Here is a 56,411-nt window from a genome sequence, read left to right as displayed (position 1 = left end):
ATGACGAGGCCGGGCGCCTCCGCCTCGACCACGCCCTTCAGCACCTTGGCGACGCCCAGCGGCTCGGTCTGCTCGTCGGTCTTGACCAGAATGGCGCGGTCGGCACCCATGGCGAGCGCGGTGCGCAGCGTCTCCTGCGCCTGCTGCGGGCCGATCGAGACGACGATGATTTCTTCCGCCTTGCCGGCTTCCTTGATGCGGATGGCTTCCTCGACCGCGATCTCGTCGAACGGGTTCATCGCCATCTTGACGTTGGCAAGCTCGACGCCCAGTCCGTCGGCCTTCACCCGGACCTTGACGTTGGCGTCCACAACCCGCTTCACGGGCACAAGGATCTTCATTTTCCTGTCACCTCTCCTGAGATAGTCGGGGCGCTATAGCAGCGTGCGCCCTGTCAGAGTTGTCGAAAGCCGACATCACGGACGGAATATCCGCCCAACTGTGCCGTTTCCGTAGTGGCGACAAATCGGCGCGTCAATATCCCACGACGCACCCAAATCGGTTCAGTCCCGGGGCGCCGCTGCTCCACGGCCCCATTGCGCCGCCGGCTGCGCCGGATCGCTCGCGGCCGGCTCGACAGGAACGGGCGGCTGCTGGATGTTGGGCGTCGGGTCCGGCTCGCCGTCGGCGCCGGCCAGCAGCGGCACGCCGCGGCTGCGCAGCACCAGCACCAGGATCGATCCGGCGATGATGCCGCCGATATGGCAGGCCCAGGAGATCTGGTCCTCGCCGCCCGCGGCAAACATCACGACCTGGAACAGGATCCACAGGATCAGCGGAATGAAGGCCGGGATGCGCAGCGGAATGCGGGCAAAGGCCAGCACCCAGACCTTCACCCGGGGGTAGAGGATCAGATAAGCGGCGACGACGCCGGCGATGGCGCCCGAGGCGCCGATCAACGGCACCTGCGAATCCCAGGCCACCAACCCCTGGAAGAAGGCGCCGGCGACGGCGCAGGCGAGGTAGAAGATCAGATAGCGGATATGGCCGAGCGCATCCTCGACATTGTCGCCGAACACCCAGAGGAACAGCATGTTGCCGCCGAGATGGAAGATGTCGGCATGCAGGAAGGAATAGGTGAGATAGCTCAGGCTCTCGGGGATGACGACGAATTCGGGCGAGAGCTCGACCTTGTCGTGAACCACCGACGGGATGAAGCCGAGACCGAGAACCGCGGCATTGGTGAAGTTTTCACCGCCGAGCGTGGTCGCCAGGTAGACCAGCACGTTCGCCACGATCAGGCCGATCGTCACATATTGCAGCCGGATGTGGCGCAGCCTGTTGGTGTCGTAAAGCGGGATGAACATCGGACCCTCCCGCCTCCGGATTCAGCGGTTCTTGCCGGGAACCCATAGCACGTCGGCCTTTCCATTGTCATTGACCGCGCGGGCGGCGACGAACAGGAAATCCGAGACGCGGTTGATGTATTTGAGCGCCTCGGGGTTGACATGCTCGGCCGGATCCTGCGCCAGCGCCACCATCAGGCGCTCGGCGCGGCGCGCCACGGTGCGGGCAAGATGGAGGGCGGCCGCGGCCGCCGTGCCGCCGTTCAGCACGAAGGATTTCAGCGGCTGCAGTTCCTTGTTGAGCGCGTCGATATCCTGCTCGACGCGATCGGTCTGGGCGGCGACGATGCGCAGCGGCTCGTGTTCCAGCGGCCTGCCGTCGTCCGGCACGGCGAGGTCGGCGCCCAGGTCGAACAGGTCGTTCTGGATACGCGACAGCATGGCGTCGATCGCCGGATGCTCGGCGCCGGTGTGGACGCGGGCCATGCCGATGCAGGCATTGGCCTCGTCGACGGTGCCATAGGCGTCGACGCGCAGGTCGGATTTCAGCCGCCGCTCGCCGGTGCCGAGCCCGGTGGTACCGTCGTCGCCGGTGCGGGTGTAGATCTTGTTGAGCTTGACCACGCCGTCCCCTCTGAGATCCTCTATTTGCGCGTGAAATAGACAACCAGTAACAGCAGCGCCAAGGCCACGGCCTGCAGCATGATGCGCGCCTGCATCAGCTTGTTCGAGGTGAAGCCGGAGCCGCCGCGCATCATGTTGATCAGGCCGCGGACCAGCACGATCACCACGGCGGCCATCGCGACGATGGCGAGAATCTTGAAGATGATGAGCATCTGGCTGGCTCCGGTTCAGGTTCGGTCAGGCGCGCCTGGCGAGCACGCGGTAGAGCAGGGAGGCCGGCAGGATGCGTTTCAGCGCCGCGCCGATCCTGGCCGGTACCGTTACCACATAGTGCGGGCGCGGGCGCTGTGACAGAAGCGCGTGGCGCAACGCCCTGTGCACGATCTCCGGTCCCGGCTTCAGCTTCGACACGCTGCCGCCGGCCTGAAGCCTTGCGAGCTGCGCCTGATAATCGGCGCGGTGGACGGAATTCTCGACGTCGATATTCTTCACGAACCAGGGCAGGCCATTGCTGGCGATCTTCGACCTCACCGGTCCCGGTTCGATGAGGGAAAGATGGATGCCGCTGCCTTCGAGCTCCTGGCGCATGCACAGCATCAGGCCTTCGATGGCGTGCTTGGAGGCCGAATAAGCGCCGCGGAAGCGGACCGGCGCCAGTCCGAGGATCGAGGAGCAGTGGACGAGCCGGCCGTGCCCCTGGCGGCGCATGACCGGCACGACCCGCCGGGTGAGATCGTGCCAGCCGAAGAAATTGGCCTCGAACTGCTCGCGAAGTGCTGCGACCGGCAGGTCCTCGACGGCGCCGGGCTGGGCGTAGGCGCCGTTGTTGAAGAGCGCGCCAAGCGTGCCGCCGGTCCGCTCCAGCACCGCATCGACCAAGGCGGCGATGGATTCGGGCTCGCGATAGTCGAGATAGAAGGCCTCCAGGCCGTCGGCCTCGAGGGCCGCAATGTCGGCCGGCCTGCGCGCCGTGGCGAAGACCCGCCAGCCTTCCGCCTTCAACGCCCGCGCGCAGTAGGCGCCGATACCGGAGGAGGCGCCGGTGACGATGACGGTGCGCAACTCTTCTGCCGCGGGGCGCGTTGTGAGACCTGGGGTTGCCATTTACCGCAATCACTTCCCATATTCGCGGCGTCGACACAATCGAGCGGAGCGCGGGTCCTTGCTGCGGAATATCGTTGCCCTCAAGCGCGTGCTCTACGATGCGATTGGCCATTTCAATACCGATGACGGCTGGGCGATGGCCAGCCATCTGGCGATCACCTCGCTGATGGCGCTGTTTCCGTTCCTGATCTTCGCCACCACGCTGGCCAGCTTCCTCGGCGCGCGCGCCTTCGCCGACACGGCCGTGCATCTGGTCTTCGACACATGGCCGGAGCAGATCGCCAAGCCGATCGCGCATGAGGTGCTGAACGTGCTCACCGTACGTCGCACCGACCTTCTGACCTATGGCGTGCTGCTGGCGGCTTATTTTGCCTCGAACGGCATCGAGGCGCTGCGCACCTCGCTCAACCGCGCCTATCGCGTCACCGAGACGCGCGGCATCGTCCACCGCAGGGTGCAGAGCATCATCTTCGTCCTGATCGCCACCGCCTGCTTCCTCGCCATCAGCGTGCTTCTGGTGTTCGCGCCGCTGCTGGCGCGGCTGGCGGAAGCGCATCTGGAATGGATCAAGCCCTATATGGGAACGATCACCATCTGGCGTTACGTGATCGCCTCGACAGTCATCGTCATCGGGCTGTTCTCGGTGCATATCTGGCTGCCGGCCGGCAAGCGCCGCTTCGTCTCGATCATACCGGGCATCGTCTTCACGCTGGTCGCCTGGCTGGTCGGGTCGACGATCTTTGCCACCTATCTCGACCATTTCTCGTCCTATGTGACGACCTATGCCGGGCTCGCCTCGATCATGATCGCGGTCGTCTTCCTCTACATCATCTCGGCGATCTTCATCCTCGGCGGCGAACTCAACGCCGCGATCAGCCGTTATCTCGAAGCGCGCGCCCGCGTCGGCTGAGTCGATGCCGGCCAGAAGAGGAACTGGGGAACTGGAGAACTGGGGAATTGAGGAATTGAGGAATTGAGGAATTGGAGAATTGAAGAATTGAAGAACTGGGGAAAAGGCGCCGACGCTTGGCTCCGCCCTTCTTCTTCAATTCTTCAATTCTCCAGTTCCCCAGTTCCCCAGTTCTTCAATTCCCCAGTTCCTTTTTTCTCGCCTGCCGCGCCGTCGCCAGGGCTACGCCAAGGGTCGCGATCGCCATGCCGGCTATCTGCAGCAGATTGAGCTGTTCGTTGAAAAGCAGCCAGGCGATGACCGCCGTTACGGCCGGTACCAGGTAGAACAGCGAGGCGACCTTCGACATCTCACCGTCCCTGATCATCACCATCAACAGAAATATGGCGCCGATCGACAGCACCAGGACCAGCCAGGCCATGGCGAAGATCAATTCGCCATTGACGGTGACGGCGCGGGTCTCGAAGGCGAGCGAGCCCAGGATCATCACGGCGGAGCCGCCGACATACTGCCACATCGTCGCCGACACCAGATCGCCGCCGGAGGCATAGCGCTTCTGCCAGATGGTGCCGGCGCTCATGCCAAGCACGGAGACGAGCGAAGCCGTCAGTGTCGCCGGCGTGACGCCGCCCCCCAGCGCGCCCAGCTTCGGCCACAGCACGATGACGACGCCGAGAAGGCCGACGGCGAGGCCGGCCCAATGGCGCGGCAGGATCGCTTCGCCGAGGAACTTTCCGGCGAGCACGGCGGTGATCAACGGCTGCAGGCCGACAATCAAGGCCGATAGGCCGGCCGGCATGCCCCTGTGGATCGCCCAGAAGACGGCGCCGAGATAGACACCATGCATGAGGACGCCGGCCACCGTCGCGTGCAGCGCCTCTTCGCGCGTCGCCTTGCGCGAGCCAAGCAGAACGGTCAGCCCCGCGAACAGGGCCGCCGCGATCACGAAGCGGATGGCAAGGAAGGTAAAAGGTTCCGCCCAGGGCATGGCATAGCGCGCCCCAATGAAGCCGGTCGCCCACAGAACGACGAAGGAGGCGGGAATGAACCGCTTGATGCTCTGCATGGGGGAGGCTGCCGGGATGAACGGTTGATGACGCCAATTGCTCTAATGCCGTTCAATCCCGCAAGCAAAACGAAACGGTTGATCCATAAGCTAAGTTGAATTCATCAAACCGTGCCAACAGGGGCATGGCGCGTCGCCGCGCCATGGTGAGGCATGCCTTTGCATCTGGACACGACCTGGCTCTTGTTCGCCTTCGCGATCATCGCCGCCTTCGGCTTCTTCTTCGGCACGGCGCTCGACGCGATCATGAAGGAGAGCGGCTTCGGCCCGACAGGCAACACGCTGCTGTTCATCTTCGGCTTTTTCGTCGCGGTGGGGGTCGCAAACAAGCATGGCATCAGCCTGAGCGATCTCAAGCTGGCAGTGGCCTGCGGGCTGGGCGGCGCCTTTGTCTTCATCAGCGTGCTGGCGCTGATCAAGGCCGGGATGGCGCGCCTCTAGCCAGCTAAAAACCGACCGATCTTCTGACGTCCTGCGGCGACATGCCGGCCTCCCGGAGGGAGGCCAGGCCGGTGTCCTTGAAGCTCTTGGACAGTTTCCTGCCGTCCGCACCGAGGATCAGGCGGTGGTGGAAATAACGCGGCTGCGGCAGGCCGAGCAGTTGCTGCAGCAGGCGCTGCACCCCGGTCGCCGAATAGAGGTCCTGGCCGCGCACGACATGGCTGACACCCTGCAGCGCGTCGTCGACGACAACGGCGAGATGGTAACTGGTCGGGACGTCGCGGCGGGCGACGATGACGTCGCCCCAGGCCCGCGGTTGTGCTTCGATTGCTCGCGTCGCCGACATCGTCTCGTCGGTGAACTCCACCCATGACAAGCCGGCCGTGACGCGCGCCATTGCCGCCTCGACGTCGAGCCGCCAGGCGAAAGGCATGTTGTCCGCGATCCGCCGCTTGCGTTCCTTCACCGGCAAGTGCTTGTCGAGCGGCGGATAGAGCGGCACGCCGTCCGGATCGCGAGGCCAGTCGCGGCCGCCGGTCTCGGCGATGAAGGCGCGGATCTCGCCGCGACTCATGAAAGCGGGATAGACGAGTTCCTCGGCGATCAACCGGTCAAGCACCTCCCAGTATTCGGCGAAATGCTCGGACTGGCGACGCACCGGCTGCTCCCAACGCAATCCCAGCCATTCGAGGTCGCGAAAAATGCCGGTTTCGAATTCGGGCGTGCAGCGGGTGACATCGATATCCTCGATGCGCAGCAGCAGGCGCCCGCCGACCTGCGCCGCCATGCGCTGGTTGAGCAGCGCCGAGTAGGCATGGCCGAGATGCAATTCGCCATTGGGGCTCGGCGCGAAGCGGAATGTCAGGAGTGTCATATCTCGGGCGGTATTCGGGTTGAAAGGCGCTTCCGCCGGTTGCTAGTTAGCCATCAATTGCCATTTCGCGGGCGCCCTGGGAACAAGCAACGTGCAACGCATCGCCTCGCTGGACGACATTGCGACAGGGCTCGACGCGCTCTGCCGGATCGATCCGCGGCTGGCGACCGTGCGCGGCCGGGCGGGCGAAGTGCCGCTGCGGCTGTCGGAACCAGGGTTTGAAAGCCTCGCCTCCATTATCGTTTCACAGCAAGTTTCCCGCGCGAGTGCTGACGCTATCTTCGGGCGGCTGGTGAAGCTTGTCGATCCGCTGACGCCGCAGGCAATCCTTGCCGCCGGCGAAAAGGTTTTTCGCGAGGCCGGGCTGTCGCGACCGAAGCAGCGCGGGCTGCTCGCCGTCGCCGAAGCGGTGGCCGGCGGGCTGGATCTCGATCACCTGTGCACGCTGGACGCCGGCGAGGCGATCGCGGCGATGACGGCCGTGCCCGGCATCGGCCCATGGACGGCCGAATGCTACCTTTTGTTTGCCGCCGGCCACCCGGATGTGTTTCCCGCGCGCGACGTCGCTTTGCAGACGGCGGTCGGCCATGCGCTCGGCATCGACCCGCGCCCGCCGGAGAAAATGCTTATCCGGCTGGCCGAATCATGGAGCCCATGGCGGGGTGTCGCGTCGCGGCTTTTTTGGGCTTATTACCGGGAATTGAAGGGCAGGGATGCGGCGCCGACTGTCGAAATGGCCAAAAAAGCCTGAAAATCATGCGGTTTTGGCGATTTCGACGCACGACAATCCGCTTCACATCCCTGTCATGTCGGGCTTACAGTATCCGCGCCGTTCGGTTCTAGAAGCAAGGAGGCGAAGGACGTGACGGTTGCCGTATCTCCGGATGGGCTTCCCGCGCTGGTGCTGAACGCGGACTACCGTCCGCTCAGCTATTACCCCCTGTCGCTCTGGTCGTGGCAGGACGCCATCAAGGCTGTCTTCCTCGACCGGGTGAACATCGTCGCCGAATACGAGCACGCCGTCTCTTCGCCGACCTTCTCGATGAAGCTGCCGAGCGTGGTCAGCCTGAAAGCCTATGTTAAGCCGTCCAGGCATCCCGCCTTCACGCGCTTCAACGTGTTCCTGCGCGACCGCTTCCAGTGCCAGTATTGTGGAACGCCCGAGGACCTGACGTTCGACCATGTCATCCCCCGCCATCGCGGCGGAGCGACGACCTGGGAGAATGTCGTCGCCGCCTGCTCGCCCTGCAACCTTCGCAAGGGCGGCATGATGCCGGCCCAGGCCAAGATGTGGCCGTTGCAAAAACCCTATCAGCCGACCGTGCACGACCTGCACAACAACGGCCGCCTGTTCCCGCCCAACCATCTGCATGAAAGCTGGATGGATTATCTGTACTGGGATGTCGAACTGGAGCCTTAGAGTTCGGCACAAATTCGCCATGCTGGTCGCCTGCCGCAGCTTTCTGCGCTTCCGGTACTCACGTACTTAAGTACGCTCCGCTCCGGTTCTCGAAAGCCGCGCCATCCGACTCAGCCTGCCGAATTTTTGCTCGAACTCTGCGTCGCGTTTCTCGATCAATTGGCTCAATCCCGCGCGAGCGCGCTGCGGAAGGCGACGGCGGCGAGGACGAGGCTGGCGATGGCGTTCCAGCCGGCGAGCGACAGGCCGAGGATGCGCAGCGCGGCCTTGTCGCAGGAGGGCGGCACGAATTTGTCGAGCGCGTCGAGCACGCCCTTGCCGCCGGTGTCGACCGGACCGGCGCCGGCGGTGCAGTCGGCCGGACCTTGCCACCATGCCCATTCGACGCCCGAATGATAGACGCCGAGATAGAGGCCGTAGAGCATCAGCAAGCCGCCGATCGCCAGCAGGCCGCGCGTCACCCAGGCGGGAGCGCGCAGCATCGAGGCGATCGCCGCCAGCAGCATCAGCGGCACGCCGATATAGTAGGGCGTGCGCTGCTCCAGGCAGAGATGGCAGGGGATATAGCCGCCGATATATTGGAAGGCGAGCGCCGAGCCGACCGTCGCGGCCATGGCGACGGCGAGAAACAGCGCCGCGCGCATGCGCTGGCGTCCGGTGTCGGCATTCATGGTCGCGGTCATCTATTGGATCCGTTGTTGCGTCGCTATCCGTGGGCGTATCTGACGAGGATATAGAGCAAAATCAGGGCAGCGGCGCCGGCGCCGACAATCAATCCCAAGCGCTTTTCGATGAACTCCCTGATCTCCTCGCCATAGCGGCGCAGCAGCCAGGCAAGCAGCAGGAAACGCGCGCCGCGCGCCACGATCGCGAGCCCGATGAAGAGCAGGAGATTGACGCCGATGACGCCCGACAGGATCGTCACCACCTTGATCGGCGGCAGATGGGCCGCGCCCGAGGTGACCAGCATCAGGATGATGAAACCGACGCCGGACGAGGTGCGCAACTGCTCGAACTCGTCATATTTGCCGTAGAATTCGAGCACCGGCTTGGCGACCGCCTCATAGGCATAGTGGCCGATGAACCAGCCGGCGACGCCGCCCAGCACGGAGGCGGCCGTGGCGATCAGCGCATAACGATAGGCGCGTTCGGGCTTGGATAGCGCCATCGGCAGGAACAGCACGTCGGCCGGCACCAGGAAGACCGAGCTTTCGACGAAGGCGATGAAGGCCAGCCACCATTCGGCCGATTTCCTGGCCGCCAGCGACAGGGTCCAGTCGTAAAGTCCGCGAAGCATCGGCTCTCCTAATGCGATTGACACAATTCCGGACGGAAAACCGCTGCGCTTTTCCCGGAACTACCTAATGCATGTCACCCCAAACGGCGCAGCGGTTTTCGGCCACCGGCACGTACGAAACAAGGACCCAAAGCGCCGCAGCCGCCATTATCGACCGGGCACCTTAAACATTCGCCTCTCTAGAAAGATTTCCTGCGGCGCACAATGGCGGCAGTCCTTACAAGACCGCCGGATGCTGTTTGGCCGAAGCGGCGCCGGTAAATCCGCAACAGGCCAGTTGACGAAAGGCCGTCCAACCGTATAGTCCGCGCCCATCCAGGCCGCCCGGCCTGAGCCCCTATGGCGGAATTGGTAGACGCGCTCGACTCAAAATCGAGTTCCGCAAGGAGTGCTGGTTCGATCCCGGCTAGGGGCACCAATGACCTATTGCGGCCAGAAATCAACAATAGCAGAGTCTTAGAAGTCCTCTGAGACGCAGCACAAGGCGCCGATAAAGGGGATTTATGGTCAACGTGACGATGAGGTATTTTTAGGAGTGACAGGGCAAGAAGCGCGGGACGCTTTCCTATCGATGCCGTCGCCCGGTGCCTGGGGCGCTCAAGGAGCATCTTAGAACGGCGGTGCCTTGGTTGTACCGCTGGGCAAGACCCTTGTCGCTGCCACGAAGGTTTATGGAAAGGTCGATAGGGGCGGTGACCATTAGCCCGCTGGCTTGACCTCCCCGTTGATCGAGACCCGGAAACTCGGAAAGTAGACCGAGACGGGGGTATCCACTTCACGATCAGCAGCCAACGCGCTCCGGACTTGCGCGCCTATTTCAGAGCGGTAAGTCTCGATCTTCGGCACGAGGGAGTAGATGTCCGTATTGTCGATCGGGATGGTCCGCATCTGGTGAACATCGAATGGTATGCGGTCGCTTGAGCGTATGATCTGAACAATCGGCAGCCGCGCCGCATGGCGGAGAGCTAATTCATAGAAGACGTTGGGATTGTGAAACGAGAGGTCGGCCACCACTAGGCGAGACCGAAGCAGGTATTCGATGATCTGCCGCGTGATCATGCCCGGCTTGTCGATGGCGTCGGCCCGCACCACTTTCAAATTGAAAGGCTGCAGAGCCGGCTCCACGAACGTGCTAAGAAACAAGTCCGAGTGACGGCGCTGCTCTGAACTGGCTTCACCGATGGGCGTCACGTAGAAACATGTCGTCTCGAACTCGGCATGCTCCTGCGTAACGAGCCCCCGCTGCTCGACCGGTGCCGCATACGGCAATGTGGAGATCGTTGATGCGGGTAGCTCATCGAGCATGTGGTCGATGGGCACGATACGATCTGCTCCGGATAGGGTTTGTAGCAGGCCAACAAATCGCAGATTGACTATAAGGGTGTCGACGCCTTCTTCGGCGGCATCTGCCGACACTCCAGTCTCTTTGAGGGCATCGATTAGCACTGCGCGAGCCGGCAGCCTCGCATTCGTGAAGCGTTCGTAGACAGCGCGAAATGGATCAATGTCCTGAATGGCCAGCTTGGCCCAGGCTCGCCGCCGTTCCCGCGCCGGCACCTGCTCATCAACAGCCTTCAGCCCGTCTTCAGTCAGTTCCAACTGATCGGCAGCGTAACTGCCCCTTGTGAGGCCGTAACGGTTCGAGTTTGTGATGAGCATTCGGCTTGGCCCACTATCGGGGGCCTTCCCGAGATCGTTAAACAAGGTAAGCCGCCGAACGGGTTGGCCACTTCCTACTCGGTACAAATCGCGGGCAAATGTGATGGCTTCTTCAAAAGAAGATGCGGGAAAGGGTCGCTGCGTGCGCGGCCTCTTTTCTGGCTTTGTCGGGGCTTGTGCTGTTGCGTGGCGACTTTTGCGCGCTGTTTTTTTCGTTGGCTTCCGAGTGACTTTGGCAGCCGGAGTAGAGGGACTTTCGTCCGCGATTTCGTCTGTGTTCACGTGAGAGTTACCCCCAAATTAGGGAGTAACGTAGGTTACCGATGCTGTTACGTCAAACCATCTCTCAGGCAACGTACCCTAGTTTGATCCTACGCTTCATGTCCTCTGCATTGAGGAGGTCGGCGAGACCAGTTGCGTACTCGTTGGTCAACCGAGGGGCACAACGGCCTTCCACTTGCACCGGCTTCGCAAGGGATAGATCGAAGACTGTGTAAATTCCGTCACTGTTCGCGGAGACTTCAAAGCGGAGGGCCATCACGGGAACATAGGAAACGGTCGGAAATATTTGTTAGAGAAATGTGAGCTGGTGATCGGACAACTGGCACGCGCGGAAGACCCCTACCCCTGCACCTCTGTCGTGGATCACGAAGGCTTGATCTGAGGTATGACGATCGCTATCCGTTGAGGTGAGACGCAGTTTAAAGCCTTAGGGACGACTTCCCTTAAGTTTTTGAGTTTACGACTGCGTCAAGCCCGGTTAGGGGCACCACCCTTCGCTCTGCGAGCTTCGGGTGGCAGCCCATGCTTTACGAGCTTCGGGTGGCAGGCCACCTTTACGAAGCTTCGGGTGGCAGGCCTTGCCCCAATGAGCTTCGCATGGCAGGCCGCATCCGAATGCCCTACCGCATATTCCCCGTATGCCCCTGCGAGTAGCGCCCCGGCTGCGGCCACACGGTGAGGCCATGCGGCTCGGCGCCGACGCGGATTTTCGTCACCGCACCGCTGGTGGTGTCGATCATATAAACCTCGCTGTCGAAGCGGCCCGACAGCCATAGCTGCCTGCCGTCGGCGCTGACATTGCCCATGTCGGGGCTGCCGCCGCCGGGGATCGGCCATTGCGCGACCACGGCGCGGGTGGCGAAGTCGATCACCGTGACGCTGCCCGGGCCCCTGGCCTTGCCCTGCTCCATCTTGTGCGAGCCCCGGTTCGAGACATAGAGCCGCTTGCCGTCGCGGCTGACGACGAAGCCGTGCGCGCCGATGCCGGTTGGGATGAAGCCGATTTCCCGAAAACTGTCGCCGTCGACCAGGAACACGCCGTCATTCATCATGTCGGCGACGTAGAAGACCTTGCCGTCGGGCGACAGGCGGATGTCCTGCGGCATGCCCATCCTGGAGAAGTCGAGGCGGCCGAGCAGCTTCTGGTTCTTCAGGTCGATCTTGGCCAGGCCGCCGTCGCCATATTCGCAGGTGAAGATCGCATAGGAGCCGTCGGCAGAGAAGTCGGCGTGGTTGATGCCGGGGCAGGTCGGCGTCGGCAGGCTCGAATTCAACGCCATGGTGTGCGGGTCACGGAAATCGAGCTGCTCCATCGCCTCGTCGACGATGATTGCCGCGCTGCCGTCCGGCATGAAATACAGATTGTAGGGGTCGTCGACCGGAATCTGCTGGCCGGGCTTGGCCGTCATCGGGTCGATCGGCGTCAGGCTGCCGTTCCTGCCGGTGCCGTTGTTGGCGACCCACAGCGTCTTCAAATCCCAGGACGGAACGACATGCTGCGGCTTGCTGCCGACCGGGAAGCGGCCGACCTCCTTCAAGGTGACGGTGTCGATCACCGAGACGGAGTTGGAGGAGCGGTTCGGCACATAGACGCGCGGCAGCGCGCCGGCCGTGGCGGGGCTCAGATGGCCGGCAGTGGTCTGGCCGTAGATGTTGACCGGGGGAGGCGGCGGATCGCTGCAATCCTCCGGGCAGGTATCGGCCACGGCTCGAGCCGGAAACACGGCGAGCAGGACAAGCGGCGCACAAAGGCGGGCGAAGCGCAGGACCATATCGATCATTTGAAGTGCTTTGTGGTGAAGGCAGGCCGGGTCCGGCCGCCGCAAGCCATAGCCGGTGTCTCGCCGCCCATCTAGCGCCTTTTCAGCAGGCTCCGCATGCGGTTGCGCAGGATGCGCGCCATGTTGCGGGTCTCGCGGTAGAGATGCAGTTGCGAGGCGGCCTGACGCGCCAGCCGGTCGGCGTCCGGCGTCAGCCCGATCACCAGCGTGCCCATCGGCTTGCGCTCGCTCCACAGGCGGCTCATCACCGGATGATCCGGAACCGCGCAGGAATCGGTCATGACGATGTTCGGGTCGTCGAGATGCTGCCTGGTCACCTCGATCATCAAAAGCGTTCCCGGCGAATAGGCGGAGAGCGTCTCGTCATAGGCCGTCTTCCAGGTATAGGCGACGCCGGCCTCGACGAAGACGACCAGGCAGGCGATGGTGCGGCCGTCGAGCGTCAAGAGGTGGATGCGGCACATGTCCTGCTCGGCCAGCCTGTGCACGGCCTCGCGGGCGAAGGCGGCGCGGTAGCGGTCGATAGCCATCGCGGTGCGCTCGCGGCCTTTCCAGCCGGCCGCTTCCAGCGTCAGGAAGCTTTCGATGGCGTGGCGGATCTCGTCCGGCCCGCGCGCCACGGTGTGCTCCAGCTTGCCGAGGTCGGCGAGACGCCGCTTCAGGCGGCGGAATTCGCGATAGTGATGCGCGCGCAGCGAGGCCTTGAGGTAGTCCTCGCCGTCGGCATCGCTTTCCAGCACCGGCCGCTCGACCTTGCCGGTGGTCACCATGGTCAGGCCGCGGCTGTCGGCAAACGAGGTGAGCAGGCTCGCCACCGGACCGTCGAGGCGCATATCGGGCAGCACGAAGACCTTGGGCAGCTTGAGATGCGGCCGCGATAGCATCGAGAAGAAATCCTCGATGACGCCGACCGGATCGTCGCGGTCGACCAGCGGCGTTCCGAGCGGGCCGAACGGGCTCGACCATGTGCGCATCACCGGGACGCCGAGCGGGATCGCCGGCCGCTCGACCGAGAACGGCGCCAGAAGCCGAAGCCGATTGCGGTACTCGTCGCCGTCGCGGATGACCGCCAGCCGCACCTCGCGGTCTTCCAGCCGCGGCATCGCCGGCGCCAGGAAGCGGGGGTTGAAGAAGACGTTCGGCTCGATCGTGCGGGCGCTGAGATAGTCGAGCTCCTCGACAAGGTCGAAGCCGGCCGAGGCCGGGTAGATGGCCAGCTTGCGCTCCGGCCTGTTGCTGGCGAAGAGCTCGATATGGGCGGGGTCGACCTCGCGCGCCAGGCCGGCAAGGTTGGAGACCATGGCGCCGGCGGGGCCGCCGCTGGTCTCCTCGAGCAACGGGACGGCGGCCATCAGGCGACTTCCTTGTTTGCGGGCACGAAGATCGCCATCACGATGCCGAGCTTGCGCCAGACGGTGAAGGAGAGCGCGCTGGCCTCGAAGACCATGGCGAGGCTGGTGGCGATTGCCGCGCCCCAGAGGCCGAACAGCGGAATGAGGATCACGTTGAGGCCGATGTTGAGCGCAAGCGTCATGGCATAGACGGCGGCGCAGATGTTCTGGTTGCCGCTCATGGTGAGCAGGCTTTCGCAGGGGCCGACAGCGGCGCGCGCCACGACGCCCAGCACCAGCAGGAAGAGCAGTGGGTAGCCGGCGGTGAATTCGGGACCGAACAGCACCAGCATCGGCTCGCCCAGCGCCAGCACCATCAGCGCCATCAGCAGCGAGGGCCAGAAGGTCCAGGAGACGGTCTCGCGGGCGAAGGCGGCGAGCCGATGCGGCTCGCCATGGGTGAACTGGGCGTAGCGCTGTGCGACGCCGGCCTTGACCGCGAAATAAACGAAATGCACCAGCGCCAGCGTCTTCACCGTGGCGAAATAGACGGCGACGTCATTGGGATCGAGATAGGCGCCCACCATCAGCACGTCGGCATTGGTGAGCAGGAAGAAGAAGCCCTCGACCAGGAAGATCGGCAGCGAGACGAGGATCCACTGGCTAAAATGCACCGCCATCGGCCCGGCCGGTATCTTTTTCTCCATGCGCGAGGTGACGGCCATCAACTGACCCAGCGTGGTGACATAGGTTGCGGCGATGGAGGCGAAGATCGCGGTCTTGGCGTCGGGCACGTAGTGCAGGCCAAGCATCAGCGCCATGAATGCCAGGATCAGCACCGGGCGCACCAGATAGGTGGGCGACAGCGCCAGCAGCGCCCAGGAATTGGCGCGCGCCAGCCCCTGCAGTAGATCGCCGAGCGCGATCATCGGCAAGCAGATGACGCCGAGGATGAAGGGGATGACGTAGTAGCTCTCGATCCAGTCCGAGGCGAGCCAGACGCCAAGCGCGCCGAGGCCGGCCACGAGCGTCGAGGCGACGAGCACGAACAGGCGGCTCGCCTGCACGATGCCGCGCAGCTCGGCCAGCATGCCGCGCTCGCGATATTCGGGGATGAAGCGGATGACCGAGGTGTGGAAGCCGAGGCAGGCGAGATTGCCGACGATGACCATCGTCACCCAGACCAGCACCGAGATGCCGTATTCGAAGGAGCCCATCCAGCGCGCCATCAGCACCTGACTGACGAAGGCGATGAAGGCGCTGACGATGCGGATGGAAAAGGCGATCAGCGACATGCGCCCGGCTTCGCCGCGCTCGTCGGCGGTGGACAGCACGGCGTCGATGCGGCCAAGCAACGGCCGCATGCGCAGCGCCCAGCGCTGCGGCAGGAACCGCCCGGCAGTCGTCGCCGCGGAAAAGCGCACCCAGAACTCTCCGTTTTCCGCCTCTTTCCAAGGTTTCGGTCTATCCGAAACACCTTAAGAAAGGGTGGGTGGGGTGCGGGCTTTTCCCGTCACTATATGGGAGGAGAAGGTGCCGGCAGGCGGATGAGGGGCAGCGCTGACTTTTGAAAGTTAACGTTGGATAAGCAGATCGGTTGAATGGTAGCGCCAACGTGCGGTTGCTGTCGAAAACAAATTCTGTTTTTCTCGCCCAGCAGTGGGGGAATGCGTGCAAGTCGAAGAATTTATCCATAGATGGACAGCGAGGGAAGGCGGCGCGGAGCGTGCCAACTACCAAATGTTCCTGTCCGAATTTTGCGACGTGATCGGTGTTCCACGCCCCGAACCTTCTGGCGCAGAACGCGAACACAACGATTATGTGTTCGAACGCGCGGTGCGCCGTCGCGCAAGCGACGAAATCGCGTCGTCCAAACGGATCGATCTCTACAAGAAAGGCTGCTTTATATTAGAGGCCAAGCAGTCGCGGTTGCCAGGGGCGAAGAACGCCATTCCGGCGCAAGGCGCGTTGTTCGCCGACGAGCCGGAGCAACTTGGCAAGCGCAGTGTCGCGCGCGGCTGGGACGTGATGATGCAGAACGCGCGTAAGCAGGCAGAAGAGTATGTCTATCTGCTCGATGCCAGCCATCCCGCGCCGCCCTTCATCATCGCTTGCGATGTCGGCAACGCATTCGAGATTTTCGCCGACTTCACTGGCACCGGCCGCGCCTATAGCCAGTTTCCTGATCGCAAGGGATTTCGCGTCTATCTGGACGATCTGAGGCATAAGGAAACGCGCGAGCTTTTCGTGCGTATCTGGACTGATCCCGCAAGTCTTGACCCGGCAAAGGAATCGGCTCGGGTTACGCGCGAGATCGCCAAGCGGCTGGCGGAAGTCAGCAAGGCACTGGAGAAGAGTCATCCTGCGGAGGATGTGGCGCATTTTCTTATGCGCTGCATCTTCACCATGTTTGCGGAAGACGTGGATCTGTTGCCGAAGGGGTCGTTCACGGAGTTGCTGGAAGACTGCGTGAAATCGCCTTCGGCATTCGTGCCGCTGATCGAGGAACTGTGGGCGAAGATGGACGAGCCCGTGCAGGCAAAGCGCTTCTTCTCAGCGTTCCGTACCGAACTTCGCTATTTCAATGGCAATCTGTTCAAGAATGCCCGCGCTTTCCCACTCGGTCGCGAAGAAATCGGCGAACTGCTTCAAGCCGCAAAGGCGAAGTGGACGGAGGTCGATCCGGCGATCTTCGGCACTTTGCTCGAACAGGCCCTAGAGCCGGGTGAACGCAAGAAGCTTGGGGCCCATTACACGCCACGCTCCTACGTGCAGCGACTCGTCGAGGTGACTGTCATGGAGCCGCTGCGCGACGACTGGCAGAAGGCGCTGACCAAGGCGGAGGCCGCCAAGGACGAACGCGATGACGCCAAAGCCATCCAGATTGTACGCGGCTTCCATCATCAGCTTTGCCTTACGCGGGTACTGGACCCCGCCTGCGGCACAGGAAATTTCCTGTATGTCAGCCTTGAATTGATGAAGAAGCTGGAAGGCGAGGTGCTGGAGACATTGGCCCGCCTCGGTTTCAACGAAAGCCTCGGGCTGGAGCGCGAAACCGTCGATCCGCATCAGTTTCTCGGGCTGGAACTCAATCCGCGCGCAGCAGCAATCGCCGAACTGGTCGTTTGGATCGGATATTTGCAGCAGCACTATCGCACACGCACTGGACATCCGGCAGAACCGATCTTGCGGGCATTCAAGAATATCAATTTCGGCCGGCGCGAAGGCTACGACGCGGTTCTGACTTGGGATGGATATCCGGTGCCGAAGGTCGTTGAAAGGGATGGCCAGCGAGCCGAGACGTTCCCTAATGCACGACAGCCCGACTGGCCGGAGGCCGAGTTTATTGTGGGAAATCCGCCGTTCATTGGGAATAAGCGGATGAACAGCGTCCTAGGTTTGGGGTACGTCAAACAGCTACGGTTAATTTGGCCGGAAGTGTCAGAAGCTGCTGACTTCGTGATGTATTGGTGGTCAAAAGCAGCGGAATTGTTGGGTAAATCGAAAGTGCGTCGGTTTGGGTTGGTTACTACAAACTCGATAACGATGTCATTTAATCGAAGCGTCGTTGAAAAACACCTTTCCGCTAAGCGACCTATTTCCATCGCCTATGCTGTGGCTGATCATCCTTGGATGGTGGGCGAGGGTGGCGCGGCGGTACGCGTGGCAATGACGGTGGTCGAAAAAGGGCTACGCGAAGGATGGGTGCAAAGCGTTAAAAATCCGAAGTCGGGTTTTGCCGACAGCGATGATCTACAGGCGCCTGTTCGTGGGTTCATAAATGGCTTCTTGCGGACTGGTGCGAAGTTAACTAATGCCAAGCCGATCTTGTCTAACGCAGGCTTATCTTTCATGGGTGTGATACCCGTCAGTCTCCGCTTTGTGCTTAGCGAATCCGAGCAGAAATTATTCGATGTCAATCGAAAAGACTATGGCGCGATACTGAAGAATTACTTGGGAGGAAAAGATCTTTCAGAAAATCGTAAACCTCGTCTTATAATAGATTTTTTCAATCTATCGGAATCGGAGGCACGACGAAAGTTTCCGCGAGCATATCAACACGTTATGGAATTCGTTAAACCGTTTCGTGACAACGTCGCTCGCAAGAATCACCGGGACAATTGGTGGATATTTGGCGAAGCACGCCCAGGTATGCGCGCCGCGTTAGCGGGGTTAGACTACTTTATTGCAACCACAGAAACGTCAAAACATCGGTGGTTTACAAAGTTGCCAACCAAGATTCTTCCGGATCAAAAGATTCGGGTGATCGCAAGCGACAGCAACTTACTCCTAGCGGAGCTGAGTTCACGCTTCCATGTCCTCTGGGCAAACGCAATAGGCGGGCGCGTAGGAAAAGGCAATGACCCCGTTTACAACGGCACTATTTGCTTTGACCCATTTCCCTTTCCCGATCCGTCACAAGATCTGAGGGATAGACTCGGAGAGGTGGGTCGGGAGCTTGACATGTTGCGCAAACGGGTAATGACCGAACATTCCGACCTAACTTTCACCGGATTGTACAACGTTCTGGAAAAGCTGAAGGCAGGCGAACGGCTGTCGGATAAAGATCAAGATGTGAAGCAACGCGGACTGGTACTGATCCTAAAGGATCTCCACGAGTCGATCGATCGGCTCGTGGCAGAAGCCTACGGTTGGCCTGCGGACCTTTCCGATGACCAAGTCCTCGAACAGCTGGTGTCGCTCAACGCCGAGCGAGCGAGGGAAGAGGGAGCTGGCCACGTGCGCTGGCTCAGGCCCGAATATCAGATGCCGCGCTTTGCCAAGGGAGCCGTGGCCAAGACGGCTGAACTAGATATCCGCGAAACCATGGTGGCAATCGACGAGAGCAAGCCGGTGTTTCCGAAAGACCGCTACGAGCAGCCGTTGGCTGTGGAAGCCTTGCTTTCGGCAAGTGCCGTCACGCTCGACGCTGCTGCAATCTCCCGGGCATTCAAGGGTGGGGGCAAAAAAATCGAGCCGCGCGTATCGCAAGTGCTTCTCACGTTGGCGCGCTATGGTCGAGTGACGCGACTTCCCGACGGTAAATTCGCCGCACGCAAAGTGGCGTAAGGCGGGGTAGAACAACATGGACGCAATCGTTCCGCCGTTCGCAGAGTTCTTCGTACCGGTTCTTAAAGCACTGGACGCGCTCGGCGGTTCTGCTTCGATTGAAGAAATAGACGACAAGGCGGCCGTGCTCATGAATATCTCCGACGCGGCTCGGGCTGTGTTGGTTGGCGATGGGCCGAGATCGAAATTCGACTATCGCTGCGCCTGGGCGCGAAGCTGGCTGAAAAATGCCGGTCTCACCAACAATAGTGAGCGAGGAGTTTGGACCCTCACTGCGGAAGGTCGGGCCTCACTGTCTCTTGATCCGGAAGAGATCGTGCGGCGCGTGCGGCGAGCGGACGCGGTCTTACGCAAAGCGAAGGCCAGTGTGGCCCCCGAACGCGTGGAGGCTGAAGCGGAAGCGGCAGAAATTTCCTTGAGGGATTGGCGCGAGCAGTTGCTTGACGTTCTCCTGGCATTAAATCCTGTGGCCTTCGAGCGGCTGTGCCAGCGGCTTCTTCGAGAAGCGGGCTTCATCAAGGTCGAAGTGACCGGAAGAAGTGGCGATGGCGGCATCGATGGGACCGGTGTGCTGCGCGTGAACCTACTTTCATTTCACGTGCTTTTTCAGTGCAAGCGTTGGAAAGGATCGGTTGGTGCTGGTGTCGTTCGCGACTTCCGCGGCGCTATGGTAGGTCGCGCCGACAAGGGCCTGATAATCACCACCGGAACGTTCACAGCGGATGCGCGGCGCGAGGCTGTCCGCGACGGAGCGCCCGCTATCGATCTGATCGACGGTGACGGCTTTGCGATCTCCTGAAAGAGCAAAAAATTGGCGTACGAGTGAAGATGGTCGAGGAAGTGGCCGTGGATAAAGCCGCTTTCGAAGGAATCTAGGCAGCCTTCCCGCACAAATAGCCAATCGCAAACGCCGGCGCCGCCCCTCATCCGGCCCTTCGGGCCACCTTCTCCCCGTGAAACGGGGAGAAGGCTAGGGCGCTGCTTACATCCCCTTCATCGCGTCGCACGACGCGTTCGGGTTCATGTCGGCGAAGGCGCCGGTGGGGTTTTGCTTCCAGGCCCAGACATGCAGCTCGTAGAAGGGGCCGAGGCCGTAGCGGTTGGGCGCCGTGTCGAAGTTGAACAGATGGCCTTCGAGCGAGGCCGGGCCCTTCGCGGTGATGTATTCGACCGCGATCAGCTTCAGCGTGCCGTCGGCCATCGGCTCGTACATCACGGCTTCCGGCTTGGCGACGTCGACGGCGTCGTCCTTCAGATAGGCGGCGTTGACGTAGTGGATGCCCATGGCGCCGCCGGTGAGGCCGCTGGCGCAGGGGATCGGCGCGTAGCCTTCGGCTTTCGCCACCGCGACATCCTCGAAGCGGCTGTCGAGCGCCCGCACCTTTTCGGCGAGCGGATTGACGGTTTCGGCCGTGGCCGCGCCCGCCATCAGCATGATGATCGAGGCAGAAGCGCCGATGACGCATTTGATTAAGGTCTGAATGTTCATTTGTCTCTCCAATTGAGGCGCGCAAGCGGCGGCAGTCGGCCGGTAAGCCAACTCCGAACGCCGGCGGCGCCTGTCGGTAAAAGGGATGGTCTAATCCCGACCAGAGCGGTTCACCGAACGAACCGCTCCAAGTCATTGCTTTGCGCAATTCCGGACGGAAAACCGCTGCGCAGTCTTCCTGGAATTGCCCGGTGCGGGATCAGCTGTGATGCCACCAATATTCCCAGTACTCGCGCGGGGTTTCCCGCTCATGCAGGCCGATGTCGCGTCTCAGGTAGTCGTCCTGCAGCGGCAGAAAGCGTCGCCGGTTTCGCAGGGGCGAAAGCAACGCCGACACAGCCCGTCGCATGAAGCTGCGACGTGACGGGACGATGTCCGCCGCGGCGGATACAGCCTCGTCCTCTGGCACGGCGTCAGGTCCGCCGGCGACGGGTATGGTCTGCCCGACATGGTCTGCCCGATCAGCGATAAAAGTAGGGGTCGAGGACCCGGACCTCCGTGATCTTGTCGACGGGAAGCGAATTCTTCTGCGCGGTGCTGCGGATCGCCTCCGGCGAGGGCGCATCGTAAATGCAGAAGCTCTTGCTCTTGTCCGGCGAGACGAAGGATTGCACCCAGGTGACGCCTTTCTCGGCATTGCGGGCGATGACGCCGCCCATCGCAGTTGCGCCGGCATCGTTCATCGGCACGTGAAGCCCATCGGGGAAGGTACGTTCAATCAGGTAACGAGGCACGATCGGTTTCCTTTCATTGGTGAATTGCGCTCGGTTCAAGCGCGACCCAGCAGAAATCACCTTCGCGGCAGGCGCGCATCGGAGCCATTCCCCATATTGGCCGGGACGAATCCCTATCTTTGCGACGTTTTATGTGGAAGATGGCACCTCAATGTGTGGAAAGTCACATTGTCGCGCCGTTTCCCATTCTATCGCGGCGGCGGTCCGCCACGATGGAAATTCGGATTTGGCGAGAGAGTGACAATGCTTCTGGAACGGCAGACGCAGCTGCAGCAAATGGATGCCTTGCTGGCGGATGCAACAGGCGGGCGCGGCCGCGTCGTGGTCCTGTCGGGAGAAGCCGGCGCCGGCAAGACGGCGCTGGCCGAGGCGTTCGCGAGCCGCTTGGGCAAGGGTCTGACCGTGCTTCGCAGCGCCTGCGAGGACCTCTCCATTCCCGATCCCCTGGGGCCGCTTTACGATCTGGCGCGCGAGGCGCAGTGGGAGGCGCCGCGCGCGATCGACGACCGCGAGGTGCAGCGGCTGCCATTGTTTTCCGAGGCGCTCGACGTCTTCGAAGCGAAAGGTCCTTGCCTGCTCGTCATCGAGGACCTGCACTGGGCCGATGACGCGACGCTCGATTTCGTGCGTTTCTTCGGCCGGCGCATTGCAAACACGCACATCCTGCTTGTGATCACGGCGCGCACCGACCGCAGCGAAGGACAGATGCGCGTGCGCCGGGCGCTCGGCGAGATACCGGCCGGCAACATCCAACGCATAGAAGTGCCGCTGCTCAGCGAAAGCGCGGTGCGCTCGCTCGCCGCGGCGGCCGAGCGCGACGGCGACGCGATCTACCGCACAACGGCGGGCAACGCCTTCTTCGTCACCGAGCTGCTCGCCGCCGCAGTCGATGGCGCGTTGCCGGCGAGCGTCCGCGACGCCGTGCTGGCGCGCGCCGAAAGATTGTCGCCCGGCGCTCGCTCGATGCTCGACGCGGTCTCGGTGTTTCCGCGCCGCGCCGATGCCTGGGCGCTGAGCGGCCTTTGCGGCATCGCCGCCGCCGGCCAGCTCGCCGAATGCGTCGCCAACGGCCTGCTCGAGGATTTCGGCGATGGCTATGCTTTCCGGCACGAGATCGCCCGCACGGCCATCGAGATGGCGCTGACGCCCAGCAAACGACGCGAGTACAATGAGCGCGCGCTGGCGGCGTTACGGGAAAATCCGCAAGTCGCCACCGCAAGGCTGGTGCATCATGCCGTGGAAGCGCAAAGCCTGGACATGGTGCGCGAGCTGGCGCCGGTTGCCGCGCGCGAGGCATCCCGCGTCGGCGCGCATCGCGATGCGGCAGGCTATTACGAGGTCGCGCTGCGCTATGCGGATATCCTGCCGATCGAAAAACGGGCTGAACTTTACGAAGGGCATGCCTTCGAGTGCCACCTGATCGGCCGCGTCGAGGCGGCGATGGAAGCGCAGGGCCGGGCGCGCCAGCTGCGCCAGGCGCTGGGCGACCGGCTCAAGGAAGGCGACAGCCTCAGGTGCCTGTCGCGCTTTGCCTATCTGCTCGGCGATCGCGAGGCAGCGGACCGTTTCGGAGAGCAAGCCGTGGAGCTTCTGGAGACCGCGCCCGACAGCGCCGAGCTGGCGATGGCTTATTCGAACCTCTCGCAACTGGCGATGCTGGCCGAGCGGCTCGGGGACGCGCTTTCGCTCGGCGGCAAGGCGGTCGAGCTGGCGGAGCGGCTCAACCGCGCGGACATTCTCTGTCATGCGCTGAACAATGTCGGCGCCGCCGGACAATGGCTGGATTTTGTCAAGGGGCGGCGCGATCTCGCCCGCAGCCTTGGGATTGCGCTGTCGGGCAACTACCAGGAGCATGCGGCGCGCGCCTTCACGAATTGCGCCTGCGTCGAGATGAACAGGCTCAACTTCAAGGAGGCGGCGTCGTTCCTGGATCGCGGCATCGGCTATTGCGTCGAGAACGATCTCGCGACATGGCGCGACTACATGCGCGGCGTGCAGGCGCAGCTTTTGCTTCGCCGCGGCTTGTGGAACGACGCCGCGACAATGGCGCATGAGGTTGTCGACGACGACGCAACGACGCCGCTGGTGCGCTATCCGTCGCTGGTGGCGCTGGCACGATTGCGCATCCGCCGCGGCGACCCGTCGGCCGAGCCGATCGTCGAAGAGATGAGGCGGTTCCTGGACAAGGGCATGGAGCTGCAGCGCCTGGTGGCGTTTGCCCAGGTGCTGGCCGAATCGGCCTGGCTTGGACAAGCCGACAGGCAGGAAGCCTTGCGCCTGATCGCGGTTGCCGAAAATCTCGCGCCGACGCCGGCCGTGTTCGGCGAACTTGCCACTTGGCGGGAACTGTTGTCGCCGGGGTGCGAACCCGGCGACACGGACGGCATGGCGGAGCCGCACCGCCTGCAACTGACGGGCGACTGGCGCGCCGCCGCCAGGCTATGGGCCGAAATGGGGGCGCCTTTCGAACAGGCAATGGCCTTGCTGCTCGGCGACGAAGCGGCGCAGCGCGAGGCGCTCGCCATCTTCGAGGACCTTGGCGCGAGGGCGGTCGCGCAGCAGGCGCGCAGCCTTATGCGGGAAAGCGGCGTCAGTCACATCGCGAGAGGGCCGCGACAGGCGACGCGCGCCAACCAGGCCGGCCTCACGCAGCGCCAGATGGAAGTCCTGGAACTTCTCGAGCGAGGCTTTTCCAACAAGAAGATCGCCGCGCATCTGACCATTTCGCCCAAGACGGTCGATCACCACGTCTCGGCCGTGCTGGAGAAGCTGGAAGTCATCTCGCGCGGCGAGGCGGCGGCCGCGGCGCGCGCGTCGGGTCTGGTGTGAGGCTTGTTTTCCGCGCCTGAAGGAAACCGCCGGCCCCAGTGCTGCCCCTCATCCGCCCTTCGGGCACCAGCCGGCCCTTCGCTATGGCTCCGGGCGTTCGTCGTTCGAAAAGCCAAGCAATTGGCTTTTCGTCCGCTGCGCGGACCACTCCTCAACCCCGCAGAACGGGGAGAAGGAAATAGGCGTCAGGCGAACGTGCCGTGGCAGTGCTTGTACTTCTTGCCGGAGCCGCAGGGGCAGAGCTCGTTGCGGCCGACCTTGCCCCAGCTCGCGGGGTTCTTCGGATCGCGGTTTTCCGGCGCGACGACGGCGTTGGTGTCCTGACGCACCAGAAGCGCGGTCTCGCCGCCCTGGAAATCATCCTCGCCGGTGGAGCCGTCGATATGGCTGCCGAACATCTCGGGCGCTTCAGGCGGCGGCGCATCGGCCGCCTGGCGCACCAGCTCGACGCGCATCAGCTGCGCGGTGACGGCCTGCTCCAGATTGCCGAGCATGGCCTGGAACAGCTCGAAGGCCTCGCTCTTGTATTCCTGCAGCGGGTCGCGCTGGGCGTAGCCGCGGAAGCCGACGACCGAGCGCAGATGGTCGAGATTGACGATGTGCTCGCGCCACAGATGGTCGAGCGTCTGCAGCACCACCGAGCGTTCGACATAGTTCATCACATCGGGGCCGAAGCGGTCGGCGCGCTCCTTGGCGGCGGCGTTGGCGGCGGCCGTGATGCGCTCGCGAATGTCGTCCTCGGCGATGCCTTCTTCCTTGACCCATTCCTCGACCGGCAGGTCGAGGTTGAGGTATTGCGCCACTTCCTCCTTGAGGCCGGCGACATTCCACTGCTCGGCATAGGCGTTTTCGGGGATGTTCTTGGCGACGATCTCTTCGATGACGCCTTCGCGCATCTCGGCAATGGTTTCGGCGAGACCTTCTCCGTCCATCAGCTCGATGCGCCGCTGGAACACCGCCTTGCGCTGGTCGTTGGCAACGTCGTCATATTTCAGGAGGTTCTTGCGGATGTCGAAGTTGCGCGCCTCGACCTTCTTCTGCGCCTTTTCCAGCGCCTTGTTGATCCAGGGATGGATGATTGCCTCGTCTTCCTTGAGGCCGAGCTTCTGCAGCATGCCGTCCATGCGCTCGGAGCCGAAGATGCGCATCAGATCGTCCTGCAGCGACAGGAAGAATTTCGAGCGGCCGGGATCGCCCTGTCTTCCTGAACGACCTCTAAGCTGGTTGTCGATGCGGCGCGATTCGTGGCGTTCGGTAGCCAGAACATAGAGGCCGCCGGCGGCCAGCGCCTTTTCCTTCAATCGCTCGATGTCGGCGTGGATTTCCCTTTCCCTGGCCTCGCGCTCGGGGCCCTCGGGCATGTCGCCAAGTTCCTCGGCGATGCGCATCTCGGCATTGCCGCCGAGTTTGATGTCGGTGCCGCGGCCGGCCATGTTGGTGGCGATGGTGATGGCGCCGGGCTTGCCGGCCTGGGCGACGATGGCCGCCTCACGCTCGTGGTGACGGGCGTTCAGCACTTCGAAGTCCTTGAAGCCGTCCTTGCGCAGGCGCTCGGCCAGCTGCTCGGATTTCTCGATCGAGGTGGTGCCGACCAGCGTCGGCTGGCCTTTGGCGCTGGCTTCGCGGATTTCCCTGACGATCGCCTTGTACTTCTCCTCGACCGTCCGGTAGACCTCATCGTCCTCATCCTTGCGGATGACCGGCAGGTTGGTCGGGATTTCGGTGACCTCGAGGCCGTAGATGTTGCCGAATTCCTCCGCCTCGGTCAGCGCCGTGCCGGTCATGCCGGAGAGCTTCTTGTAGAGGCGGAAATAGTTCTGGAAGGTGACGGAGGCCAGCGTCTGGTTCTCGGGCTGGATCTGTACATGTTCTTTGGCTTCGAGCGCCTGGTGCAGGCCTTCCGAATAGCGGCGGCCTGGCATCATGCGGCCGGTGAACTCGTCGATGATGACGATCTCGCCGTTGCGCACGATGTAGTCCCTGTCCTTCTGGAACAGCAGATGCGCCTTCAGCGCGTTGTTGACGTGATGGACGATGGCGACATTCTCGACGTCGTAGAGCGACTCGCCTTTCAACAGGCCGGCGTCGCGCAGCATGTTTTCCAGCTTCTCGGTGCCGTCCTCGGTGAAGATCGTCGTCTTCTGCTTCTCGTCGACCTCATAGTCGGCCGGGCCGAGCTTCAGCATGAAGGCGTCGATGGTGTTGTACATTTCCGAGCGGTCTTCGAGCGGACCGGAAATGATCAGCGGCGTGCGCGCTTCGTCGACCAGGATGGAATCGACCTCGTCGACGATGGCATAGGAATGACCGCGCTGCACCATTTGCGCGCGCTCATACTTCATGTTGTCGCGAAGATAGTCGAAACCGAGCTCGTTGTTGGTGGCATAGGTGACGTCGGCGGCGTAGGCGACGCGGCGCTCCTCGTCGGACAGGCCGTGGACGATGACGCCGACGCTGAGGCCGAGGAACTTGTAGACCCGGCCCATCCATTCGGAGTCGCGGGTGGCGAGATAATCGTTGACGGTGACGACGTGGACGCCCTTGTCGGCAAGGGCGTTGAGATAGACCGGCAGAGTGGCGACCAGCGTCTTGCCCTCGCCGGTGCGCATCTCGGCGATGCCGCCATTGTGCAGCACCATGCCACCGATCAATTGCACGTCAAAGGGACGCATGCCAAGCACGCGGCGGGCCGCCTCGCGCACCGTGGCGAAGGCCGGAACCAGGAGATCGTCGAGCGCAGCGCCGTTGGCGAGATCCTGGCGGAACTTTTCCGTGCGCCCCGCAAGCTCGGCATCGGAAAGCGCCCGCATCTCGTTTTCCATGGCGTTGATGGCTTCGACCCTTGGCCGGGTCGACTTGACCCGGCGGTCGTTGGAAGAACCGAAAACCTTACGGGCGAGACCGCCGAGACTGACCATCCAATGGTCCTTTCGATAGCAATTTAGCCGTTTGCGACAGGCACCTGGCGGGCCCATCAAATCCGCGTGAGTGCGGACAAACGCAAAAAGCGCCCGGAAAACGGTTCTGGACGCCAAGTCGTTGGACAGATAAGAGGGGGCTCAATCGATGTCAACGCCGCGTTAGCCCTATCGGCAGCGCCAAATTCCGCCACAATTCGACTGATCTGGAACCCTTCCGCTCACGCGATCCTTATTGGCAATCCCCATTGGAGTTTATCTTGATGTCCCTGTCGATCCGCCGCGCCTCGCTCGCCAGCCTCGGTCTGGCCTTCGGGCTCTCGGCTCTTTGCCTGTCGCCGCTGATGGCGCAGGAGACCAAGCCCGCCCAGCCGGACGCCACGGCGCCCGCGGCAGCTCCGGCTGCTCCGGTCGATCCCAATGCCGTGATCGCCACCGTCAATGGCGAGACGCTGACCGAGGCCGATCTTCGGCTCGCCGAAGGCGAACTGTCGCAGCAGTTCGCGCAACTGCCGCCTGAGCAGCGTCGCGCGGCGGCCCTCTCGGCGGCGATCGAAATCCGCGTCATGGCCAAGAAGGCCGTCGACAGCGGCCTCGACAAGGACGCCGACTTCCAGCGCCGCATGGCTTTCCTGCAGGCGCGAGCCCTGCATGGCGAGGTCGTCGAGAAGGAAGTGGTCGACAAGGTGACGGACGCCGAAGTGCGCGCCCGCTATGACCAGGAGATCGCCAACACGCCGCCGGTAAACGAAATCCATGCCCGTCACATCCTCGTGAAGACGAAGGAAGAGGCCGAGGCGATCATCAAGCAGCTCGACGGCGGCGCCGATTTCCAGAAGCTCGCCAACGAACACACCAGCGACCCGAGCGGCAAGACCAGCGGCGGCGATCTCGGCTGGTTCGGCCCGGGGCAGATGGTGCCGGAATTCGACAAGGCGGCGTTCGCGCTCGACGTCGGCAAATATTCGAAGGAGCCGGTGCAGTCGCAGTTCGGCTGGCACGTCATCAAGGTCGAGGACAAGCGCGCCAAGCAGCCGCCGGCCTTCGACGACGTCAAGGACCAGGCCAAGCAGGCGGTGATCCGCGACAAGTATTTTGCCATGGTCAAGGAGCTGCGCGCGGCCGCCAAGGTCGATATTCCGGACGAGAAGCTCAAGAAGGATGTCGACACGCTGGAAGCCGGCAAGTAGTCCGCTTGCGGCTGGATGTTCTGAAAGGGCGCCTTGGGGCGCCCTTTTAGCATTCGGGGGTCAAGCGTTCATTATGCCCCGCGTGATGTAGCGTATGGCGACGCGGATCGCCGCCTCGTCCTCGTCGAGCCGTTCGGTCAAAAGATGCCGCCAGGCGAAGGAAGCGATCAGGTCGGCGACGATACCGGCATCGACGTCGGCCGCCACCTCGCCGCGCGCCTTGGCGCGCTCGATCATCCGGCCGGTATGGCTGCGGCGTCCTTTTGAATATTCGGCAAGCGCGGCCGCGGCCGTCTCGTCCGACTGCGCCTCTGCGATCAGCGAGCGGAAGATGTTGCCCGACGGGGTGTCGCGCCAATGCGCGAACAGATTCTCGAGGAAGCCGGCCAGATCGTCCTCGATGTTTCCGGTGTCGGGCGTCTCGACGCGCTTCTGCCGCTGGTAGATCTCGATCAGCAGGGCCGCCTTGCTCGGCCACCAGCGATAGATGGTCGGCTTTCCCGCCCGCGCCCGCCGGGCGACGGCCTCGATCGAGAAGCCGGCATAGCCCGCCTCGCGCAACACCGCCTCGGCGGCGTTGAGGATGGCATCGGCGCTCTCGGGACTGCGTTTTGCGCCGATCGACTTGCGCCCGCGAGCAGCGGCTTCGCCCATCGAGGTCTTCCTTGGCCGGTGAATCTGCAGCAGATCATATTGGCTTCGGCGACGAAACGAAACGACGTGTTTCCAATTGCAAGGCCGCCGGCCAAGCCGGGCAGGGCGCGGCCAGAACGCCTCTTGCGCCGGCGCGCGCTATCGGGCAAACCGGCTTCCTTCCTTTCGTGTTCTTGCCGCTCCGGGATACCGATGTCTGCTACGATTTCGCCGCTCGCACCGAAGAAATATCCAAAGATGCCGGTCATCGAGGGTGTGCGCATCGCGACCGCCGAAGCCGGCATCAAGTATCGCAACAGAACCGACCTGCTGGCCATGGCCTTCGATCCGGGCACGGCTGTCGCCGGGGTGTTCACCAGGTCGAAATGCCCGTCGGCGCCGGTCGACTTCTGCCGCCAGAACCTGCCCGCCGGAAAGGCGCGTGTCCTGGTGGTCAATTCCGGCAATGCCAACGCCTTCACGGGCAAGAAGGGCCAGGCTTCGACCGCGCTGACCGGCGAGGCGGCGGCGAAGGCCGCCGGATGCTCCGAGAGCGAGGTGTTCCTGGCCTCGACCGGCGTCATCGGCGAGCCGCTCGACACGACCAGGTTCAGCCATCTGCTCGCCGGCCTGGTCAAGGACGGCAGGCCGGATCAGTGGACCGAGGCGGCCAAGGCGATCATGACCACGGACACCTATCCGAAGGTGGCGACGGCGACGGTCAGGCTCGGCGACACCGACGTCACCATCAACGGCATCGCCAAGGGCGCCGGCATGATCGCGCCCGACATGGCGACGATGCTCTCCTTCATCGCCACCGACGCGCCGATCGCAGCTCCCGTGCTGCAGGACCTGCTGTCGCGCGGCACGGCCAAGACCTTCAATGCGGTGACCGTCGACAGCGACACCTCGACCAGCGACACGCTGCTTTTCTTCGCCACCGGCAAGGCCGCAGCGCGCGGCGCGCCGGCGATCGGCGATCCCAAGGACGCGCGGCTCGGCGCCTTCCGCCGGGCGCTCGGCAAGGTGCTGAAGTCGCTGGCGCTGCAGGTGGTGCGCGACGGCGAGGGCGCGCGCAAGCAGGTCGAGGTCACCGTCACCGGCGCGAAGTCCGCCCGCTCGGCCAAGCGCATCGCGCTCTCGATCGCCAACTCGCCTCTGGTCAAGACGGCGGTCGCCGGCGAGGACGCCAATTGGGGCCGCGTGGTCATGGCCGTCGGCAAGGCCGGCGAGCCGGCCGACCGCGACCGGCTGTCGATCTGGTTCGGCGACAACCGCCTGGCGCATGAGGGCGAGCGCGATCCGGCCTATTCGGAGGAAGCGACCTCGGCCTATATGAAGCGCGACGATATCCGCATCCGCGCCGATCTCGGCATCGGCCGCGGCAAGGCGACGGTGTGGACCTGCGACCTCACCAAGGAATATGTCGCCATCAATGGCGATTACCGGAGCTGATGGCGCCGGTGTCGAGGCATCCGGCAAGCGTGCTCGCGGTCGTGCGTCGCTACGAGGCGGCGGGTTTTCGCGCCTGGCCGGCGGCCGCCGTCCATTATGACGGGACATGGGTGGTGCGGCTGACCGCAGGTCTCCCCGCCAAGCGCCTCAACTCGGTCAATCCGCTCGATCCAGGCGACACGCACGCCATCGAAGAGCGCATCGGCCGCGCCGCAAGACGCTTCGACGCCTATGGCAGGCCGCTGACCTTTCGCATGTCGCCGCTGTCGGGACAGGTCTTGTCCACGCATCTCGACAAGGCCGGCTGGAACATGTTCGACGAATCCCTGGTGATGCGGCTGCCGCTGAAAGAGGTCGAGCTTGGCGCGGCCATGGACCAGATTCCGCTCAAAGACATCAGCCGTTTCATCGGCGCCTCGCTGAGGACGAGCGGCTCGGACGCCTCGCTGCGGCCCGGCCTGTCCGAGGTCATCGGCGCCATCCAGCCGGAAGCGGGGCTGTTCGCGCTCGAGGACGGCAACGAGCCGCTGGCGACGCTGATCTGCGTTCATGACGGCGATCTCGCGGGTCTGTTCGAGGTCGCCACCGAAAAGTCGGCGCGCAAGAAGGGCCATGGCCGCAATCTCATCCTGTCGGCGCTGAAATGGGCAAGGCTGCGCGGCGCGCGCGAGGCCTGGCTGCAGGTCGAGGCCGGCAATCTGCCGGCGCTCTCGCTCTACCGGTCGCTCGGCTTCGAGGAAGTCTATCGCTACCACTATCGACGGCCGCCGGGCGCATGAGCGAGGTCAAGCCGGCCGGAAAGCGACTGCTGCTGGTGGCCGCCTGCGCGCTGGTCGATGCCGACCGGCGTGTGCTTCTGGCGCAGCGCCCGGAAGGCAAGCAGCTTGCCGGCCTGTGGGAGTTTCCAGGCGGCAAGGTCGAGCGCGGCGAGACGCCGGAGGAGTGCCTGGTGCGCGAATTGCATGAGGAGCTCGGCATCGAGACCGAGATTCCGTGCCTGGCGCCGCTCACCTTCGCCAGCCACTCCTATGACGATTTCCATCTCCTGATGCCGCTCTATGTCTGCCGCCGCTTTCGCGGGATCGCGCAGCCCAGGGAAGGACAAGGGCTCAAATGGGTCAGACCGCGGCAGATGCGCGACTATCCGATGCCGCCGGCCGACGCGCCGCTGATCCAGTTCCTCATCGATCTTTTGTAGTTTCGCGCCGACCTGGCAGCAGGTCACCGTTTCCGGACGGCGGAGGGTTTCCGCACGTTTCCGGGAGTTGGTTTAGCCAGCGTTAATGGAAGATTTATCTCGACGTGAAAAATTGCGCGAGGCCGTTTCGCGCGGCGATATCGTCGATGACTGGGAAACACGGCATGAGCCTTGAAAGAGACTGGGATTCGATCCGGCCCGACCGGGGGTTTCGCGCGGTGGATGCCGGCATGGGCATCCTGCGGATCACGCTTCTCTTCGGCTCGGCGGCGGTGGCGCTGGCGCTGATCGCAACGCCTTTCCTGGACAACCAGACCCGGCCGCAGAGCGCTCGCGACGGCTTCGCGGGCGGGCTCGACATGACCGCGACCGGATCGATCGGCCATCGGAATACATATACGGTGCGCCGCAGCGTGCTGCAGCCCTTTCCCAGTTCAATCTGCGTCATCCGCAATGACGGCAGCCGCAGCGGCGAGTGCTGACTTGGTTAATGATTTTCCGGCGCGGCGGCGTTTCACTCGCTGTTAAGCTTTTACCGTTAACCTTTCTTAACGGGTAGGACATTAGAGTTTCTGCATGAGGGACCGGTGATCATGAAAAACCTGCTGCAGCAATTCATTGAAGACGAAACGGGCGCTACGGCCGTCGAATATGGCCTGATCGTCGTGGTGTTGTCGCTGGCCATCATCGCCGGGGTCAAGCAGGCGGCAGATGGGCTGGTGTGGCTGTTCACCGACAACAACAGCAAGCTTGCCAACGCCTTCGCTCACTGACGGCATCACGGGCGCGCTCAGGTCCTGGACGGGTTCTCCAGGACCGCCTTGAGCGAGACCTTGGCGGATCCCGGCTTGAGCGGCTTTTGCTGCGAGGCGTCGGGCGCCCAGCCGGACATCCAGACAATCGAAAAACTTGCTCGGACACGGCCATCCGGATCCGCGAACCGCTCGGCGTAGAGTTCCGCGGCGCGGGCAAAAAGCCGTCTGCCGGCGGGCCTGCGGCAGCGATCGACGAGCGCGCTTGTTTCACCCATGGCGCGCAGATCGGCGGCGAGATCGAACAGCGTGTCATAACGCACCGCGACCGTTTCGACATCGGCGACCGGCAATGCCAGGCCGGCGCGCTGCAACAGCGCGCCCGCGTCGCGCACGTCGGTGAAGGGAAGGATGCGCGGGCTTGCGCCGCCGTAAAGCTCCGTCTCGGCCGCCAGCATGCTCTCGCGCAATTCCGCCAATGTGCCAGCGCCGGCGAAAGCGCCGAGGAAAAGCCCATCCGGTCGCAACGCCCGGCGGATTTGCGCAAGCACGCCGGGAATGTCGTTCATCGCATGCATCGACAGCAGGGAGACGACGAGATCGAGGCTCGCCTCCTCGAACGGCACGGTCTCAGGGGGCGCTACCAGGCCGGTGCTGCCGGCGAGAAGCGCTTCGTCCATCTCGACGCGCACGATTTCGCCGACCTTGCCGCTGCCGGCAAGCACGTCCACGGCCGCTGAAGTCTGACAAAACAGCGCGGCCGCCTTGCCGAAGCGGCGTTCGACGGCGCCCAGCCGGTCGGCAAGATCCTCCGCGGCGCGGCGCATCAGGAAATCGGCGCCTTCGACGGGGCGCGCGAGTGCCCGGCGCTTGCGCGCGAGCCAGAGCTCGGTGTCGATCAAGGGCTGCAATGAAAAGCTTCCTGTTGTCCGCGCGTGCCTGAGTGGTGTTAAGGTGGCGCGGGGTTTCCTTTCACGTGGCCGATCCGGTGCGCAAGATCAAGACCATAGCGGTCCAGGATATGACGCGGCAGGCACTGGCCTGGCCGGCGCGCCTGTTGTTTCCGCCGGTTTGCGCCGGCTGTCGTCGTCATGTGTCGCAACCCGGCGTGCTGTGCGGCGCCTGCTGGCCGAAGCTTAGGCTGCTGGAAAAACCATGGTGCCCGGTGATGGGCACGCCCTTCACCCACGACATGGGCGAGGGGTTTCTTTGCGCCGAGGCGATCGCCGATCCGCCGCCCTTCGAGCGGGCGCGGGCCGCCGTCCTCTATTCGGGCGTCGCGCGGCAGATGGTGCAAGGGCTGAAATATCAGGACCGCACCGACCTCGCGCCCTGGATGGCAAACTGGATGATGCGGGCCGGCGCCGAGCTGATTGCGGAGGCCGACCTGGTCGTGCCGGTGCCGTTGCATTGGCGGCGCTTCTTCCGGCGCCAGTTCAACCAGTCCGCGGAACTCGGTCGGGCCGTTGCAAAGCTCAGCGGGCTGCCCTTCTCGCCATCCGCGGTCAGGCGCGTGAAGCTGACACGCCAGCAGGTCGGGCTCGAACGGCACGAGCGCGAGGAGAATGTTCGCGCCGCGTTTCGCGTGCCGCCGGACGCCGAAATCGAGATAGCGGGGCGCCGGGTGCTCGTGGTCGACGATGTCTATACCACCGGTGCAACGGTGCGGGCCGTCACCAAGGCGCTGAAGAAAGGCGGCGCCGGCGCGGTCGACGTGCTGACCTTCGCGCGCGTCCTGCCGGGGGACTTCCGAGCCGATGAGTCTGCAACTATATAGTGCTTAAGTTGTTGTTTCGGTGCAGGTCGTTTACGCACAAGCGTTGGGCGATTTGCACAGGCAGGATTTTGCTGATGGTCGATGTGACGATCTATACGCGCATGATGTGCGGTTATTGCACGGCCGCCAAGCGGTTGCTCGAGCGCAAGGGTGTGACCTATACCGAGCACGACGCTTCATTCTCGCCGAAATTGCGCCAGGAAATGATTTCTCGGGCGCATGGGCGCACCACTTTTCCGCAGATATTCATCGGCGATACGCATGTCGGCGGCTGCGACGATCTCCATGAATTGGAGTCGCAGGGGCGGCTGGACGTGCTGCTTGCCAACGAAGCGAGGGCTTGATCATGGGTGTTTTCAAGGCGGCGGCGGTGCAGATGCGTTCGGGGACCAGCCCGGAGAGCAATGCGGCCGACATGGAAAGGCTGGTCCGCGATGCCGCACATCAGGGCGCGACCTACGTCCAGACGCCGGAAATGACCGGTGCGCTGATCCGCGACAAGCAGGCGGGGGCGGCGGCCTTCACCACCGAAGACAAGGACGTGGTCGTCGCGACCGCGCGCAGGCTGGCGAAGGAGCTCGGCATTCATCTGCATGTCGGCTCGACGGCGATCCTGCGCGCCGACGGCAAGCTCGCTAACCGCGCGTTCCTGTTCTCGCCAGACGGTGCCCTGATCGCCGCTTATGACAAGATCCACATGTTCGATGTCGACCTCGACAATGGCGAGAGCTGGCGTGAATCCGCCTCCTACGAGCCGGGAACGGAAGCGGTCGTGACCGATATCGAGGGGACGAGGCTGGGCTTTGCCGTTTGCTACGACCTGCGCTTTCCGCAACTGTTTCGCGCCGAGGCGATGGCCGGGGCCGAGGTGCTGACGGTGCCGGCCGCTTTCACGCGCCAGACCGGGGAGGCGCATTGGCATGTGCTGCTGCGCGCCCGCGCCATCGAGAACGGCGCCTATGTCGTCGCCGCCGCGCAGGGCGGCCTGCATGAGGACGGGCGCGAAACCTATGGCCATTCGCTGATCGTCGATCCGTGGGGGCGCGTCCTCGCCGAGGCCGCGCATGACGAGCCCGGCGTGATTGTCGCCGAGATCGATCCGGCGCAGTCGCTTGCCGCGCGCCGCAAGATCCCCAATTTGAAGAACGCGCGGGATTTCACCGTCAATGCCGGGACAAGCGAAGCGCCGCGTTTCAGGGGTGCCGCCTCTTGATCCGGTTTTCCCTGATCTGCGAACACGAGCACGAATTCGAAGCCTGGTTCCGCAGCAATGACGACTTCGACACCCAGAAGAAGCGCGGTTTCGTCGATTGCCCGCGCTGCGGCTCGCACCGGATAGAGAAGGCGCTGATGGCGCCTGCCGTCTCAACGTCCCGCAGCCGAGAGAAGGTCGCTTTGGCCATTGGCGAGGCGCAGAAGCAGGCGCTGGCGCAGCTCAAGGCGCTGGCCGAGAAGGTACGCGAGAATGCCGATTATGTCGGCGACAAGTTCGCCGAGGAAGCGCGCAAGATCCATTTCGGCGAGACCGATCCGCGTGGCATCTACGGCGAAGCGACGCCCGAAGAGGCGCGGAGTCTCGTCGAGGATGGCGTCGAGTTCATGCCGATCCCAAGTTTTCCGGACGACCGGAACTGAGCAGGGACTAGCTCAAGCTTCCGATCAGTTTTTCCAGCACTTTCGCCAGCACTTCCCGGTCCTCGCGTGTCAGGCCGGCGAGGATTTCATGCTCGTTGGCGACGTGGGCGGCAAGCGCTTCGTTGATGAGATCGAGCCCTTTCCCGGTCAATTGCACAACCACGCCACGTCGGTCGCTGGGGTGCGGCGCGCGCTGGATCAGGCCGGCCTTCTCCAGCCGGTCGAGGCGTGCGGTCATGGCGCCCGACGTCACCATCGTCGCCTCGTAAAGCTCGGTTGGCGTCAGCGCATAGGGCGCGCCGGAACGGCGCAGCGTCGCCAGGACATCGAATTCGCCGGACTGTAGTCCGAAGCGGGCAAAGACCGGCGCCAGCCGGTCGCGGGCGATGAGCGCCGAGACCTCGTTCAGCCGCCCGATGACACCCATCGGCGACACGTTGAGATCCGGCCGCTCCCGTCGCCACTGTTCCATGGCTTTGCCCGCTCGATCCATGTTGCTCACCGCAAAGTATCTTTACATAAAGAATCTTTCCGTTATCTTACTGCAGGAAGAACTGGCCGCCAAGCGGTCTCGCAGCGACAGGACGAACCAATGAGATTTCTCTGGGATTCAGCGATCTGGCTTCTGGTCGTGACGGGCGGGCTGCTGGGCATGACGCTGCCGTTCGGCAAGCTCGCCACCGCCGCCGGGGTGCCGGCCATGGTCTGGGCCTTCGTCATCTCGCTGGGCGCAGGCGGCGTGCTGTTTCTGGCGCTTCTGCTGCGCGGCGAGCGCATCCGGCTGACGCCGCACAAGCTGCGCTATTTCTTCGTCACCGCCGCGATTTCCTACGCCATTCCCAATCTTTTGATGTTCTCGGCCATCCCGCATCTCGGCGCCGGCTACACCGGCATCATGTTCACCCTGTCGCCGGTGATCACGCTGGTGTTCTCGATCGTGCTCGGTGTCAGGCGCCCCAATCTGCTCGGGGTCATCGGCATCGCCGTCGGCTTTGTCGGCGCGGCGATGGTCGCGCTGACGCGCGGCGAAGCGGGGCAGCCGGCCGACTATTTCTGGGTGGCGATCGGGCTGCTCATCCCGGTCAGCCTTGCCGCCGGCAACATCTACCGCACCGTCGACTGGCCGCAAGGCACGGGCCCGATCGAGTTGGCGGTCGGCAGTCACCTGGCGTCGGCCACGCTGCTCCTCATCGGCATTTCGACGCTTCTGGGCGGGCAAGCCTTCATTCCGCTCGGCGGCGTGCCGCTCGTGGTCGTCGGCCAGGTAGCGTCGGCCTCGGCGATGTTCGCCTTCTTCTTCCGCCTGCAGGCGGTCGGCGGCCCGGTCTATCTCAGCCAGATCGGCTATGTAGCGGCGGCCGTCGGCCTGTTCGCCGGCACGATCTTCCTCGGCGAGCACTACCAGCTTCTGACCTGGCTGGGCGCCGCCATCATCACCGTCGGCGTGTTCATCACGACCAAGGCGCAAAGCCAGGCCGGCGCGCCGGCGCCGGTCCGGGTCGAGCCGGCGGCGTTCCGCAGCTAGTCCTCCTTGCCGGCGCCCACTGGAGGCGTGAAGCGGGCGGGCCGGCTTGCTGCCGTTCAGACCGAAGCTTTCTCCGCCAGCACCATGTAATTGACGTCCATGTCCCTGGACTTCTGCCAGCGGTCGGCCAGCGGATGATAGATGACGCCGGTGCGGTCGACCACCGTGAGCCCGGCGGCGCCCAGCGCCTTCGCAAGCTCCTCCGGACGGACCAGCTTGCCGAACTGATGCGTGCCGCGCGGCAGCCAGCGCAGCAGATATTCGGCGCCGATGATGGCAAGGCCGAGCGCCTTCAGCGTGCGGTTGATGGTGGCGACGAACATGATGCCGCCGGGGCGGACCATCTGGCCGCATTTGGCAACGAACAGGTCGACATCGGCGACATGCTCGACCACTTCCATGTTCAGGATGACATCGAAGGTTTCGCCGGCATCGGCCAGCGCCTCGGCCGTGGTGGCGCGGTAGTCGACGCTGACGCCGGCCTCCGCCGCATGCAGCTTCGCCACTTCGATGTTGGTTGCGGAAGCATCGGCGCCGACCACTTCGGCGCCAAGCCTGGCCATCGGCTCGCACAGCAAACCGCCCCCGCAACCGATGTCGAGGAAGCGCAGGCCATCGAAGGGCCGCGCCGCGCGCGGATCGCGGCCGAAACGGGCTGCAACCTGATCGCGGATATAGGCAAGCCGCACCGGATTGAACTTGTGCAGCGGACGGAACTTGCCATTCGGGTTCCACCATTCGGCGGCAAGGGCGGAGAAGCGTTCCACTTCTCCGGCATCGATGGTCGATCGGCGGGGCTCTGGCATAGGCGGGTCTCCTCGAACGCCAAGAAGTCGGGGAACGCTAGGAAGTCGGGCGCGGGGGAGGGAATGTCAAGGCGGGTTTTTTGCTGCTGACGTCAGACCGCCCGCAGGCCCAACCTTGTCGATGCATCAGGCCGCGTTCTGTCAGCACCTGGCAGCTTGGTTGCCGCGCTGCCGAAACAAATCGGATGGGCGAACGAAAGGCTGTCATCGACAGGGAGCGAGACCGAGACGGGAGTGTGCGAAAATGCGAATTCTGGCTTCGATCCTTTGGCAACGGCTCGACCTGGAGGGGCACGACGCTTGCCTGCTTGGCGAGACGGATGACAGCCGGACCCTCAAGGGCCATGCGCTTTTCGTCCACGACGCCGGTCCGTGCGGCTTTGCCTATGAGGTGGATTGCGACCTGAGCTGGCGTACCCGCAGGGCGCGGGTCGACGGCTTTTGCGGCATTCGGGAGATGCATTATCGGATTGAACGTCTTGCCGGCGGCCAGTGGCTGCTGAACGGTGCAAGCCAGGCGGAGGTTGCCGGCCTCGTCGACGTCGATCTCGGCTTCACGCCCGCCACCAACCTTCTGGCGATCCGTCGGCTCGAGCTTGGCGCCGGCATGGGGGCGCCGGCGCCGGCCGCCTATCTGGCCTTTCCTGAACTCAGGCTCTCGCGTCTCGAACAGACCTACCGGCGGCTCGACGACAGCCGCTATGCTTATGCCGCGCCCGTGTACAGCTACGATGCCGTCCTGACGGTCTCGCCGGCCGGTTTCGTTCTCGACTATCCCGGCCTGTGGCGAAGCGCTGCCTGAGCCGCGGCTGCGCGACCGGCAATGTCGCGATCAACGCGACAGCGCGATCGTCGCATGGTTCATAGCGACGCTGGCCGGCTCGATCGCCTGCACGGCTTCGCTGCCGCCGATCTCGGCCATGATGCGGCCGGCCGCCGCCTGGGCCTGTTCCATGCTCTGCCAGCGCACGACATCCACCCAGCTTCCATCCTCGCGCCGGCCGAGATGCCGGCTGAGGAAGCCCGGCTGCCGGGCAAGCCAGTCGGTGATGACGCCGTTGCTGGCGACAAAGCCGGCTTCGGCGCCGGGCTTGAGGCGGAAAGTGACGATTTCCAGGGTTTCAGTCATGAGACTCTCCAACGGGCCGTTTCGCCAGTCTTATGGCATGATCGGCGGCAAGATTCTGTCAGTAGAGGTGGTGCCGGGCCGCTCATGGCCGCGCTCGCTTGCGAAGCGTTGCTGTTTTGGCTAAGGAGGCCGCGCATTCCGGCGCCGGGCTTACCCGGCGTTTCCTCTCGTTCCGGGCTCGAGCCGGCTTCAGTCAAAGGCATTTCGCTTCCATGGCGCGTATCGTGATGAAATTCGGCGGAACCTCGGTCGCCGACATCGCCCGCATCCGCAACGTGGCGCGCCATGTCAAGCGTGAGGTCGATGCCGGCCACGAGGTTGCCGTGGTGGTCTCGGCGATGGCCGGCAAGACCAACGAGCTGGTCGGCTGGACCCGCGAAGCCTCGCCCATGCACGACGCGCGCGAATATGACGCCGTTGTCGCGTCGGGCGAGCAGGTTACCGCCGGTCTCCTGGCAATCACGCTGCAGAACATGGGCATCCATGCACGGTCCTGGCAGGGCTGGCAAATCCCGATCAAGACCGACAATGCGCATGGCGCGGCGCGCATCCTCGATATCGACGGCGCCTTCCTGATCAAGCGCTTCGGCGAGGGCCAGGTGGCCGTCATCGCCGGTTTCCAGGGCATCGGCCCGGACAACCGCATCGCGACGCTCGGCCGCGGCGGCTCCGACACCAGCGCCGTGGCGATCGCCGCTGCCGTCAAGGCCGACCGTTGCGACATCTATACGGATGTCGACGGCGTCTATACGACCGACCCTCGCATCGAGCCGAAGGCCCGTCGGCTGGCCAAGATTTCGTTCGAGGAAATGCTCGAAATGGCTTCGCTCGGCGCCAAGGTGCTGCAGGTGCGCTCGGTCGAGCTTGCCATGGTACACAGGGTGCGTACCTTCGTGCGGTCGTCCTTCGACGATCCCGACGCGCCCGGAATGGGGGATTTGCTCAATCCGCCCGGAACGCTTATTTGCGACGAGGAAGAGATCGTGGAACAGCAGGTCGTCACCGGAATTGCCTACGCCAAGGACGAAGCGCAGATCTCGCTGCGCCGCGTCGGCGACCGTCCAGGCGTTGCCGCCGGCATCTTCGGCCCGCTGGCCGAAGCCAACATCAATGTCGACATGATCGTCCAGAACATCTCCGAGGACGGCAAGTTCACCGATATGACCTTCACCGTGCCGTCCGGCGACGTCGACAAGGCGCTTGCGGTGCTGGAGAGGCTGAAACCCGATGTCGGCTACGACGTCGTCCAGTCGGAAGCCGGCATGTCGAAGGTCTCGGTCATCGGCATCGGCATGAGGAGCCACGCCGGCGTCGCCGCCACCGCCTTCAAGGCGCTGGCCGACAAGGCGATCAACATCCGCGCCATCACCACGTCCGAGATCAAAATCTCGATACTGATCGACGGTCCCTATACGGAACTTGCAGTTCGTACTTTGCATTCCGTCTACGGGCTCGATAAGCAATAGCAAGAACTGAGTCAGTTGTTGCGTGAGCGCCGGCCGCAGGAGAAACTGCGGCGGGCGAAATGCCCATTGGAGAACAAGCCGCGATGCGTGATACGGCCAGTGGCCCGCGCGTTCTGCTCAAACGGCTTCGCGAGCTCATGCAGGAGCCGCTGGAGCCGCAGGAGCGGCTCGACCGCATCGTGCGCGACATCGCCTCCAACATGGTCGCCGAAGTCTGCTCGCTCTATGTGCTGCGCGCGGATTCGGTGCTCGAGCTCTACGCCACCGAGGGTCTGAACCCCAACGCCGTCCACCTGGCGCAGCTGCGGCTCGGGCAGGGCCTGGTCGGCACGATTGCCGCCAGCGCGCGACCGCTCAACCTCTCCAACGCGCAGGAGCATCCGGCTTTCGCCTACCTGCCGGAAACGGGCGAAGAGATCTATAACTCCTTCCTCGGCGTGCCGGTGCTGAGGGCAGGGCGCACGCTGGGCGTGCTGGTGGTGCAGAACAAGACCATGCGCCATTACCGCGACGACGAGGTCGAGGCGCTGGAAACGACGGCGATGGTGATCGCCGAGATGATCGCCACCGGCGATCTCGCCCGCCTGACCAAGCCGGGGCTGGAGCTCGACCTGCGCCGCCCGGTGAGCTTCACCGGCCTTTCGTTCAATGAGGGTGTCGGGCTCGGCCATGTCGTGCTGCACGAGCCGCGCATCGTCGTCACCAACCTCTTCAACGAGGACAGCGAGGAGGAGGTGCGCCGGCTGCAGTCCTCACTCGGCTCGCTCCGGCTCTCCATCGACGACATGCTGGAACGGCGCGAGGTCGCGTTCGAGGGCGAGCACCGCGAGGTGCTCGAGGCCTATCGCATGTTCGCGAACGACAGCGGTTGGGTGCGGCGGCTGGAAGAGGCGATCCGCAACGGCCTGACGGCGGAAGCCGCCGTCGAAAAGGTGCAGAGCGACATGCGCGCCCGCATGCTGCACATGACCGACCCTTATCTGCGCGAGCGCATGAGCGATTTCGACGACCTTGCCAACCGGCTGCTGCGCCAGTTGATGGGACGCGGTCCGGAAGATGTCGCGGCCTCGCTGCCCAAGGACGCCATCATCGTCGCCCGCTCGATGGGCGCGGCCGAGCTGCTCGACTATCCGCGCGACAAGCTGCGCGGCCTGGTGCTGGAGGACGGCGCTGCCACCAGCCACGTCGTGATCGTCGCGCGCGCCATGGGCATTCCCGTCGCCGGACAAATGAAGGGCGCCGTTTCCATGGCGGAAAACGGCGACGCCATCATCGTTGACGGCGAAGAAGGCACCATCCATCTCAGGCCGCAATCCGACCTGGAAGCCGCCTATGCCGAAAAAGTCCGCTTCAGGGCGCGGCGGCAGGAGGTCTATCGCGAGCTGCGCAAGAAGCCGTCGCTGACCAAGGACGGGGTTCCGGTCGATCTCCTGATGAATGCGGGCCTTGCTGTCGACCTGCCGCAGCTGACCGAATCGGGCGCCGCCGGCATCGGACTGTTCCGCACCGAGCTGCAGTTCATGGTCGCCTCGACCTTCCCCCGCGCCGAGGCGCAGGAACGGCTTTATCGCGACGTGCTCGAGGCGGCGCGCGGCAAGCCCGTCACCTTCCGCACCATCGACATCGGCGGCGACAAGGTGCTGCCCTATTTCAAGGGCGCGGTGCAGGAAGAGAACCCGGCGCTGGGCTGGCGGGCGATCCGGCTCACCCTCGACCGTCCCGGCCTGCTCAGGACGCAGATACGGGCGCTGCTGAAGGCCAGCGGCGGCCGCGAGCTGAAGCTGATGCTGCCGATGGTCACCGAGCTGTCGGAAATCGCGCAGGCGCGCGAGATCATCGACCGCGAGGTCCGGCATCTGTCGCGCTTTGCGCATCACCTGCCCACCAGCCTCAAGCTCGGCGCGATGCTGGAGGTGCCGTCGCTGCTGTTCCAGCTCGACGAATTGATGAAGGCGGTGGATTTCGTTTCGGTCGGCTCCAACGACCTCTTCCAGTTCGTCATGGCCGTCGATCGCGGCAATACCCAGCTCGCCGACCGCTTCGACAACCTGTCGACGCCGTTCCTGCGGGTGCTGAAGACGATTGCCGATGCCGGTGTGCGCAACGACACGCCGGTGACGCTCTGCGGCGAACTGGCCGGCAAGCCGATCTCCGCCATGGCGCTGATCGGCCTGGGCTTCCGCTCGATCTCGATGTCGCCGGCCTCGATCGGCCCGGTCAAGGCGATGCTGACCGAGCTGCCGCTGCAGGAACTGAAGGCCTTTTTCGACGACAATCTAATGGCGCCCAGCCAGAAATTGCCGATGCGAGCCTTGCTTCAGGCCTTTGCAGACGATCGTTCGATTCCGCTCTAGATTCACGTGAGGGCGGTCTGCAAATGGCGATTTTCTGCGCTTCCGGCCTTCGCCGGCCGAAGCATTCGTGAGTGGCGCGGCAGCTAAATTAAGGCTATGGCCGGCGTAGGCCGGTGCTCATGTACCTAAATGTACATTCCGCTCCGGTTCTCGAAACTCCCCATTTTCGACTCGCCCTGACGTGAATTCCATCGAAGTTCGAAGATCATGATCAACCTGCCCCGCGACCGCATGGATCAAGTCGTCAAGCGTTTCGACATGCTCGAGGCGCAGATGGCGGCCGGACCCGCCGCCGATCAATATGTGAAGATGGCTTCGGAATATGCCGACATCCAGGAGATGGTGGGCAAGATCCGGGCGCTGCGCGCCGCCGAGCAGGAGCAGGCGGATCTCGAGGCGATGCTTGCCGACAAAGCGACCGATGCCGATATGCGCGCGCTGGCCGAGGCGGACCTGCCTGAGGTCGAGAGCCGCATCGAGACGCTGCAGAGGGACATCCAGATCCTGCTGCTGCCCAAGGATGCGGCCGACGAGAGGAACGCCATCCTCGAAATCCGCGCCGGCACCGGCGGCGACGAAGCGGCCTTGTTCGCCGGCGATCTCTTTCGCATGTATGAGCGCTATGCCGCCTCGCGCGGCTGGCGCTTCGAGGTGGTATCGGCGAGCGAGGGCGAGGTCGGCGGCTACAAGGAAATTATCGCCGCGGTGTCGGGCAAGGGCGTGTTCGCGCATCTGAAGTTCGAATCCGGCGTGCACCGCGTGCAGCGCGTGCCGGAAACCGAAGCCGGCGGGCGCATCCACACCTCGGCCGCGACCGTCGCCGTGCTGCCCGAGGCCGAGGAGGTCGATATCGAAATCCGGGCGGAGGACATCCGCATCGACACGATGCGGGCCTCCGGCTCGGGCGGCCAGCACGTCAACACCACCGATTCGGCGGTTCGCATCACCCATTTGCCGACCGGCATCATGGTGGTGCAGGCGGAAAAGTCGCAGCACCAGAACCGGGCGCGCGCCATGCAGATCCTGAGGGCCCGACTCTACGATCTCGAGCGCAGCCGCGCGGATGAGGAGCGCTCGTCGTCGCGAAAATCGCAGGTCGGCTCGGGCGACCGCTCGGAGCGCATCCGCACCTACAATTTCCCGCAAGGCCGTGTCACCGACCACCGCATCAACCTCACGCTCTACAAGCTCGACCGGGTGATGATGGGCGAGTTGGACGAGATCGTCGGCGCGCTGATCGCCGACCATCAGTCGAAGCTGCTTGCCGATATGAGCCTCGATGGCTGATCGACTGCCCGCCGCGCTCGGACCGCTGCTCAGGGCAGCGCGCGAGCGTCTGGCCATAGCCGCCATCGACGATCCGGCGCTCGATTCGCGGCTGATCGTCGAGCATTTCTCGGGCACGACCCGTATCCAGGCCATCGCCGAACCGGGACAAGAGGTGGGTTCGGCGGCGCTTTCGGCCATCGAAGCGGCCCTGAGGCGTCGCGTCGCAGGCGAGCCGGTGCACCGTATCCTCGGCTACCGCGAATTCTACGGTTTGCGCCTGTCGCTTTCGCCGGAGACGCTGGAGCCCCGGCCGGACACCGAGACGCTGGTCGACGCCGTCCTGCCCTTTGCGCGGGCGACGGCCGACAGGCTTGGCGAATGCCGCATTCTCGATCTCGGCACGGGCACCGGCGCCATCGCGCTGGCGCTGCTCAGCGCCGTTCCGGCGGCCACCGCGACGGGCGTCGACATTTCGCTCGGCGCATTGGCGGTTGCGGCCGGAAACGCCCGGGCCCTAGGGCTCGGCGAACGCTTCAAAGCCTTGCATTCCAACTGGTTCGAAAAAGTTTCGGGCCACTACCATGTAATTGCCTCGAACCCTCCCTATATACCCAGTCGAGACATTGGAAATCTGCAGGACGAGGTCCGCGATTTCGACCCGCACCGGGCCCTCGACGGTGGTGCGGACGGTTTGGGCCCCTATCGGGTCATTGCCGCTGAAGCGGCGGAATTTCTGCAAGCGCAAGGCAAGGTAGCGGTCGAGATCGGCCATACGCAGAAAAACGAAGTCACCGGGATATTCGCGGCAGCCGGCTATGTGTTAACCGGGTCACATCGCGATCTTGCTGGCAATGACAGAGTTCTGGTGTTCGAGCGTTGAAAGCCCTGATGCAGTGCGAAAAAACCGCTTGGCAATACCGGGGAATGCAGTTAGGGTCCGGCTCAACCGGATGAGACGAAGCAGGCAGTGCTCCCAGCGATTCGGTTTTCCTTGGAAATAGCTGCCTTCTTGCGCAAACGACGCCCAAGCTTCGTGCGGGAATCATCCGGCAAGTGATGTAACCGGGACAGGATGGCACGTGGCGCCAACGCAATTGATGCGGGCGAACGCCGGTGAAGAGACGAAACGGCTGGCTGCATGAGCGCCACCGTTCGTGAAGAGTTTTTCGAAAATTCACTATGAAGAGAGTCTAATGAGGCCACAACAGCAGAACAGGCGCATGCGCGGTCGCAACAACAATGGCGGCGGTGGCAACAACAACAACCGCAAGGGGCCAAACCCCCTGACCCGCAACTACGAAAGCAACGGCCCGGACGTGAAAATCCGCGGATCGGCTCAACAGATCGCCGAGAAATACGCCACACTCGCCCGCGACGCGCAAAGCTCCGGCGACCGGGTTATGGCGGAGAACTACCTCCAGCACGCCGAGCACTATAATCGCATCATTGCCGCCGCGCAGGCGCAGATGCCGATCCAGAACGCCCAGCAGAATCGCGACGATTTCGACGACGATATGGACGAGGATCGCGAGGAGTTCGACAATATCGGCAACAACAGCGGCAATGGCGCCGATGCGCCGGGCACAGCGAACGGCTCCGGCCCGCAGCCAGTGATCGAAGGCACGCCGGCGGAACTCGCCTACAACCAGGAAAACGGCCGCGACAACAACAGCCGTCGCGACAACAACCAGCGCGACAACAATGGCCGCGACCGGCATCGTGACCGCCGCAACGGCGGCGGCCAGTATGGCCAGAACGGTCAGCGTGGCGAAAACGCCCAGCGCGGCGAGCAGGGCGGCCAGCAGTTCGACCAGAACCGCCGCAATGAGGGACAGGCGCAGCCCGAGGCGACCGGCGAGGCTGGTTCACAGGCCGTGCAGGCGCCGCAGTTCGACAGTTTCTCGCCGGCTGCCCTTGCCGCACAGGCCGAGCTCAACGAAGCCGCCCAGGACAATGGCGGCCGCCGTCCGCGGCGTCCGCGGCGTCCCCGCGGCAGCTATGCCGACCAGGCCGGTGGCGGGCAGGGCGACCGGCCGGAGGGCTCGAGCCCGGAAGGTTCCGGTCCTGAAAGTTCAGGCGAAACGCGCAACGCGGCGAACAGTGGCGACGAGGTCGGCGCCAAGCCGGCCGAAGAGGCGAACGAGGCGAGGGAGCCTGCCGCCAGCGAGCCGGCACCTGTTGTCAACGAAGCTCCCGGCGAGCCCGTAGCTGCCGACGTAAACAACTGATCCAGACGCCAATTCAAGCATCGCTGACGGCGGAGAGAAATCTCCGCCGTTTTTGTACATGCGCGCCTGGGAATATTCTGCATTGATCGACATCAAGGCGTCTTGAGGGACCGTGGCCAATACACCATATCTGCGCTGAACAGGGCTCGGCTCTTTTGAGCGGGTCCGTCACCGCAATCTGATCCGGTGCCGCAAAGCGGGCCGGTGATGGAAGGAGACAGCGAATGAATCTTGAAAAATACTCGGAGCGCGTGCGCGGCTTCATCCAGTCCGCGCAGACCATGGCGCTGTCGCGCAACCACCAGCAATTCACGCCCGAACATATACTGAAGGTGCTCGTCGACGATGACGAGGGCCTCGCCGCATCCTTGATCGAGCGCGCCGGCGGCAATGTCCGCGACGTCAAGCTCGGCGTCGAAACGGCGCTGGAGGCGATGCCCAAGGTCGAAGGCGGTAACGGCCAGCTTTACCTCGCCCAACCGCTCGCCAAGGTGTTCTCAACCGCCGAGGACCTGGCCAAGAAGGCCGGCGACAGCTTCGTCACCGTCGAGCGGCTGCTGCAGGCGCTTGTCATGGAGAGGTCGGCCAAGACCGCCGACATCCTGTCCAAGGCAGGCATCACCGCGCAGGCGCTCAACCAGGCCATCAACGACATCCGCAAGGGCCGCACCGCCGATTCGGCCAGCGCCGAGCAGGGCTATGACGCGCTTAAGAAATACGCGCGCGACCTCACCGCCGACGCCCGCGCCGGCAAGCTCGATCCGGTCATCGGCCGCGACGACGAGATCCGCCGCACCATCCAGGTGCTGTCGCGGCGCACCAAGAACAATCCCGTCCTGATCGGCGAGCCGGGCGTCGGCAAGACGGCGATCGCCGAGGGCCTGGCGCTGCGCATCGTCAATGGCGACGTGCCGGAATCGCTGAAGGACAAGCAATTAATGGCGCTCGACATGGGCGCGCTAATTGCCGGCGCCAAATATCGCGGCGAGTTCGAGGAGCGGCTGAAGGCCGTGCTCAACGAGGTAACCTCGGCCAGCGGCAACATCATCCTGTTCATCGACGAGATGCACACGCTGGTCGGCGCCGGCAAGGCGGACGGCGCGATGGACGCCTCGAACCTGTTGAAGCCCGCGCTGGCGCGCGGCGAATTGCACTGCGTCGGCGCGACCACGCTCGACGAATACCGCAAGCATGTCGAAAAGGATGCCGCGCTTGCCCGCCGTTTCCAGCCCGTCTTCGTCGACGAGCCGACGGTGGAAGACACGGTTTCGATCCTGCGCGGCCTGAAGGAGAAATACGAGCAGCACCACAAGGTGCGCATCTCCGATTCCGCGCTGGTGTCGGCGGCCGCACTTTCCAACCGCTACATCGCCGACCGCTTCCTTCCCGACAAGGCGATCGACCTGGTCGACGAAGCGGCGTCCAGGCTGCGCATGCAGGTCGATTCCAAGCCTGAGGCGCTGGACGAGATCGACCGCCGCATCATGCAGCTCAAGATCGAGCGCGAGGCGCTGAAGGTCGAGAAGGACGAGGCCTCGAAGGACCGGCTTGCCCGGCTGGAGAAGGAGCTCGCCGACCTCGAGGAGGAATCGAGCGAGCTGACCACCAAGTGGCAGGCCGAAAAGCAGAAGCTTGGCCTTGCCGCCGACCTGAAGAAGCAGCTCGACGAGACGCGCAACGAACTGGCGATCGCGCAGCGCAAGGGCGAGTTCCAGCGCGCCGGCGAGCTTGCCTACGGCAAGATCCCGGAACTCGAGAAGAAGCTCAAGGAAGCCGAGGCGCAAGACGGCAAGACCGGCATGGTGGAAGAGGTGGTCACGCCCGACCATGTCGCGCATGTCGTGTCGCGCTGGACCGGCATTCCGGTCGACAAGATGCTGGAGGGGCAACGCGAGAAGCTCTTGCGCATGGAAGACGAGATCGGCAAGCGCGTCGTCGGCCAGGGCGAAGCCGTGCAGGCGGTGTCCAAGGCAGTGCGGCGCGCCCGCGCCGGATTGCAGGATCCGAACCGGCCGATCGGCTCGTTCATGTTCCTCGGACCGACCGGCGTCGGCAAGACCGAGCTCACCAAGGCGCTGGCCAGCTTCCTGTTCGACGACGAGACGGCGCTGGTGCGCATCGACATGTCGGAGTTCATGGAGAAGCACTCCGTCGCCCGGCTGATCGGCGCGCCTCCCGGCTATGTCGGCTATGAGGAAGGCGGCGCGCTGACCGAAGCGGTGCGGCGCCGGCCATATCAGGTCGTGCTGTTCGACGAGATCGAGAAGGCGCATCCGGACGTGTTCAACGTGCTCCTGCAGGTGCTCGACGACGGAAGGCTGACCGACGGCCAGGGCCGCACGGTCGACTTCCGCAACACGCTGATCATCATGACGTCCAATCTTGGCGCCGAGTATCTGGTCAATCTCAGCGACGACCAGGATGTCGACGCCGTGCGCGACGAGGTGATGAGCGTGGTGAAGGCCTCGTTCCGGCCGGAGTTCCTCAACCGCGTCGACGAGGTGATCCTGTTCCACCGGCTGCGCCGGCTGGACATGGACCGCATCGTCGAGATCCAGCTCAAGCGGCTGGAGAACCTGCTTGTCGACCGCAAGATCGCGCTGTCGCTGGATCACGACGCCATCGAGTGGCTGGCGTCGAAGGGCTACGATCCGGCCTATGGCGCCAGGCCGCTGAAGCGGGTGATGCAGAAGGAGCTGCAGGATCCGCTGGCGGAGAAGATCCTGCTCGGCGAGATTCTCGACGGTTCGACCGTCAAGGTCACGGCGGGCTCCGACCGGTTGAACTTCCGCTCGAAGCCGACCGTGGTGGCGACGGAAGCCGCCGCCTGATTTCGGGCGAGCTTGAATGAACGCGAAGCGCGTCGCATCGTATGGTGCGGCGCGCTTTGTTATTCGCAGTGATTGCGCATAATCAGCTGCCGATTCGGATGACCGCGAAGGACTTCATGAAGCTCGACGATTACAACGGCTTCTGCGCTTCATTGCCCGCCACGACGCATGTCGTTCAGTGGGGCGGCGCCCATGTCTGGAAGGTCGGCGGCAAGGTGTTCGCCATCGGCGGCTGGAACGAGGGCGGCGAGCTCTTCGTCACCTTCAAATGTTCCGAGATGGCCTATGACGTGCTGAAAGATCAGCCGGGCTGCCGGCCGGCGCCCTATCTCGCCTCGCGCGGCATGAAATGGATCCAGCGTCAGACAAGCCAAAGCATGGATGATGCGGCGCTCGAGGACTATCTGCGAGAGAGCCATCGCCTGGTCGTCCTCAAGCTGACCAGACAGGCACGCAAGGAATTGGGGCTTGCCGCAGGCCAAAACGCCTCGCGCTGAAACGGATATAGTCGATGCGTCTTAGCTTTTGTTTCGATGCATGTCGGTCCCCCGGAACCGCCGCGTATTCTTGGGGACCTGCATGAGCTCATATTCCTCAAGGTACCGGAAAACCGCCATCTTCATGCCCGGTTCATGTTGGAACCTTAATCTGGGCAGCTGGTTTTGCTGGCGAAGATTCGCCGCCGGAAGCCCGAGTCGACCGGAGAGCTTGACCCCCATGCTGCGCTTGATCTTTTCCCTTTCGGCACTCGCGGCCGGGCTGGTGTCTTCCAGTGCGTTCGCCATGCCGAGCGCGGATGGTGCGCGGTCTGCGCGCCCGGCTGAGCGCGGCGCGCTGATGCTGGCCCAGGACGGCAATATCGACATCTACTACGACGCCAGGGGTAATCGGGTGCTGGTCGATGCCGACACCGGCAAGGTCATCGCCATCCAGCCGCCGGGCAGCAGGCTCGACCGCCGCGCGCTTCGCCGGCAGATGCGCATGCAGGAACTCGGCCGCGCGCCGGCCGAAGACGACGATCGCTACTATCTCGACAATCCCGACGACATGGCTCGCTTCCGCCGGCGGCAGCTCGAGGAAAATGGCCGGGTCATCCCGCCGCCGGTCGACGAATATGACCTCAACGACAATTCCGTCGATGCCTATCCGCCGGCGCCCAACAACGATGAAGGCTATGCCACCACTTATCCGGAGGCGCCGAGGTCCAACACAATCAAGCGCCAGCCGCTGAACGAGGCGTCGGTCGATCCGGAGCAGCCGGGCCAGGGCGAAGTGCTCCAGACCAATCCGGATGCCCAGGCGGCACTGCCGCCGAACACTGGTGGCAAGGCCACGGTCGATCCGTCGCTGTCGCTCGGCGTGCGCCAGGACGTTGCGGCGCTGCAGGTGCTGCTCGACCGCGGCGGCGCCTCGCCGGGCGTGATCGACGGGCGTTTCGGCTCGAATGTCGATAAGGCGCTGGCCGCCTACAACGAAATAAACGGCAGCAATCTGAAATCGACCGATGCGGTCGGCATCCAGGCAGCGCTTGCCCAGTCCGGCGGCGACGCCTTTGCCTCCTATACGATCACGCCGGAGGATGCGGCCGGTCCCTACGTCGCCTCGATCCCCGAAGACTACAGCCAGAAGGCCAAGCTCGATCGTATGGGCTACACCTCGGTCACCGAAGCGCTGGCCGAGCGCTTCCATATGGACGAGACCTACCTGAAGTCGATCAACAAGGGCGTGGACTTCAATCGCCCGGGCACGATGATCAAGGTCGCCAATTTCGGCAAGCTGGTGTCGACGCCGGTGGCGCGCATCGTCGCCGACAAAACCAAGAAGGAAGTCTACGCCTACGACGTGGGCGGCAAGCTGGTCGCGGCCTATCCCGCGACGATCGGCTCGGCCGACACGCCCTCGCCCACCGGCATCCACACGGTGTCGCGCATCGCGCTCGACCCGAACTATACCTACAATCCCAACATAAATTTCAAGCAGGGCCAGAACGACAAGATCCTGACCATCCCGCCGGGACCGAACGGTCCGGTCGGCTCGGTGTGGATCGCGCTCGACAAGCCGACCTACGGCATCCACGGCACGCCCGATCCCTCCAAGATCGGCAAAACCGAAAGCCATGGCTGCGTGCGCCTGACCAACTGGGATGCGCGCGAACTCGCCAAGGTGGTGTCGCCGGGCGTCACGGTGGAGTTTGTCGGCGGATCAACAATCGCGGATGTCGGCGGGACCTCAACCGATGAGTTTACGCAGCAGTAAGGCGCGCGGCGCCGCGGCATAGATGAGCTGCACCAGCAGGATGAAGCCTATGCTGAGCAGCGGCGTGATCAGGCAAAGCGCCGCGCCGACCGCCCACAGGATCTGCGCCTTGACGATCCGCTTGTAGACGGTGCGGCGTGTTTCAGCATCGACGTCCTCGGCGATCATGCCGTTCCTGTCGGCATACCACCAGCTTGCGTACAGCGTGGCGCCCAGCATCAGCAGGTTCAGCCAGTAGACCAGTACCGCGCCCCTGAATGCCAGGAAATCGGCGAGAAGGTCGGTTGAGAAGGGCAGCAGCGCGATAAAGGCAAGGAAGCACAGGTTGAGCGTCGCGAGCCGCCGGTCCGATTTCGCGATCAGGCCATGCTGTGCCTGCTGTCCGAACCAGAAGATGGTGAGCGTGAGGAAGCTCAGCGCATAAGTCAGGAATCGCGGCGCCAATGCGAGGATCGCGGCGAGCAATTCGCCTTCCGAATGCACCGCCTCATGCGACGGCACTCTGATCTCCAGCACGATCAAGGTCAGCGCGATGGCGAAAACGCCGTCGGTCACGCCGACGATGCGTCCGCGTCCTTCCGCCGACGGTTCGAGCGGCCGCTTCATGGCTTCCCCCTCTCACGATGATGGTGGAACCTAGCACGTCATTGGCGGTTTGCATCAGGATTGAGCCCACCTCGCCATCCGGTCCTGAATCAAGAAGAGAGAGCATGATGTCGTCCGAAAACCGCTTCACACTTTTCGGCATCATGCTCTGTCATCTGGTTTCAAGAACAGCGATGCTCTGGCTTGTTGTTGCGCCCGCGCGAGGGGGCTAAGCAGGGATCCGATGTCATCAGCGAATGAAACCACTGCCGATTCGCATTCGCCCGTGCGGGCGAACGGCACGTTTTGTCCTCAGACCCGGCGAAAATTCGTGCTGGTCGCTGCGATCCTCGCCTCTGCGCTCGGCTTCATCGACGGTTCGATCCTGGCGATCGCCATGCCGGCGCTGCGCGCGGATCTCGGCGCCAGCCTGGCGCAAGCGCAGTGGATTTCCAACGCCTATGCGTTGACGCTGTCGGCGCTCATCCTGGTGGGGGGCGCTGCCGGCGACCGGTTCGGACTGCGGCGCGCCTTCGTGGTCGGGATCGCGCTGTTCGTCGCGGCTTCGCTCGCCTGCGCGCTGGCGCCCGATCCGGCTATATTGATCGCCTTCCGCGCCATCCAGGGCATCGGTGCGGCGATCATGGTGCCGGGCAGCCTGGCCATTATCGCCAAAGCCTATCCGAAGAAGGAGCGCGGCCGGGCGATCGGCATCTGGGCCGCCGCTTCGGCGCTGACCACGGCGCTCGGTCCCGTGCTGGGCGGCTTCGTGCTCTCGACTTTCGGCAATGGCGTCTGGCGCGCGATCTTTGCCATCAACCTGCCGCTTGGGCTGATCTCGATCTATCTGCTTCTGGCCAAGGTGCCGGCCGACAAGCCGACCGAAAAACGCAGCCTCGACCTTGGCGGCGCGGCGCTGGCGACGCTTGCTTTCGGCCTGCTCGCCTACGGGTTGACGGCGATGAATGCCGAAGGCGCAGGGTTGATGTCGGGCCCGGCGATCGTTGCCGGCGTGGTCCTGCTTGTTGTCTTCATCTTTTACGAGCACAGGCGGCGCGACCCGATGATCGATCTCGGCCTGTTCCGGATCAGGGCCTTTGCCGGCGCCAATCTGGCGACATTTTTCCTTTATTTCGCGCTGTCGGCCAATTTGTTCTACCTGCCGATGCTGTTGATCGCCGGCTGGAGGCTGAGCGCGGCCGAGGTCGGCTTCATCTTCGTGCCGCTGTCGGCGTCGATCGCGCTTTTGTCCGGACCGGTCGGCCAGTGGTCGGATCGCATAGGCCCGCGTTTCCCGATCGCCAGCGGCAGCATGGTCGTCGCCATCGCCTTCGCCGGCCTTGCCTTGCTTACCCGTTTCGGCATCCACGATTTCTGGATCGGCACCTTTCCGCTAATGGCGCTGATGGGGCTTGGCATGGCGCAGGTCGTGTCGCCGCTGTCGACCGCGGTCATGACGTCCGTCGAGGACAAGGATACCGGGGCCGCCTCCGGCATCAACAACGCGGTATCGCGCGTCGGCGGCCTGATCGCGGTGGCGGCGATGGGCTCGCTGGCGGCCTGGGTTTACGCGCGGATGACCGGCAATGCCGCCGGGGTGCCCGGTTTCGGCGAGCCGCCCGCCTCCGGACTGGCCGCCAATATCGAAGCGGCCAGGATTGCGGCAAGCGATTCGGCTTTCGCCGCGGTCGCGGCGATCACGGCACTGCTTTGCGTGTTGTCTTCACTCACCGCCTGGTTCACGGTTCCCGGACAGGCATCGCCCTGGCCGCGAAAGACAAGCGATGAGCAAGATTAGTTCGGAAGCTGCGAATCAGTCTTGGCGCTGGCAACCTTCAGCGCGTTGCCGTCTTCCTGCTTCAGAAGATCGTCGATGCGCTCGCGCTCTTTCTTGAAGGCGACGAGATCGTCGCCCTTCAAAACCTTGCCGACCGGCAGGCGCACGCGCATCGAATCGACCTTGGTGCCGTTGACGATCAGCTCATAGTGAAGGTGCGGGCCGGTAGAGAGGCCGGTCTGGCCGAGATAGCCGATGACCTGCCCCTGCCGGACATGAACGCCTTCCTCGATGCCTTTGGCGAAAGCGCTCTGGTGATTGTAGGAGGTCTCGTAGCCATTGGCGTGGCGGATGATGATCTGCTTGCCGTAGCCGCCGGCCCAGCCGGCCTTCTCGACGACGCCGTTGCCGGCGGCGATGATCGGCGTGCCGATCGGCGCTGCCCAGTCGGTGCCGGTGTGCATCCGGACGTAGCCAAGGATCGGATGCCGGCGTGCGCCGAAGCCGGAGGTGAAGCGCCCGTTGGGCAGCGGATTGCGCAGCAGGAACTGCTTGGCGCTGCTGCCGTTCTCGTCGAAATAGTCGACGCTGCCGTCCTGCATCTGGAAGCGATAGAAATTGCGCGTTTGTCCGCCGAAGGTCGACGAGACGTAGAGAAGCTCGGAGTCGTCGGAGGCCTGGTCGTCGCCGTCGGGTTGGGAGAACAGCACTTCGAGACGGTCGGAAGGCGAGAGCCGCGACTGGAAATCCACGTCGGAAGCGAGCAGCTTGATCAGCTTCTGCGTCATCGCTTTCGACATGCCGTAGGAATAGGCGGTGCGGTAGATGCCGTCATAGACATTGGGCAGATTGCCACGCACCACGACGGGCTGCGAATCATCGAACGCCGTCAAAAGCTCGGGATTGGCCTCCGGCTCCTGCGCCGGCACATACTGGCCACGGTCGTCGAGCGCTATGGTGACGATGTGCGTGGTCTTGTCGTAGACGCTGGTGCGCACGACCTTGGCGATGTCGCCGCGCACCTCGAGGCCAACGCGCAGCACCGTTCCGGCCTTCAGCGCGGGGGCGTTCAAGAGCTTGGCGATGGCCTCCGCCATGCCGGTGGCGTCGTCGCCGGTATAGCCCGAATCGGCATAGGCCTCGGCGATATCGGTATCCTTAGTGAAGGGAATGATTTCCTCGGCGAAGGCAGGCGTCTGGTCGTCCGGCGTGGCGCGCGGCGCCACCGACACATTTTCCTGCGTGATCTTCACGTCATAGGAGCCGGCCATCGATTCCGCGAAGGCATCGCCGAACCGCTGCGGATCGATATAGTGCAGCGCTGCCACCTGGACGGCGCCGTCGCTCAAGCCGGTGCCGGCGTCCCGCACCACCCTTTCAACCTCGTCGGCGGAGAGATCGCTTTTTTCGTCGAACGAGGCCGTCTCGATCGGGAAATCGACCGTCTTCAGGCTCATCTCGCTTTCGACCTTGGCGCCGTAGATCTGACCGGCGACCGCGGCGGCCGTTGCCGGTTGCGCGTTGTCGTCGCTGTCGTCGCCGAACACCTGCATCGGGTCGAACGGCGGATAAGGGCGGCTGGTGGTGTGGCCGGCGGCCAGGGCCATCTTGATCTGCACGAAGGGCATGGTGTGGATAACGTCACGGTCGCCGACCTTGGTGACCATCGACACTTCCATGCGCCGCCGGTCCTTCGCCCGGGCGATCTGGCGGGGTGCTACCAGCCTTGTGGTCTTTGCCTGCTCGCCGGAATCATCGCCGCCGCTGGCAAGACCGATGAGCTCGGCGATTTCCGGCGGGGTCGCCAATTGCTGGCGCCCGTCAAGGGCGGCGAACAACGCGACGCCCATCAACACGCTCGATGTCACGCCGGTGAGAAAGGTGCCCGACAGCCAGCGCGCCGAGACCTCGCGGCGGTCGGGCGGACCGCTGCGACCGTCCGCGATCAGCGGCGGCTCGTTGCCGAGTTCGGCTATGACCTCTTCGGTATCTGGCATCCAGAAAGGCTGCTTCTTCCCCAGGCGAAACGGCTTGTCGTTGTCGTTGTGGCCATGACAATTGCCTGTCACGGCGGTTGAAGTCAAACGAAGCGGCAGGCCGGGGCCGATATCCCCAATCATGCGCCCCCTTGCGCAGGGCGCCCTGTCATCCGTCGTCGGCGAGCCTCGCATATACGCGCGCGCCTTCCTTACATGGGCCGGTTTCACGCCCCAATGCGGCGGCAATAGGGCCTCGTCGCGGATAACCCAGGGGCTGCCGCAAGGGCAGTCGGCTATCGAAAAAGTGGTTCGAAAAATTCGTCGCAAAAAATTCAAAAAAGTTCGAAATCGGTGTTGACGCGTCGAGGGAGGTCCGACTATATACGGCCCACGAACGAGGGCGGTGCGCCGCTGGCGACGAAGAAGTTTGCTTCTAGGTCTGCCCTCTGTT

Annotated in this window: 51 protein-coding genes and 1 tRNA gene (1 of these 52 running past the window's edge); 29 read left to right on the top strand and 23 right to left on the bottom strand. The window is 63.8% G+C overall.

What is annotated here, in order from left to right; genetic code table 11:
• From FJW05_RS13795 to FJW05_RS13775, 5 genes are all read right to left on the bottom strand, one after another.
• Positions 1-341, bottom strand: partial view of an electron transfer flavoprotein subunit beta/FixA family protein gene (locus tag FJW05_RS13795; RefSeq protein WP_140632863.1) — the start only. Its footprint begins 409 nt before the window's first position; only the first 341 of its 750 coding nucleotides appear in the window; the start codon lies at positions 339-341; its stop codon lies beyond the left edge, outside the window.
• 162 nt (positions 342-503) lie between these two features.
• On the bottom strand, positions 504-1,307 hold the full coding sequence (locus tag FJW05_RS13790) for a rhomboid family intramembrane serine protease (protein WP_140632860.1): 804 nt from the start codon (positions 1,305-1,307) through the stop codon (positions 504-506).
• A gap of 21 nt (positions 1,308-1,328) precedes the next feature.
• The gene (locus tag FJW05_RS13785) at positions 1,329-1,910 is read right to left on the bottom strand and encodes a cob(I)yrinic acid a,c-diamide adenosyltransferase (protein ID WP_140632857.1); all 582 of its coding nucleotides are present in this window, start codon (positions 1,908-1,910) and stop codon (positions 1,329-1,331) included.
• 20 nt (positions 1,911-1,930) lie between these two features.
• Entirely contained in the window at positions 1,931-2,122 is a 192-nt protein-coding gene (locus tag FJW05_RS13780) for a twin transmembrane helix small protein (RefSeq protein ID WP_095767495.1), read from the bottom strand.
• Between the two features lie 25 nt (positions 2,123-2,147).
• Positions 2,148-3,014, bottom strand: a complete 867-nt coding sequence (locus tag FJW05_RS13775; protein WP_140632854.1) for an SDR family oxidoreductase — start codon at positions 3,012-3,014, stop codon at positions 2,148-2,150.
• Between the two features lie 58 nt (positions 3,015-3,072).
• Between FJW05_RS13775 and FJW05_RS13770 the strand changes: the two genes are divergently transcribed.
• Complete coding sequence (locus FJW05_RS13770; protein ID WP_140632851.1) at positions 3,073-3,924, top strand: YihY/virulence factor BrkB family protein; 852 nt, start codon at positions 3,073-3,075, stop codon at positions 3,922-3,924.
• 175 nt (positions 3,925-4,099) lie between these two features.
• Here FJW05_RS13770 and FJW05_RS13765 read toward each other — a convergent pair whose 3' ends face one another.
• Entirely contained in the window at positions 4,100-4,990 is an 891-nt protein-coding gene (locus FJW05_RS13765; RefSeq protein WP_140632847.1) for a DMT family transporter, read from the bottom strand.
• A 153-nt stretch (positions 4,991-5,143) separates the two neighbouring features.
• Between FJW05_RS13765 and FJW05_RS13760 the strand changes: the two genes are divergently transcribed.
• On the top strand, positions 5,144-5,431 hold the full coding sequence (locus FJW05_RS13760) for a hypothetical protein (protein WP_140632844.1): 288 nt from the start codon (positions 5,144-5,146) through the stop codon (positions 5,429-5,431).
• Positions 5,432-5,435: 4 nt separating this feature from the next.
• On the opposite strand, the gene gluQRS is transcribed toward FJW05_RS13760, so the two are convergent.
• A complete protein-coding gene (gluQRS, locus tag FJW05_RS13755) occupies positions 5,436-6,305 on the bottom strand; it encodes a tRNA glutamyl-Q(34) synthetase GluQRS (protein WP_140632841.1) in 870 nt (289 codons plus the stop codon).
• 91 nt (positions 6,306-6,396) lie between these two features.
• Here gluQRS and FJW05_RS13750 point away from each other — a divergent pair, with 91 nt between their 5' ends.
• Positions 6,397-7,056, top strand: coding sequence for a DNA-3-methyladenine glycosylase (locus tag FJW05_RS13750; RefSeq protein WP_140632838.1), 660 nt, complete (start codon positions 6,397-6,399; stop codon positions 7,054-7,056).
• A 111-nt stretch (positions 7,057-7,167) separates the two neighbouring features.
• Complete coding sequence (locus FJW05_RS13745; RefSeq protein WP_027167440.1) at positions 7,168-7,725, top strand: HNH endonuclease; 558 nt, start codon at positions 7,168-7,170, stop codon at positions 7,723-7,725.
• A 164-nt stretch (positions 7,726-7,889) separates the two neighbouring features.
• Here FJW05_RS13745 and FJW05_RS13740 read toward each other — a convergent pair whose 3' ends face one another.
• Both FJW05_RS13740 and FJW05_RS13735 read right to left on the bottom strand, forming a co-directional pair.
• Positions 7,890-8,408, bottom strand: coding sequence for a disulfide bond formation protein B (locus tag FJW05_RS13740; protein WP_140632836.1), 519 nt, complete (start codon positions 8,406-8,408; stop codon positions 7,890-7,892).
• A gap of 23 nt (positions 8,409-8,431) precedes the next feature.
• Positions 8,432-9,022 (bottom strand): YqaA family protein, encoded by a 591-nt coding sequence (locus FJW05_RS13735; RefSeq protein WP_140632833.1) that lies wholly within the window; start codon positions 9,020-9,022, stop codon positions 8,432-8,434.
• Positions 9,023-9,355: 333 nt separating this feature from the next.
• Between FJW05_RS13735 and FJW05_RS13730 the strand changes: the two genes are divergently transcribed.
• Positions 9,356-9,440 (top strand) — tRNA-Leu (locus FJW05_RS13730).
• Positions 9,441-9,721: 281 nt separating this feature from the next.
• Here FJW05_RS13730 and FJW05_RS13725 read toward each other — a convergent pair.
• The 4 genes from FJW05_RS13725 to FJW05_RS13710 all read right to left on the bottom strand — a co-directional run bounded on the left by FJW05_RS13725 (position 9,722) and on the right by FJW05_RS13710 (position 15,499).
• Positions 9,722-10,681 (bottom strand): hypothetical protein, encoded by a 960-nt coding sequence (locus FJW05_RS13725; RefSeq protein WP_181164942.1) that lies wholly within the window; start codon positions 10,679-10,681, stop codon positions 9,722-9,724.
• A 902-nt stretch (positions 10,682-11,583) separates the two neighbouring features.
• On the bottom strand, positions 11,584-12,744 hold the full coding sequence (locus FJW05_RS13720; protein ID WP_140632830.1) for a YncE family protein: 1,161 nt from the start codon (positions 12,742-12,744) through the stop codon (positions 11,584-11,586).
• A 71-nt stretch (positions 12,745-12,815) separates the two neighbouring features.
• On the bottom strand, positions 12,816-14,096 hold the full coding sequence (locus tag FJW05_RS13715; RefSeq protein ID WP_140632826.1) for a GNAT family N-acetyltransferase: 1,281 nt from the start codon (positions 14,094-14,096) through the stop codon (positions 12,816-12,818).
• Positions 14,096-15,499, bottom strand: a complete 1,404-nt coding sequence (locus FJW05_RS13710; RefSeq protein WP_140632823.1) for a lipopolysaccharide biosynthesis protein — start codon at positions 15,497-15,499, stop codon at positions 14,096-14,098. Before FJW05_RS13710 ends, FJW05_RS13715 begins: the two co-directional genes overlap by 1 nt.
• 247 nt (positions 15,500-15,746) lie before the next feature.
• Between FJW05_RS13710 and FJW05_RS13705 the strand changes: the two genes are divergently transcribed.
• Together FJW05_RS13705 and FJW05_RS13700 are read left to right on the top strand one after the other, a co-directional pair.
• On the top strand, positions 15,747-19,145 hold the full coding sequence (locus FJW05_RS13705) for a type IIL restriction-modification enzyme MmeI (protein WP_140632820.1): 3,399 nt from the start codon (positions 15,747-15,749) through the stop codon (positions 19,143-19,145).
• A gap of 16 nt (positions 19,146-19,161) precedes the next feature.
• Positions 19,162-19,944 carry a restriction endonuclease gene (locus FJW05_RS13700; RefSeq protein WP_246673414.1) on the top strand — a complete coding sequence of 261 codons (783 nt, stop codon included), beginning with the start codon at positions 19,162-19,164 and terminating at the stop codon, positions 19,942-19,944.
• A gap of 183 nt (positions 19,945-20,127) precedes the next feature.
• Here FJW05_RS13700 and FJW05_RS13695 read toward each other — a convergent pair whose 3' ends face one another.
• Together FJW05_RS13695 and FJW05_RS13690 are read right to left on the bottom strand one after the other, a co-directional pair.
• On the bottom strand, positions 20,128-20,580 hold the full coding sequence (locus FJW05_RS13695; protein WP_140633246.1) for a hypothetical protein: 453 nt from the start codon (positions 20,578-20,580) through the stop codon (positions 20,128-20,130).
• A 515-nt stretch (positions 20,581-21,095) separates the two neighbouring features.
• A complete protein-coding gene (locus FJW05_RS13690) occupies positions 21,096-21,368 on the bottom strand; it encodes a DUF4242 domain-containing protein (RefSeq protein WP_095767571.1) in 273 nt (90 codons plus the stop codon).
• Between the two features lie 243 nt (positions 21,369-21,611).
• On the opposite strand from FJW05_RS13690, the gene FJW05_RS13685 reads away from it, so the two are divergent.
• On the top strand, positions 21,612-24,197 hold the full coding sequence (locus FJW05_RS13685) for a LuxR family transcriptional regulator (RefSeq protein WP_140632817.1): 2,586 nt from the start codon (positions 21,612-21,614) through the stop codon (positions 24,195-24,197).
• Positions 24,198-24,382: 185 nt separating this feature from the next.
• Here the strand turns inward: FJW05_RS13685 and secA are convergent, their stop codons facing one another.
• Positions 24,383-27,115: a preprotein translocase subunit SecA gene (secA, locus tag FJW05_RS13680; RefSeq protein WP_140632814.1), complete on the bottom strand. Its 2,733-nt coding sequence runs from the start codon at positions 27,113-27,115 to the stop codon at positions 24,383-24,385.
• A 263-nt stretch (positions 27,116-27,378) separates the two neighbouring features.
• Between secA and FJW05_RS13675 the strand changes: the two genes are divergently transcribed.
• A complete protein-coding gene (locus FJW05_RS13675; protein ID WP_140543566.1) occupies positions 27,379-28,305 on the top strand; it encodes a peptidylprolyl isomerase in 927 nt (308 codons plus the stop codon).
• A 60-nt stretch (positions 28,306-28,365) separates the two neighbouring features.
• Here FJW05_RS13675 and FJW05_RS13670 read toward each other — a convergent pair whose 3' ends face one another.
• Positions 28,366-28,959, bottom strand: coding sequence for a TetR/AcrR family transcriptional regulator (locus FJW05_RS13670; RefSeq protein WP_140632811.1), 594 nt, complete (start codon positions 28,957-28,959; stop codon positions 28,366-28,368).
• 192 nt (positions 28,960-29,151) lie between these two features.
• On the opposite strand from FJW05_RS13670, the gene argJ reads away from it, so the two are divergent.
• The 5 genes from argJ (at position 29,152) to FJW05_RS13645 (ending at position 32,364) form a co-directional block, all read left to right on the top strand.
• The gene (gene argJ / locus FJW05_RS13665; RefSeq protein WP_140632808.1) at positions 29,152-30,393 is read left to right on the top strand and encodes a bifunctional glutamate N-acetyltransferase/amino-acid acetyltransferase ArgJ; all 1,242 of its coding nucleotides are present in this window, start codon (positions 29,152-29,154) and stop codon (positions 30,391-30,393) included.
• Positions 30,393-31,172, top strand: a complete 780-nt coding sequence (locus FJW05_RS13660) for a GNAT family N-acetyltransferase (RefSeq protein ID WP_176477018.1) — start codon at positions 30,393-30,395, stop codon at positions 31,170-31,172. Before argJ ends, FJW05_RS13660 begins: the two co-directional genes overlap by 1 nt.
• Positions 31,169-31,591: a (deoxy)nucleoside triphosphate pyrophosphohydrolase gene (locus FJW05_RS13655; protein WP_140632805.1), complete on the top strand. Its 423-nt coding sequence runs from the start codon at positions 31,169-31,171 to the stop codon at positions 31,589-31,591. Before FJW05_RS13660 ends, FJW05_RS13655 begins: the two co-directional genes overlap by 4 nt.
• Positions 31,592-31,755: 164 nt before the next feature.
• Positions 31,756-32,073: a hypothetical protein gene (locus FJW05_RS13650; RefSeq protein ID WP_140632803.1), complete on the top strand. Its 318-nt coding sequence runs from the start codon at positions 31,756-31,758 to the stop codon at positions 32,071-32,073.
• Between the two features lie 111 nt (positions 32,074-32,184).
• The gene (locus tag FJW05_RS13645; RefSeq protein ID WP_140543577.1) at positions 32,185-32,364 is read left to right on the top strand and encodes a Flp family type IVb pilin; all 180 of its coding nucleotides are present in this window, start codon (positions 32,185-32,187) and stop codon (positions 32,362-32,364) included.
• Between the two features lie 17 nt (positions 32,365-32,381).
• Here FJW05_RS13645 and FJW05_RS13640 read toward each other — a convergent pair whose 3' ends face one another.
• Positions 32,382-33,254, bottom strand: a complete 873-nt coding sequence (locus FJW05_RS13640; protein ID WP_140632800.1) for a methyltransferase domain-containing protein — start codon at positions 33,252-33,254, stop codon at positions 32,382-32,384.
• Positions 33,255-33,319: 65 nt separating this feature from the next.
• Here FJW05_RS13640 and FJW05_RS13635 point away from each other — a divergent pair, with 65 nt between their 5' ends.
• The 4 genes from FJW05_RS13635 to FJW05_RS13620 all read left to right on the top strand — a co-directional run bounded on the left by FJW05_RS13635 (position 33,320) and on the right by FJW05_RS13620 (position 35,755).
• Entirely contained in the window at positions 33,320-34,120 is an 801-nt protein-coding gene (locus tag FJW05_RS13635; protein ID WP_140632798.1) for a ComF family protein, read from the top strand.
• Positions 34,121-34,194: 74 nt separating this feature from the next.
• On the top strand, positions 34,195-34,464 hold the full coding sequence (grxC, locus tag FJW05_RS13630) for a glutaredoxin 3 (protein WP_140543583.1): 270 nt from the start codon (positions 34,195-34,197) through the stop codon (positions 34,462-34,464).
• A 2-nt stretch (positions 34,465-34,466) separates the two neighbouring features.
• The gene (locus FJW05_RS13625; RefSeq protein ID WP_140632795.1) at positions 34,467-35,333 is read left to right on the top strand and encodes a carbon-nitrogen hydrolase family protein; all 867 of its coding nucleotides are present in this window, start codon (positions 34,467-34,469) and stop codon (positions 35,331-35,333) included.
• Positions 35,330-35,755: a DUF1178 family protein gene (locus FJW05_RS13620; RefSeq protein ID WP_140632792.1), complete on the top strand. Its 426-nt coding sequence runs from the start codon at positions 35,330-35,332 to the stop codon at positions 35,753-35,755. The genes FJW05_RS13625 and FJW05_RS13620 overlap by 4 nt, the downstream gene beginning before the upstream one ends.
• 7 nt (positions 35,756-35,762) lie before the next feature.
• Here the strand turns inward: FJW05_RS13620 and FJW05_RS13615 are convergent, their stop codons facing one another.
• Complete coding sequence (locus FJW05_RS13615; protein WP_140632789.1) at positions 35,763-36,248, bottom strand: MarR family transcriptional regulator; 486 nt, start codon at positions 36,246-36,248, stop codon at positions 35,763-35,765.
• A 99-nt stretch (positions 36,249-36,347) separates the two neighbouring features.
• Here FJW05_RS13615 and FJW05_RS13610 point away from each other — a divergent pair, with 99 nt between their 5' ends.
• The gene (locus tag FJW05_RS13610; RefSeq protein ID WP_140632786.1) at positions 36,348-37,280 is read left to right on the top strand and encodes a DMT family transporter; all 933 of its coding nucleotides are present in this window, start codon (positions 36,348-36,350) and stop codon (positions 37,278-37,280) included.
• 56 nt (positions 37,281-37,336) lie between these two features.
• Here FJW05_RS13610 and ubiG read toward each other — a convergent pair whose 3' ends face one another.
• Positions 37,337-38,086 carry a bifunctional 2-polyprenyl-6-hydroxyphenol methylase/3-demethylubiquinol 3-O-methyltransferase UbiG gene (ubiG, locus tag FJW05_RS13605; protein WP_140632783.1) on the bottom strand — a complete coding sequence of 250 codons (750 nt, stop codon included), beginning with the start codon at positions 38,084-38,086 and terminating at the stop codon, positions 37,337-37,339.
• 244 nt (positions 38,087-38,330) lie between these two features.
• Here ubiG and FJW05_RS13600 point away from each other — a divergent pair, with 244 nt between their 5' ends.
• Complete coding sequence (locus FJW05_RS13600; RefSeq protein WP_140632780.1) at positions 38,331-38,888, top strand: putative glycolipid-binding domain-containing protein; 558 nt, start codon at positions 38,331-38,333, stop codon at positions 38,886-38,888.
• A gap of 30 nt (positions 38,889-38,918) precedes the next feature.
• On the opposite strand, the gene FJW05_RS13595 is transcribed toward FJW05_RS13600, so the two are convergent.
• Positions 38,919-39,215 carry an antibiotic biosynthesis monooxygenase gene (locus FJW05_RS13595; protein ID WP_140632777.1) on the bottom strand — a complete coding sequence of 99 codons (297 nt, stop codon included), beginning with the start codon at positions 39,213-39,215 and terminating at the stop codon, positions 38,919-38,921.
• A 212-nt stretch (positions 39,216-39,427) separates the two neighbouring features.
• Here FJW05_RS13595 and FJW05_RS13590 point away from each other — a divergent pair, with 212 nt between their 5' ends.
• The 8 genes from FJW05_RS13590 to FJW05_RS13555 all read left to right on the top strand — a co-directional run bounded on the left by FJW05_RS13590 (position 39,428) and on the right by FJW05_RS13555 (position 51,619).
• Complete coding sequence (locus FJW05_RS13590; RefSeq protein ID WP_140632774.1) at positions 39,428-40,681, top strand: aspartate kinase; 1,254 nt, start codon at positions 39,428-39,430, stop codon at positions 40,679-40,681.
• 83 nt (positions 40,682-40,764) lie between these two features.
• Complete coding sequence (gene ptsP, locus FJW05_RS13585) at positions 40,765-43,035, top strand: phosphoenolpyruvate--protein phosphotransferase (RefSeq protein WP_140632771.1); 2,271 nt, start codon at positions 40,765-40,767, stop codon at positions 43,033-43,035.
• 207 nt (positions 43,036-43,242) lie between these two features.
• Positions 43,243-44,322, top strand: a complete 1,080-nt coding sequence (prfA, locus tag FJW05_RS13580) for a peptide chain release factor 1 (RefSeq protein ID WP_140632768.1) — start codon at positions 43,243-43,245, stop codon at positions 44,320-44,322.
• Positions 44,315-45,184, top strand: coding sequence for a peptide chain release factor N(5)-glutamine methyltransferase (gene prmC / locus FJW05_RS13575; protein ID WP_140632765.1), 870 nt, complete (start codon positions 44,315-44,317; stop codon positions 45,182-45,184). The genes prfA and prmC overlap by 8 nt, the downstream gene beginning before the upstream one ends.
• 313 nt (positions 45,185-45,497) lie before the next feature.
• On the top strand, positions 45,498-46,532 hold the full coding sequence (locus FJW05_RS13570; protein ID WP_246673412.1) for a DUF4167 domain-containing protein: 1,035 nt from the start codon (positions 45,498-45,500) through the stop codon (positions 46,530-46,532).
• Between the two features lie 224 nt (positions 46,533-46,756).
• Positions 46,757-49,363 (top strand): ATP-dependent chaperone ClpB, encoded by a 2,607-nt coding sequence (gene clpB / locus FJW05_RS13565; RefSeq protein ID WP_140632763.1) that lies wholly within the window; start codon positions 46,757-46,759, stop codon positions 49,361-49,363.
• Between the two features lie 116 nt (positions 49,364-49,479).
• The gene (locus tag FJW05_RS13560; protein WP_140632760.1) at positions 49,480-49,860 is read left to right on the top strand and encodes an MmcQ/YjbR family DNA-binding protein; all 381 of its coding nucleotides are present in this window, start codon (positions 49,480-49,482) and stop codon (positions 49,858-49,860) included.
• A gap of 220 nt (positions 49,861-50,080) precedes the next feature.
• On the top strand, positions 50,081-51,619 hold the full coding sequence (locus FJW05_RS13555) for a L,D-transpeptidase family protein (protein ID WP_140632757.1): 1,539 nt from the start codon (positions 50,081-50,083) through the stop codon (positions 51,617-51,619).
• On the opposite strand, the gene FJW05_RS13550 is transcribed toward FJW05_RS13555, so the two are convergent.
• The gene (locus tag FJW05_RS13550; protein ID WP_140543611.1) at positions 51,593-52,225 is read right to left on the bottom strand and encodes a TMEM175 family protein; all 633 of its coding nucleotides are present in this window, start codon (positions 52,223-52,225) and stop codon (positions 51,593-51,595) included. The two genes, FJW05_RS13555 and FJW05_RS13550, sit on opposite strands and share 27 nt — an antisense overlap.
• Positions 52,226-52,448: 223 nt before the next feature.
• Here FJW05_RS13550 and FJW05_RS13540 point away from each other — a divergent pair, with 223 nt between their 5' ends.
• Positions 52,449-54,002 carry an MFS transporter gene (locus FJW05_RS13540; protein ID WP_140632751.1) on the top strand — a complete coding sequence of 518 codons (1,554 nt, stop codon included), beginning with the start codon at positions 52,449-52,451 and terminating at the stop codon, positions 54,000-54,002.
• On the opposite strand, the gene FJW05_RS13535 is transcribed toward FJW05_RS13540, so the two are convergent.
• Positions 53,999-55,978 (bottom strand): M23 family metallopeptidase, encoded by a 1,980-nt coding sequence (locus FJW05_RS13535; RefSeq protein WP_181164940.1) that lies wholly within the window; start codon positions 55,976-55,978, stop codon positions 53,999-54,001. The two genes, FJW05_RS13540 and FJW05_RS13535, sit on opposite strands and share 4 nt — an antisense overlap.
• Positions 55,979-56,411: the final 433 nt, after the last annotated feature.

The organism is Mesorhizobium sp. B2-9-1, assembly GCF_006439455.1.
Classification (GTDB): Bacteria; Pseudomonadota; Alphaproteobacteria; order Rhizobiales; family Rhizobiaceae; genus Mesorhizobium.
This window is presented reverse-complemented; position numbering and strand designations above follow the sequence as displayed.

What these genes read in the sequence shown, in the direction of transcription:
- FJW05_RS13685 (WP_140632817.1), top strand. Translation starts at nt 21,612, where the DNA reads ATGCTTCTGGAACGGCAGACGCAGCTGCAGCAAATGGATGCCTTGCTG.
- FJW05_RS13720 (WP_140632830.1), bottom strand. Translation starts at nt 12,744, where the DNA reads ATGATCGATATGGTCCTGCGCTTCGCCCGCCTTTGTGCGCCGCTTGTC.
- FJW05_RS13650 (WP_140632803.1), top strand. Translation starts at nt 31,756, where the DNA reads ATGAGCCTTGAAAGAGACTGGGATTCGATCCGGCCCGACCGGGGGTTT.
- FJW05_RS13615 (WP_140632789.1), bottom strand. Translation starts at nt 36,248, where the DNA reads ATGGATCGAGCGGGCAAAGCCATGGAACAGTGGCGACGGGAGCGGCCG.
- ptsP (WP_140632771.1), top strand. Translation starts at nt 40,765, where the DNA reads ATGCGTGATACGGCCAGTGGCCCGCGCGTTCTGCTCAAACGGCTTCGC.
- FJW05_RS13610 (WP_140632786.1), top strand. Translation starts at nt 36,348, where the DNA reads ATGAGATTTCTCTGGGATTCAGCGATCTGGCTTCTGGTCGTGACGGGC.
- FJW05_RS13765 (WP_140632847.1), bottom strand. Translation starts at nt 4,990, where the DNA reads ATGCAGAGCATCAAGCGGTTCATTCCCGCCTCCTTCGTCGTTCTGTGG.
- FJW05_RS13625 (WP_140632795.1), top strand. Translation starts at nt 34,467, where the DNA reads ATGGGTGTTTTCAAGGCGGCGGCGGTGCAGATGCGTTCGGGGACCAGC.
- FJW05_RS13780 (WP_095767495.1), bottom strand. Translation starts at nt 2,122, where the DNA reads ATGCTCATCATCTTCAAGATTCTCGCCATCGTCGCGATGGCCGCCGTG.
- FJW05_RS13700 (WP_246673414.1), top strand. Translation starts at nt 19,162, where the DNA reads ATGGACGCAATCGTTCCGCCGTTCGCAGAGTTCTTCGTACCGGTTCTT.
- FJW05_RS13735 (WP_140632833.1), bottom strand. Translation starts at nt 9,022, where the DNA reads ATGCTTCGCGGACTTTACGACTGGACCCTGTCGCTGGCGGCCAGGAAA.
- FJW05_RS13535 (WP_181164940.1), bottom strand. Translation starts at nt 55,978, where the DNA reads ATGCCAGATACCGAAGAGGTCATAGCCGAACTCGGCAACGAGCCGCCG.
- clpB (WP_140632763.1), top strand. Translation starts at nt 46,757, where the DNA reads ATGAATCTTGAAAAATACTCGGAGCGCGTGCGCGGCTTCATCCAGTCC.
- FJW05_RS13655 (WP_140632805.1), top strand. Translation starts at nt 31,169, where the DNA reads ATGAGCGAGGTCAAGCCGGCCGGAAAGCGACTGCTGCTGGTGGCCGCC.
- gluQRS (WP_140632841.1), bottom strand. Translation starts at nt 6,305, where the DNA reads ATGACACTCCTGACATTCCGCTTCGCGCCGAGCCCCAATGGCGAATTG.
- prmC (WP_140632765.1), top strand. Translation starts at nt 44,315, where the DNA reads ATGGCTGATCGACTGCCCGCCGCGCTCGGACCGCTGCTCAGGGCAGCG.
- FJW05_RS13725 (WP_181164942.1), bottom strand. Translation starts at nt 10,681, where the DNA reads ATGCTCATCACAAACTCGAACCGTTACGGCCTCACAAGGGGCAGTTAC.
- ubiG (WP_140632783.1), bottom strand. Translation starts at nt 38,086, where the DNA reads ATGCCAGAGCCCCGCCGATCGACCATCGATGCCGGAGAAGTGGAACGC.
- FJW05_RS13570 (WP_246673412.1), top strand. Translation starts at nt 45,498, where the DNA reads ATGAGGCCACAACAGCAGAACAGGCGCATGCGCGGTCGCAACAACAAT.
- FJW05_RS13670 (WP_140632811.1), bottom strand. Translation starts at nt 28,959, where the DNA reads ATGGGCGAAGCCGCTGCTCGCGGGCGCAAGTCGATCGGCGCAAAACGC.
- FJW05_RS13590 (WP_140632774.1), top strand. Translation starts at nt 39,428, where the DNA reads ATGGCGCGTATCGTGATGAAATTCGGCGGAACCTCGGTCGCCGACATC.
- secA (WP_140632814.1), bottom strand. Translation starts at nt 27,115, where the DNA reads ATGGTCAGTCTCGGCGGTCTCGCCCGTAAGGTTTTCGGTTCTTCCAAC.
- FJW05_RS13560 (WP_140632760.1), top strand. Translation starts at nt 49,480, where the DNA reads ATGAAGCTCGACGATTACAACGGCTTCTGCGCTTCATTGCCCGCCACG.
- grxC (WP_140543583.1), top strand. Translation starts at nt 34,195, where the DNA reads ATGGTCGATGTGACGATCTATACGCGCATGATGTGCGGTTATTGCACG.
- FJW05_RS13790 (WP_140632860.1), bottom strand. Translation starts at nt 1,307, where the DNA reads ATGTTCATCCCGCTTTACGACACCAACAGGCTGCGCCACATCCGGCTG.
- FJW05_RS13775 (WP_140632854.1), bottom strand. Translation starts at nt 3,014, where the DNA reads ATGGCAACCCCAGGTCTCACAACGCGCCCCGCGGCAGAAGAGTTGCGC.
- FJW05_RS13555 (WP_140632757.1), top strand. Translation starts at nt 50,081, where the DNA reads ATGCTGCGCTTGATCTTTTCCCTTTCGGCACTCGCGGCCGGGCTGGTG.
- argJ (WP_140632808.1), top strand. Translation starts at nt 29,152, where the DNA reads ATGTCTGCTACGATTTCGCCGCTCGCACCGAAGAAATATCCAAAGATG.
- FJW05_RS13660 (WP_176477018.1), top strand. Translation starts at nt 30,393, where the DNA reads ATGGCGCCGGTGTCGAGGCATCCGGCAAGCGTGCTCGCGGTCGTGCGT.
- FJW05_RS13600 (WP_140632780.1), top strand. Translation starts at nt 38,331, where the DNA reads ATGCGAATTCTGGCTTCGATCCTTTGGCAACGGCTCGACCTGGAGGGG.
- FJW05_RS13740 (WP_140632836.1), bottom strand. Translation starts at nt 8,408, where the DNA reads ATGACCGCGACCATGAATGCCGACACCGGACGCCAGCGCATGCGCGCG.
- FJW05_RS13540 (WP_140632751.1), top strand. Translation starts at nt 52,449, where the DNA reads ATGTCATCAGCGAATGAAACCACTGCCGATTCGCATTCGCCCGTGCGG.
- FJW05_RS13595 (WP_140632777.1), bottom strand. Translation starts at nt 39,215, where the DNA reads ATGACTGAAACCCTGGAAATCGTCACTTTCCGCCTCAAGCCCGGCGCC.
- FJW05_RS13695 (WP_140633246.1), bottom strand. Translation starts at nt 20,580, where the DNA reads ATGCTGATGGCGGGCGCGGCCACGGCCGAAACCGTCAATCCGCTCGCC.
- FJW05_RS13715 (WP_140632826.1), bottom strand. Translation starts at nt 14,096, where the DNA reads ATGGCCGCCGTCCCGTTGCTCGAGGAGACCAGCGGCGGCCCCGCCGGC.
- FJW05_RS13760 (WP_140632844.1), top strand. Translation starts at nt 5,144, where the DNA reads ATGCCTTTGCATCTGGACACGACCTGGCTCTTGTTCGCCTTCGCGATC.
- FJW05_RS13675 (WP_140543566.1), top strand. Translation starts at nt 27,379, where the DNA reads ATGTCCCTGTCGATCCGCCGCGCCTCGCTCGCCAGCCTCGGTCTGGCC.
- prfA (WP_140632768.1), top strand. Translation starts at nt 43,243, where the DNA reads ATGATCAACCTGCCCCGCGACCGCATGGATCAAGTCGTCAAGCGTTTC.
- FJW05_RS13645 (WP_140543577.1), top strand. Translation starts at nt 32,185, where the DNA reads ATGAAAAACCTGCTGCAGCAATTCATTGAAGACGAAACGGGCGCTACG.
- FJW05_RS13550 (WP_140543611.1), bottom strand. Translation starts at nt 52,225, where the DNA reads ATGAAGCGGCCGCTCGAACCGTCGGCGGAAGGACGCGGACGCATCGTC.